The sequence below is a fragment of the Lutimaribacter pacificus genome (assembly GCF_900142185.1).
Taxonomy (GTDB): Bacteria; Pseudomonadota; Alphaproteobacteria; order Rhodobacterales; family Rhodobacteraceae; genus Lutimaribacter; species Lutimaribacter pacificus.
Map to the genome: position 1 here is coordinate 55,942 of NZ_FQZZ01000008.1, position 57,671 is coordinate 113,612.

At 64.9% G+C, this 57,671-nt stretch carries 48 protein-coding genes, 1 tRNA gene and 1 CRISPR repeat array (2 of these 50 only partly in view); of the genes, 25 read left to right on the forward strand and 24 right to left on the reverse strand.

All coding sequences use genetic code 11. The features are described from left to right. Window positions 1-422: the 3' portion of a VOC family protein gene (locus tag F3H87_RS17480; protein WP_149789102.1), read on the forward strand. Its footprint begins 64 nt before the window's first position; the window shows 422 of its 486 coding nt (coding positions 65-486); the start codon falls outside the window, past its left edge; its stop codon occupies window positions 420-422. Between the two features lie 77 nt (window positions 423-499). Beyond that, complete coding sequence (locus F3H87_RS17485; protein WP_149789101.1) at window positions 500-1,156, forward strand: glutathione S-transferase family protein; 657 nt, start codon at window positions 500-502, stop codon at window positions 1,154-1,156. A 382-nt stretch (window positions 1,157-1,538) separates the two neighbouring features. Here F3H87_RS17485 and F3H87_RS17495 read toward each other — a convergent pair whose 3' ends face one another. Beyond that, entirely contained in the window at window positions 1,539-2,348 is an 810-nt protein-coding gene (locus F3H87_RS17495; RefSeq protein ID WP_149789100.1) for a phosphodiesterase, read from the reverse strand. A 235-nt stretch (window positions 2,349-2,583) separates the two neighbouring features. On the opposite strand from F3H87_RS17495, the gene F3H87_RS17500 reads away from it, so the two are divergent. The 4 genes from F3H87_RS17500 to F3H87_RS17515 all read left to right on the forward strand — a co-directional run bounded on the left by F3H87_RS17500 (window position 2,584) and on the right by F3H87_RS17515 (window position 6,915). Further along, window positions 2,584-3,858, forward strand: a complete 1,275-nt coding sequence (locus F3H87_RS17500; RefSeq protein ID WP_188129239.1) for an ABC transporter substrate-binding protein — start codon at window positions 2,584-2,586, stop codon at window positions 3,856-3,858. A gap of 69 nt (window positions 3,859-3,927) precedes the next feature. Next, entirely contained in the window at window positions 3,928-5,124 is a 1,197-nt protein-coding gene (locus tag F3H87_RS17505; protein WP_149789098.1) for an ABC transporter ATP-binding protein, read from the forward strand. Further along, entirely contained in the window at window positions 5,121-6,014 is an 894-nt protein-coding gene (locus F3H87_RS17510) for a carbohydrate ABC transporter permease (protein WP_223228110.1), read from the forward strand. The genes F3H87_RS17505 and F3H87_RS17510 overlap by 4 nt, the downstream gene beginning before the upstream one ends. A 10-nt stretch (window positions 6,015-6,024) precedes the next feature. Continuing rightward, window positions 6,025-6,915: a carbohydrate ABC transporter permease gene (locus tag F3H87_RS17515; protein WP_223228111.1), complete on the forward strand. Its 891-nt coding sequence runs from the start codon at window positions 6,025-6,027 to the stop codon at window positions 6,913-6,915. A gap of 162 nt (window positions 6,916-7,077) precedes the next feature. Here F3H87_RS17515 and F3H87_RS17520 read toward each other — a convergent pair whose 3' ends face one another. The 6 genes from F3H87_RS17520 to F3H87_RS17545 all read right to left on the reverse strand — a co-directional run bounded on the left by F3H87_RS17520 (window position 7,078) and on the right by F3H87_RS17545 (window position 15,831). Then, window positions 7,078-8,349, reverse strand: coding sequence for a Zn-dependent hydrolase (locus F3H87_RS17520; protein ID WP_188129238.1), 1,272 nt, complete (start codon window positions 8,347-8,349; stop codon window positions 7,078-7,080). Beyond that, complete coding sequence (locus tag F3H87_RS17525; RefSeq protein WP_149789096.1) at window positions 8,346-9,308, reverse strand: ABC transporter permease; 963 nt, start codon at window positions 9,306-9,308, stop codon at window positions 8,346-8,348. Before F3H87_RS17525 ends, F3H87_RS17520 begins: the two co-directional genes overlap by 4 nt. 1 nt (window position 9,309) lies before the next feature. After that, window positions 9,310-10,833: a sugar ABC transporter ATP-binding protein gene (locus F3H87_RS17530; RefSeq protein WP_149789095.1), complete on the reverse strand. Its 1,524-nt coding sequence runs from the start codon at window positions 10,831-10,833 to the stop codon at window positions 9,310-9,312. Beyond that, the gene (locus F3H87_RS17535; RefSeq protein ID WP_188129237.1) at window positions 10,830-11,927 is read right to left on the reverse strand and encodes a sugar ABC transporter substrate-binding protein; all 1,098 of its coding nucleotides are present in this window, start codon (window positions 11,925-11,927) and stop codon (window positions 10,830-10,832) included. Before F3H87_RS17535 ends, F3H87_RS17530 begins: the two co-directional genes overlap by 4 nt. Before the next feature lie 62 nt (window positions 11,928-11,989). Then, entirely contained in the window at window positions 11,990-13,750 is a 1,761-nt protein-coding gene (locus F3H87_RS17540) for a hydantoinase B/oxoprolinase family protein (protein WP_149789093.1), read from the reverse strand. Window positions 13,751-13,761: 11 nt separating this feature from the next. After that, window positions 13,762-15,831, reverse strand: a complete 2,070-nt coding sequence (locus F3H87_RS17545) for a hydantoinase/oxoprolinase family protein (protein WP_149789092.1) — start codon at window positions 15,829-15,831, stop codon at window positions 13,762-13,764. Window positions 15,832-15,870: 39 nt separating this feature from the next. Here F3H87_RS17545 and F3H87_RS17550 point away from each other — a divergent pair, with 39 nt between their 5' ends. Beyond that, window positions 15,871-16,431: a MarR family winged helix-turn-helix transcriptional regulator gene (locus tag F3H87_RS17550; protein WP_223228112.1), complete on the forward strand. Its 561-nt coding sequence runs from the start codon at window positions 15,871-15,873 to the stop codon at window positions 16,429-16,431. Window positions 16,432-16,722: 291 nt separating this feature from the next. Beyond that, window positions 16,723-17,910: a CRISPR direct-repeat array (repeat unit 29 nt; unit sequence CGGTTGATCCCCGCGCAGGCGGGGAACGG). A gap of 83 nt (window positions 17,911-17,993) precedes the next feature. Here F3H87_RS17550 and cas2e read toward each other — a convergent pair. From cas2e to F3H87_RS17610, 12 genes are all read right to left on the reverse strand, one after another. After that, on the reverse strand, window positions 17,994-18,278 hold the full coding sequence (gene cas2e, locus F3H87_RS17555) for a type I-E CRISPR-associated endoribonuclease Cas2e (protein WP_149789091.1): 285 nt from the start codon (window positions 18,276-18,278) through the stop codon (window positions 17,994-17,996). Beyond that, a complete protein-coding gene (gene cas1e, locus F3H87_RS17560) occupies window positions 18,259-19,191 on the reverse strand; it encodes a type I-E CRISPR-associated endonuclease Cas1e (protein ID WP_223228113.1) in 933 nt (310 codons plus the stop codon). Before cas1e ends, cas2e begins: the two co-directional genes overlap by 20 nt. A 12-nt stretch (window positions 19,192-19,203) precedes the next feature. Next, window positions 19,204-19,875, reverse strand: coding sequence for a type I-E CRISPR-associated protein Cas6/Cse3/CasE (cas6e, locus tag F3H87_RS17565; RefSeq protein WP_149789089.1), 672 nt, complete (start codon window positions 19,873-19,875; stop codon window positions 19,204-19,206). After that, complete coding sequence (gene cas5e / locus F3H87_RS17570) at window positions 19,872-20,576, reverse strand: type I-E CRISPR-associated protein Cas5/CasD (RefSeq protein WP_188129236.1); 705 nt, start codon at window positions 20,574-20,576, stop codon at window positions 19,872-19,874. The genes cas6e and cas5e overlap by 4 nt, the downstream gene beginning before the upstream one ends. After that, the gene (gene cas7e / locus F3H87_RS17575; protein ID WP_149789087.1) at window positions 20,569-21,621 is read right to left on the reverse strand and encodes a type I-E CRISPR-associated protein Cas7/Cse4/CasC; all 1,053 of its coding nucleotides are present in this window, start codon (window positions 21,619-21,621) and stop codon (window positions 20,569-20,571) included. Before cas7e ends, cas5e begins: the two co-directional genes overlap by 8 nt. Next, on the reverse strand, window positions 21,618-22,118 hold the full coding sequence (casB, locus tag F3H87_RS17580) for a type I-E CRISPR-associated protein Cse2/CasB (protein ID WP_149789086.1): 501 nt from the start codon (window positions 22,116-22,118) through the stop codon (window positions 21,618-21,620). Before casB ends, cas7e begins: the two co-directional genes overlap by 4 nt. Next, the gene (casA, locus tag F3H87_RS17585; protein ID WP_149789085.1) at window positions 22,115-23,602 is read right to left on the reverse strand and encodes a type I-E CRISPR-associated protein Cse1/CasA; all 1,488 of its coding nucleotides are present in this window, start codon (window positions 23,600-23,602) and stop codon (window positions 22,115-22,117) included. The genes casB and casA overlap by 4 nt, the downstream gene beginning before the upstream one ends. A 169-nt stretch (window positions 23,603-23,771) precedes the next feature. Beyond that, window positions 23,772-26,228 carry a CRISPR-associated helicase Cas3' gene (cas3, locus tag F3H87_RS17590; RefSeq protein WP_223228114.1) on the reverse strand — a complete coding sequence of 819 codons (2,457 nt, stop codon included), beginning with the start codon at window positions 26,226-26,228 and terminating at the stop codon, window positions 23,772-23,774. Between the two features lie 201 nt (window positions 26,229-26,429). Beyond that, on the reverse strand, window positions 26,430-27,383 hold the full coding sequence (locus F3H87_RS17595) for a helix-turn-helix domain-containing protein (protein ID WP_188129235.1): 954 nt from the start codon (window positions 27,381-27,383) through the stop codon (window positions 26,430-26,432). 423 nt (window positions 27,384-27,806) lie between these two features. Beyond that, window positions 27,807-28,661, reverse strand: a complete 855-nt coding sequence (locus F3H87_RS17600) for a polysaccharide deacetylase family protein (RefSeq protein WP_149789083.1) — start codon at window positions 28,659-28,661, stop codon at window positions 27,807-27,809. Window positions 28,662-28,747: 86 nt separating this feature from the next. Continuing rightward, window positions 28,748-29,401, reverse strand: a complete 654-nt coding sequence (locus F3H87_RS17605) for an isochorismatase family protein (RefSeq protein WP_149789082.1) — start codon at window positions 29,399-29,401, stop codon at window positions 28,748-28,750. Between the two features lie 284 nt (window positions 29,402-29,685). Then, a complete protein-coding gene (locus F3H87_RS17610; RefSeq protein WP_149789081.1) occupies window positions 29,686-30,399 on the reverse strand; it encodes a Crp/Fnr family transcriptional regulator in 714 nt (237 codons plus the stop codon). A 602-nt stretch (window positions 30,400-31,001) separates the two neighbouring features. On the opposite strand from F3H87_RS17610, the gene F3H87_RS17615 reads away from it, so the two are divergent. Further along, window positions 31,002-31,502 (forward strand): fasciclin domain-containing protein, encoded by a 501-nt coding sequence (locus F3H87_RS17615; protein ID WP_149789080.1) that lies wholly within the window; start codon window positions 31,002-31,004, stop codon window positions 31,500-31,502. Window positions 31,503-31,557: 55 nt separating this feature from the next. On the opposite strand, the gene F3H87_RS17620 is transcribed toward F3H87_RS17615, so the two are convergent. Continuing rightward, a tRNA-Ser gene (locus F3H87_RS17620) sits at window positions 31,558-31,645 on the reverse strand. 270 nt (window positions 31,646-31,915) lie between these two features. Here F3H87_RS17620 and F3H87_RS17625 point away from each other — a divergent pair. From F3H87_RS17625 to F3H87_RS17675, 11 genes are all read left to right on the forward strand, one after another. Further along, a complete protein-coding gene (locus tag F3H87_RS17625; RefSeq protein WP_394852172.1) occupies window positions 31,916-32,854 on the forward strand; it encodes an SPOR domain-containing protein in 939 nt (312 codons plus the stop codon). A 25-nt stretch (window positions 32,855-32,879) separates the two neighbouring features. Then, window positions 32,880-34,049, forward strand: a complete 1,170-nt coding sequence (locus F3H87_RS17630; protein WP_149789079.1) for a D-alanyl-D-alanine carboxypeptidase family protein — start codon at window positions 32,880-32,882, stop codon at window positions 34,047-34,049. Next, window positions 34,046-34,684: a dTMP kinase gene (tmk, locus tag F3H87_RS17635; RefSeq protein ID WP_149789078.1), complete on the forward strand. Its 639-nt coding sequence runs from the start codon at window positions 34,046-34,048 to the stop codon at window positions 34,682-34,684. The genes F3H87_RS17630 and tmk overlap by 4 nt, the downstream gene beginning before the upstream one ends. After that, the gene (locus F3H87_RS17640) at window positions 34,681-35,799 is read left to right on the forward strand and encodes a DNA polymerase III subunit delta' (protein WP_149789077.1); all 1,119 of its coding nucleotides are present in this window, start codon (window positions 34,681-34,683) and stop codon (window positions 35,797-35,799) included. Before tmk ends, F3H87_RS17640 begins: the two co-directional genes overlap by 4 nt. A 15-nt stretch (window positions 35,800-35,814) precedes the next feature. After that, entirely contained in the window at window positions 35,815-36,621 is an 807-nt protein-coding gene (locus F3H87_RS17645; RefSeq protein WP_149789076.1) for a TatD family hydrolase, read from the forward strand. Continuing rightward, complete coding sequence (locus tag F3H87_RS17650) at window positions 36,621-37,418, forward strand: MBL fold metallo-hydrolase (RefSeq protein ID WP_149789160.1); 798 nt, start codon at window positions 36,621-36,623, stop codon at window positions 37,416-37,418. Before F3H87_RS17645 ends, F3H87_RS17650 begins: the two co-directional genes overlap by 1 nt. 87 nt (window positions 37,419-37,505) lie before the next feature. Further along, complete coding sequence (locus tag F3H87_RS17655) at window positions 37,506-38,435, forward strand: AEC family transporter (RefSeq protein ID WP_149789075.1); 930 nt, start codon at window positions 37,506-37,508, stop codon at window positions 38,433-38,435. A gap of 114 nt (window positions 38,436-38,549) precedes the next feature. Continuing rightward, complete coding sequence (locus F3H87_RS17660) at window positions 38,550-40,349, forward strand: autotransporter assembly complex protein TamA (RefSeq protein ID WP_223228115.1); 1,800 nt, start codon at window positions 38,550-38,552, stop codon at window positions 40,347-40,349. Window positions 40,350-40,411: 62 nt separating this feature from the next. Continuing rightward, window positions 40,412-44,176: a translocation/assembly module TamB domain-containing protein gene (locus F3H87_RS17665; protein ID WP_149789074.1), complete on the forward strand. Its 3,765-nt coding sequence runs from the start codon at window positions 40,412-40,414 to the stop codon at window positions 44,174-44,176. Between the two features lie 190 nt (window positions 44,177-44,366). Then, window positions 44,367-45,257, forward strand: a complete 891-nt coding sequence (locus F3H87_RS17670; RefSeq protein ID WP_149789073.1) for a cation diffusion facilitator family transporter — start codon at window positions 44,367-44,369, stop codon at window positions 45,255-45,257. Window positions 45,258-45,601: 344 nt separating this feature from the next. Further along, window positions 45,602-45,943 (forward strand): hypothetical protein, encoded by a 342-nt coding sequence (locus F3H87_RS17675; RefSeq protein ID WP_149789072.1) that lies wholly within the window; start codon window positions 45,602-45,604, stop codon window positions 45,941-45,943. A gap of 426 nt (window positions 45,944-46,369) precedes the next feature. On the opposite strand, the gene F3H87_RS17685 is transcribed toward F3H87_RS17675, so the two are convergent. After that, on the reverse strand, window positions 46,370-47,542 hold the full coding sequence (locus tag F3H87_RS17685) for an acetate/propionate family kinase (RefSeq protein ID WP_262974989.1): 1,173 nt from the start codon (window positions 47,540-47,542) through the stop codon (window positions 46,370-46,372). Beyond that, a complete protein-coding gene (locus F3H87_RS17690) occupies window positions 47,542-48,930 on the reverse strand; it encodes a bifunctional enoyl-CoA hydratase/phosphate acetyltransferase (protein ID WP_149789070.1) in 1,389 nt (462 codons plus the stop codon). Before F3H87_RS17690 ends, F3H87_RS17685 begins: the two co-directional genes overlap by 1 nt. 215 nt (window positions 48,931-49,145) lie before the next feature. On the opposite strand from F3H87_RS17690, the gene F3H87_RS17695 reads away from it, so the two are divergent. The 3 genes from F3H87_RS17695 (at window position 49,146) to dacB (ending at window position 52,747) form a co-directional block, all read left to right on the forward strand. Continuing rightward, window positions 49,146-49,757, forward strand: coding sequence for a nicotinate-nucleotide adenylyltransferase (locus tag F3H87_RS17695; protein ID WP_149789158.1), 612 nt, complete (start codon window positions 49,146-49,148; stop codon window positions 49,755-49,757). A 413-nt stretch (window positions 49,758-50,170) separates the two neighbouring features. Then, complete coding sequence (locus F3H87_RS17700; protein WP_149789069.1) at window positions 50,171-51,028, forward strand: alpha/beta fold hydrolase; 858 nt, start codon at window positions 50,171-50,173, stop codon at window positions 51,026-51,028. A 222-nt stretch (window positions 51,029-51,250) separates the two neighbouring features. After that, window positions 51,251-52,747, forward strand: a complete 1,497-nt coding sequence (dacB, locus tag F3H87_RS17705) for a D-alanyl-D-alanine carboxypeptidase/D-alanyl-D-alanine endopeptidase (protein ID WP_149789068.1) — start codon at window positions 51,251-51,253, stop codon at window positions 52,745-52,747. 374 nt (window positions 52,748-53,121) lie between these two features. Here the strand turns inward: dacB and F3H87_RS17710 are convergent, their stop codons facing one another. Together F3H87_RS17710 and F3H87_RS17715 are read right to left on the reverse strand one after the other, a co-directional pair. Next, window positions 53,122-53,685, reverse strand: coding sequence for a flavin reductase family protein (locus F3H87_RS17710; RefSeq protein WP_223228116.1), 564 nt, complete (start codon window positions 53,683-53,685; stop codon window positions 53,122-53,124). Window positions 53,686-53,757: 72 nt separating this feature from the next. After that, window positions 53,758-54,183, reverse strand: a complete 426-nt coding sequence (locus tag F3H87_RS17715) for a tellurite resistance TerB family protein (protein ID WP_149789067.1) — start codon at window positions 54,181-54,183, stop codon at window positions 53,758-53,760. Between the two features lie 120 nt (window positions 54,184-54,303). On the opposite strand from F3H87_RS17715, the gene F3H87_RS17720 reads away from it, so the two are divergent. From F3H87_RS17720 to F3H87_RS17730, 3 genes are all read left to right on the forward strand, one after another. After that, complete coding sequence (locus tag F3H87_RS17720; protein ID WP_149789066.1) at window positions 54,304-55,881, forward strand: lysine--tRNA ligase; 1,578 nt, start codon at window positions 54,304-54,306, stop codon at window positions 55,879-55,881. Between the two features lie 201 nt (window positions 55,882-56,082). After that, window positions 56,083-56,499 (forward strand): VOC family protein, encoded by a 417-nt coding sequence (locus F3H87_RS17725; protein ID WP_149789065.1) that lies wholly within the window; start codon window positions 56,083-56,085, stop codon window positions 56,497-56,499. A 359-nt stretch (window positions 56,500-56,858) separates the two neighbouring features. Beyond that, window positions 56,859-57,671, forward strand: the 5' end (the start) of a protein-coding gene (locus F3H87_RS17730) for a glycosyl hydrolase family 28-related protein (protein ID WP_149789064.1). 1,473 nt of this gene lie beyond the right edge of the window; only the first 813 of its 2,286 coding nucleotides appear in the window; it begins with the start codon at window positions 56,859-56,861; its stop codon lies off the right edge, out of view.

The window sequence follows — 57,671 nt, forward strand, 5'->3', positions numbered from 1 at the left end:
ATGCCGCCACATTTCCCGACAGCCATGTCGACCGGGTGAACACCGCCGCGTCGGACTATCCGGGCGGAAAGGAAGGCGACGAACTGACCGTGGAATTCACCGTGCTCGGCAGGCGATTCCTTGGCCTCAACGGCGGGCCGGTCTTCACCCCCAACGAGGCCGTCAGCTTCATGGTGATGACCGAAGACCAGGACGAGACCGACCGATACTGGAACGCCATCGTCGGCAACGGCGGGCAGGAAAGCGCCTGCGGCTGGTGCAAGGATCGCTGGGGGCACTCCTGGCAGATCACGCCGAGGCGCCTGATGGAACTGACGACCGACCCCGACCGCGCCCGGGCCAAACGCGCCTTCGACGCCATGATGACGATGCAGAAGATCGACATCGCCGTAATCGAGGCGGCCGCTGCGGGAACATCGTGACCGAACGGGACACAAGACGATGAAGGACCACCCTGAGACCCCCGGACGCCGTGGAATCGACGCGATCGAAGATTGACATGCCCCCGACCATCACCGCATTCGAAAACCCGCCCGACCGTGGCGCAGGGCTGGCGCGCGACATGCGCGTGCGCTGGGCTCTTGAAGAGGTCGGCCAGCCCTATGCCGTGCGCCTTGTCTCGTTCACGGAGATGAAGGAACCGGCGCATCTGGGACGGCACCCGTTCGGGCAGATTCCAACCTACGAAGAGGGCGATCTTGCCCTGTTCGAAACCGGGTCGATCATCCTCCATCTCGCCCGGCACCATGCAGGCCTGCTGCCCGGGGATGCCAACGCACGGGCGCGGGCGATCACCTGGATATTCGCCGCGCTCAACACCGTCGAACCGCCGATCCTGGACCGGGAAACCACCAGGCTTCTGGAGGGCGACAGGAGCTGGGCCGCCGAGCGCCTGCACCTTACCGAGGATCGCATCCGTATCCGCCTCGGCCAGCTTTCCGCCCACCTGCGCGATGCCGAGTGGCTGGACGGGGCATTCAGCGCGGGCGATCTTGTGATGGTCTCGGTGCTGCTCAGGTTGCGGCACTCGTCGCCGATACTGGACGACTTCGCGAACCTTGCCGCCTATGTCGCCCGCGGCGAGGCCCGGCCTGCCTACCAGCGCGCCTTCGCCGCGCAACTGGCGGTGTTTGCCGCCAGGGTGCCGAAAGAGTAGCTTCATAGCTGACCGGCCCCTCGAAGCAATCGCACCGCCACCCGGAAGGCAGCGAATGACCGATGTCATCCTGACAACCTTCGACTGGGTGCCCGAGGGGGCCCCCGCGGGTTCGTGCGCGACATGCGGCCGAGATGGGCCTGCGAGGAGGCGGGGCTTGCCTGTTGATCGTGACCAGGTCAGCCGCCGCCGCGCAGGATGAATCGATCTGGTTCCGAATACCGGATTTTGCAGGTGTGTTCGTATGGCACGAGCCCGCTGAGCGCCTTCAGCCCTCGTGCAAATGTGTCGGCACCCAAGACACCGGCAAGGCGGCTGCGCATCTGTTTGTAGCCACGGAACCACCCTCCCGCCGCAACCCGCAGTCCCCCGACAGCGCCCCTCAAGGGCCTGCGCAGGGCGTGGTCGCGCACAGGAATTCGCCCTCGATCGTATCCACGCCATGCCATGTCACCATGTCGGCCGTGATATTGATGATCCCGTAATTCGGTACGCCGGCAATCCAGTCCGGTGCCGGGTTTTCGAACTCCTGCCGGAACTGGTGCGAACAGCCACGCCCCCCGGTGAAGCCCATGCCATTGGCCATCACGCCGGAGAACGGGATATGGATATGGCCGAAGAACATATGGCGCACCCCGCCCGGATGCGCGTCCAGCACCTCCATCAGGCGCGCCGCGTCGTGGAAGTTGATGTTGTCGAAATGGCGCATCCCGTGGTCCATCGGCGGATGGTGCAGAAACACGACAAGGGGCGCATCGGGTGCTTCGGCAAGCGCCTCGCGCAACCAGTTCGCCCTGCTTTCGCAGAACCGCCCGCCGTTTTCGCCCGGTGAGTTGGTATCGAGGAACACCAGGCGATCCCGAAGTCCCGGCACCTGCTGAACCGACTGGACATACCCGCCGGGATCGCGCGGCTGCCCGGGAAAGGCCGCGCCGAATGCCGCGCGGTCGTCATGGTTGCCCAGAAGAAGACGCACGGGCATGGGCAGGTCGCTCAGCAATTCGCCGAGCATGGCATAGGCGCCGGGTTCGCCACGGTCGGTCAGGTCGCCGGTGATCGTCAGAAGGTCGGCATCGGCCTGCGTGTCGCGCACATGCGTCAGAACCGCCGCCAGCCGCTGCGCCGGATCGAGATTGTAGAGCCGCTGCCCCTTGTCGACGAGATGCGTGTCGGTGATGTGAATGATCTTCATGGTTCACTCCTTTGATGACGCGCAGCTAGCCGCGGTGCATGAAGTTTTTGCAACACGATAACAAAAACTTAGCCGCCGCCGGGCAATGTCACGCAAGCTTCATCCATTTGACGGAGAACTTTTACCGGGCTGTCGCCTGCGCGTTATGCGACCGGCCGTAACCTTGCGCTGTCCGTTGCGCCGCTCACCGGCGCGCCCCTCCCCTTTGCGGACGGCTGACAACAAGGGTTACGACATGAAGATTCTCTCTGCCGCCACGCTGGCGGTTTTCTCCGTTACGGGCGCCGCACAGGCCCAGACGCAGATCACCTGCCTGACGAATGCCGGGCACCTCACCCGCCAGCACGAACCGCTGGTAAAGATGTTCAACGAAATGCAGGACGAGATCGTGGTGACCTATGCCGCCCCGGCGCAGGATTACTCCGACACGCATCTGAAGCTCCTGCGCGCATCGGCAACCGGCACGTTGCCCGATTGCGCCTTCGAAGCCTACAACCAGTTGCCCTCGCTGGCCCGTGCCCTGGCCAACCGGGAACAGGTCGTCGATCTGGGCACGATGATCGCGGCCGAGGAAAACGGCTGGGTCGCGGCCAACTACTCCGATCAGATGCTGGACCTGGGGCGTGTCGACGGCGTCCAGTACGGGATGCCCTTCAACGCTTCGGTCATCCAGTGGTACGTGAACGCGGACCTGCTCAGGCAGGTCGGTGCCTCGGTCGAGGATTTCCCGACCGACTGGGATGGCGTCATCGCCCTGGCCGCCCGGATCGACGCCCTGGGCGACGATATCGAAGGCATCTCTTTCGGGATCGACCAATGGGGCGACGACTGGCCCTTCCAGGTGCTGATCGCCCAACAGGGCGGTGAGATGCTCAACGCCGCGGGCGACACCGTGACCTTCGACGAGAACGGCCGCAGCCTGAACGCGATGACCCTTGCCCGCCGCCTGGTCGAAGAGGCCGGTTACAACCCCGAGATCGACCTTCAGACCCAGACCACCGCCTTCGCCGAAGGCAAGATGGGAATCTATGCCAACTCGCCGGCCTCGGCCAAGCTGATCCAGGAACGGGTCGGCGGCGCGTTCGATCTGCACTCGGTCAGGTTCACCGTCTGGGACGATGCCAACGGCTCGCTTCCGACCGGCGGCAATGCCGCGATCATCACCGCCGAAGACCCGGCAAAGCAGCAGGCCGCATGGGAATACATCAAGTTCCTCACCGGGCCGAAGGGCCAGGAGCTGACCGCCAGGAACACGGGCTATCTGCCGACCAACCGGGGGGCGCTGGCCGAGGAATACCTTGGCGCCTACTACGCCGAACAGCCTTACTTCGCGACCCCGTCGAGCCAGTACGAACGCGCCGGCGCATGGTACGGCTATCCCGGCACCCAGTCGGAAAAGATCTGGCGCGAGCAGCGCACCATCATCCGTTCGGTGATGCTGGGCGAGATCACCCCGGAAGACGGTGCGGAACAGGCCAAGGCGGTTGCCGAAGACCTGATGAAACGCTGATCCCGGCACAAACGACAAACGGGGCGGGGGCCGGTCGGCCCTCGCCCGCGTTGCGATGAAAGAGACAACATGGCCAGGCTGGAACTGAAAGACATCCGCAAATCCTTTGGCGGCACCGACGTGCTCAGGGGGATCGACCTCGATGTGGAAGACGGTGAATTCATGTCGCTGGTCGGTGCATCGGGATGCGGGAAATCAACGCTTCTGCGGATCATCTCGGGGTTGGAAAATGCCGATTCCGGCCAGATTCTCCTCGATGGCAGGCCGGTCGGGGACGACCCCCCGAGCGGCCGTAACGTGGCCATGGTGTTCCAGGACTACGCCCTCTACCCGCATATGAGCGTGGCACAGAACATGGCGATGCCGCTGGTCATGGCACGCCTTCCGATCTATGCGCGCCTGCCCGGGGGAAGGCTGTTTACCCCCCATCTGCGCGGCAGCCGTGCCGACATCGCGTTGCAGGTCGAAAAGGTCGCCGGACAGCTTCGCATAGATCACCTGCTGTCGCGCCGCCCGGCGCAATTGTCGGGCGGCCAGCGTCAGCGCGTGGCGCTCGGGCGGGCGCTTGTGCGCAATCCCAGCCTGTTCCTGATGGACGAACCCCTGTCGAACCTCGATGCCAAGCTTCGGGTCGAGGTGCGCAAGGAAATCGTCGAACTGCACCGCAAGTCCGACCTGACCTTCGTCTACGTCACCCACGACCAGACCGAGGCGATGACGATGTCCGACCGGGTCGCGCTGCTGCGCCACGGGCGGCTGCTTCAGGTGGCGATGCCCGGTTCGCTCTATTTCGATCCGGCAACCATCGACGTCGCGCGCTTCATCGGCAGCCCCGAAATCAACCTGTTCCCGGCCCGCCGGAAAGACGGCACATTGTCCTTTGCAGGCGTAAGGCTGTCACTGTCAGGGGGGCCGATGGGCGACAGTGACCTGATGGTCGCAATCCGCCCCGAGGCGCTTGTCGTGAAGGGCGCGGCGGGCGTTGCATCCTCGCCGCTGGAGGGCCCGCAGTTTTCGATCGGCGTGACACGGGAAGCAATCGAGGATCTGGGGGCCGAAATCGTCATCCATGGCCGGATCGCCCGGATGCCGGACATCGCGCTGCGCATCCGCGCGCAGAAATCCCTGCACCATGCGGGGCCGGTCGCCGTGCCTGCGCAGTTCGACGTCCGGGCAAGCCTGTCGTCGCTGCTTTTCTTCGGTGCCGACGGGCAGCGGATCAATGGCGTGACCGCCGGCGTGGCGCAAAAGGCACTTGCCCGATGAGCGCGCCGGCCTCTCTCCTCATGCGCAGGCAGCGACGGCTTGCCTACTGGCTCGTCGCGCCCGCGGTGCTGCTGATCCTCGTGATCTATGTCGTGCCGATGATCCTGGTCTTTGCGGCAAGCCTCACGGATTACACGCTGGTCAGCGACTACTGGGAATTTGTCGGGCTCGACAATTACCGGCGCATGTTCGGCGATCCGCAATTCGCGAATGCGCTGCACAACACGCTGATCTACGCGCTGGTGTTCCTGCCGGGGGCGTTCTTCACTCCGCTGTTCCTTGCGATTGCCATCCAGTCGCGCCGACGTTTCCGCTCGTTCTTCGAGGTGATCTATTTCATGCCGGTGACCTCGACCCTGACCGCCATGGCACTGGTCTGGTCGGCGCTGATGGACAGCCGCCAGGGCATCATCAACAACAGCCTTCAGGCGCTGGGTCTGCCCGCGATCAACTTTCTCGGCAGCCCCGATACCGTGCTCTATGCGCTGGCGGGCATCTCTTTGTGGTCTGTCATCGGCTTCAACATGGTGCTGTTTCTTGCCGGTCTCACCGCCATACCGCAAAACCTGTACTATGCCGCGGCGGTCGACGGGGCCGATCACCCGGTGGACAGGTTCTTTCGCGTCACCTGGCCGATGCTGGCGCCGACCTCGGTCTTCGTCGCCGTCACCTCGTCGATCACCGCGTTCAAGCTGTTCGACGTGGTCGCCATGCTGACGCAGGGCAAGCCTGCACATGCCTCCGAAGTGTTTCTTTACCTGACCTTCCTCGAGGGATTCGAGTATTTCAACATGGGCTATTCGGCCGCGCTGTCGGTGTTCTTTCTGGGGATCATCTTTCTTTTCGCCCTGGTGCAAACGCTGCTCGCCGACCGCGCGGGCCGTTACTGAAGGACGCGACATGAGCCTTATCCAGACCGCTTCCGCACCGATGGCCCCGCTGATGACCCGCGCCGCACAGGCATTGAAGGGTCTGACCCCCGGCAAGGTGCTGACCTTCCTCGTACTGCTTGGCGGCGCATGGGTGGTGATCTTTCCCTATGTCTGGATGATCTCGTCCAGCCTGAAGCCGACCGACGAAGTCTATGACGCCGATTTCACCATCTGGCCAAAGACCTTCGCCGGGGTTCAGAACTATCTGGACGTGCTGATCGAACAGCCCTATCCGACGTTCCTGCTGAACAGCCTGATCGTGTGCGCCGGTGTGCTGGCGGTGCAGCTCGTCACGGCGATCCCGGCGGCCTATGCGCTGGCAAAGCTGAAATTCCGGGGCGCGACCATCCTTCTGGGCACCGTGATCGCCTGCATCACCATCCCGATCAACGTCACCTCGATCCCGCTTTACCTCGGGCTGGTGAGGGCCGGGCTTCTCGATACCTATTTCTCGATGATGTTCCCGTTTCTCGTGTCGGTCTTTGCGATCTTCCTGTTCCGGCAGTTCTTCAAATCCTACCCGGAGTCGATCATCGAAGCGGCCCGCGTCGACGGCTTTTCCGAGATCGAGATCGTGCTGCGCCTGATCGTGCCCGCCGCCGTGCCCGCAGTGGCGGCGTTTTCGGTCTTTTCCTTCGTGGCGCACTGGAACGATCTCTACTGGCCGCTGATCGTCGTTCAAAGCCAGGACAAGATGACCGCCTCCCTGTCGATGATGCAATACCGCTCGGAATTCGACATCAACTATGGACGCACCTTCGCTGCGGCAACGGTGGTGACCATCCCGATGCTGATCGTGTTCTTCTTCGCCCGCCGCGCCTTTGTGCGCGGGATCACCATGTCGGGGGTGAAAGGCTAGGCGTTTCGTCAGGCGGGGGGTGGAGGGATCATTCGTGGCACAACGGCGCCGCCTGATTGCAACATTCTGATCGGGCCCTGCATTGAGACGGTTCCCCATGACACCGCCCCGTCGACAGTACCTCCTACCCGGCTGACGCCAAATTAACCTGACAAAACCGGTTCACTCGACCGACGCGATCCCGGCCCGCTCCAGCATCGCGTGCAAAAGGACACTTGCTCCCGCAGCAAGGTCTTGTGGTGCCGCATATTCCTGAACATTGTGACTTATCCCCTCGCGGCACTGCACAAATACCATGGCTGTAGGCGCAAGCTCGGCGATGTTCGAAGCATCATGCAAAGCGCCGCTCGGCAGATTGACATAGTCAAGATCAAGCTTGCGCGCAGCCGTTTCAAGCAAAGAAACACAATTGCCGTCGAAGTTCCGCGGCGGGATTGCGAACCGCCGAGACACGTCCGCCTTGCAACCGTACTCCCGCGCCGCAGCATGGCATGCCTGGGTGCAATCTTCCTCCAATCGGGCAAGTACGGCTTTATCTGGATGACGGATATCTATGACCAAATCGGTATGGCCTGCGATGGTACTGGGGCCATCCGTCATCGACGTCAGGCGGCCGACGCTGACACGTGCATCAGCCCCTGCGGCGATTCCGACCTTGCGCAGAGCCACAAGGATCGCGCCGGCCGCCAACAACGCATCCTGGCGTGAGTCCAACGGCGTCGTCCCCGCATGGCCATCGCGCCCGGTAATGGCCACATCGAGCCAACGCAGCCCCTGAACCGAGGTCACGACGCCGACTTGTGCACCGGAATCGTACAGAATGGGGCCCTGCTCGATATGCAATTCAAAGAAGGAATCGAGCGGCAGGTCCGCTGGTCGCATATCGCCGCGCCAGCCGCTGTCCTGCACATCGTCAGCAAAGCGCGTTCCATCCGACGACATGATGTTATCGAGTTCCTCGTCGCCAATTCGACCGGCATACCAGGCTGAGCCCAGCAAACCGGGGGCGAAGCGGACACCCTCTTCATTGGTCCAGTTGATGACCGCCAGCGGCGCCTCGGTTTCTATCCCGGCATCGTTCAGCGCCTCGACCACCTCCAATGCGGCCAGAACGCCGGAAATACCATCGAACCGGCCACCGTGAGGCTGGGTGTCGAGGTGGCTGCCGGCTGCGACAGGGGGCCGGTTCGAATCCCGCCCTTGCCGCAAAGCAAACATGTTACCCGCGCGATCCGAATGCACAGTCAGCCCGGCATTTCGGCACCAACCTGCAAAGAGATCGCGCGCAGCGACATCCTCGGGTGACAGGGCAAGGCGGCAATTTCCGGTATCTTCGACAATACCTATGCGGGCAAGCTCCATATGGCGGGCCCAAAGGCGATCAGTGTCGATACGTGGTGTATTGCTGCGGGCAGCTTTCAGTGCGTCGTTCACAATCCACGCTCCTTGCGACCGGAGACCAGTTGCGACACCATCACCGCCAGAACCAGCGCGCCGCCATAGAAAAGATCCTGAACAAAGGTGCGGAAACCCAGAACCGACAGCCCATTGATCCCGGTCACAAGAAAATAGACCGCGATGACCGATCCCCACGGATTGAACCGTCCGGGCCGAATGCAGGTTGCCCCCAGAAAGGCAGCGGCAAAAGCCGGCAACAAGAGGAAGGTGCCAGAGCTCGGGTTCGCCGAACCTGTGGTCCCGGTATACAAGATCCCGGCAAAAGCCCCCAGAACGCCTGACAGCACGAAAGCGGTCAGCCTGACCTTTCCGACGGCCACACCCGTCAGTCGGCCAACCTCTCGTCCGCGTCCGGTGAACAGAAGGTGTTGACCAAAAGCGGTGTAGCTGAGCATGTACCAGATCAGGAATGCCAGCGCGATGGCATAGTAGAATGCAACCGGAATGCCCATCACCCGCTGAATGATCACCCATTCCATCAGTACCGGCGACACGCCGGAAATCGTCTGCGAGTTCCCGATCCACAGGGTAATGCCATGCAGGAATGTGCCCACGCCAAGGGTAACGATCAATGAATGCACACGGAAATAAAGCGTGATCGCACCGTTGATCAATCCGATGAACGCCCCGATCGCCAAACCCAACGGCAGCACAAGCGCCAGCGGCAAATCCATCCGCGCATCCAGAATTGCCGTCGCCATCGACACCAGCGTCAGCGTCTGGGCGATCGACAGGTCGAAATCACCCGCCGTCAACGGAATCATCAGGCCCAGCGTGACGATGACGAGCACCGCTTCGGACCCGAAGATGGTTGAAAAATTCGACCATGTCAGAAAAGTGTCCGGTCGCAGGGCGCCAAAAAGCGCGATGAAGGCCACCCAGACGATGACAAGACCAAACCGTTCCAGTTGGTAGGCAAGATCACTCTTCTGCATGTCATTCCACCGTTTCATAGCAAGCTTTGGCAATTCCTGATTTGGTCACGTCAGGCCCCTTCAGTTCCGCTTTGATCCGGCCCCTGTCGAAAACGAGGACCCGATGCGCGATGATTTCCAGTTGTTCGAATTCCGACGTCGCGCAGATTACTGCGCCTCCGGCGGCGCAGACTGACATCAGGTGATCGTAAATCTCCTGGCGCGCGCCCACGTCGATGCCTTGCGTCGGTTCGTCCAGCAACACCAGCTGAGGTTGCAACTGCAGCCATTTACCCAGCACCAACTTCTGCTGGTTCCCCCCCGACAATTCCGACGCTGGCTGGTCCGGTGACGCCGCCTTGACAGTGAACCTGCGTATCAAATCCATGGTGATACCGCGAAGTTTCCGGTGGTTGAGCGCCAAACCCCTACCCAGCAACGGCAACGTGACGTTCTCCGTCAGGCTCAGGTCCGGCGCAATCCCTGCCCGCTGCCGGTCTGCGGGAATGAACGCAATGCGCGCGGCGATAGCATTGCCTGGACGCATCCCGGCGATATCGTATGTCTGCCCATTCAGGACCAGTTTCCCCGCGTTGGCCGAATGCGCACCCGCGATCAGCATCGGAACCTCGTCGTGACCCGCGCCAATCAGCCCCGTCAGACCAAGGATTTCGCCGGGTTGTACCGACAGCGCGACATCCTTCAGGATCGCCCCCGACAATCCATCCACCTGCACCATTGGCTCAGCCGCGGGCAATACGTCAACGCGCCGATCTACGGCAACTGTGCGCCCGACGATAGCCTGCACCAAATCGGCCCGGCCGGTCGCGGCGGTCTCGAAAGTGCCGATTACCTTGCCATCACGCAAAACCGTAGAGCGATCGGTGACCTCAAGAACCTCGTCGATATCGTGGCTGACGAAAATGATGGAAACGCCACGCGATGTCAGCCGCCGTATCATGGCAAAAAGTTCGCGCACGTCCTCTTGCGGCAGAAACGGTGTCGGTTCGTCCAGAACCAGGACACCCGGTGCGCCGTGGTGGCGATGTTCCTGCACCCGGTCAGCGGCGCGCACGATTGCAAGCTGCGCGCGCTTCACCGGCGAAAGTTCCCCGACACGCTGCTGCGGCAGAAGTTCCAGGTGATGCTCGGCGAACAACTTGCGTGCGCGCTCGGCCTCGGCCCGCCAGTTGATCCGCCAGGGATTGAGGCGCTCGTGATCGCCGGCAATCAGATTCTCCAATACCGTCGCTTCGGGCAACAGGCCGAGATTCTGATGGACGAACGCAAGGCCATGCGCCTCGCTTCGGCCAAGGGGCATTGGCAAAGGGATCGGCTGGCCGTCGATTTCCAGCGTCCCGGCATCGGGTGCGTGGAAACCGGACAGAACCTTTATCAATGTTGATTTTCCCGATCCATTCGTTCCCAGAAGGCCATGCACCTCGCCGGGAACGACGGTGAGATCCGCGCAATCCAGCGCGCGGACCCCGCCAAAGGTCTTGGTCAGGCCCCGCAGGGCCAGACGCGGAATTGCCGCTTGGCTCACTCCGCCACCTTCCAGAGCTTGCGGTAGCCTTCGACATAGGCATCGCCATAACCTTTGGATGCCTCGGCAGGATCACCCACATCGGCAATGTTGTCGGCGGTAAAGACCCGCAGCGGCACCTTGCTGTCGGTCACCGCGTCCAGCCCGCAAAGCAGCCGCATCTCGGCATCCAGCATCGCATGGGCAATCCAGTCCAGGTTCTCACCGATATCCATCTCGACCGTGCCTTCGCGGATCAGGTCGAGCACAAAGGGGGTGCCGTTGAAAGTGGCCACCTTGACCGTGTCGCGCTTGCCGGAAATGGCAATTGCCGGGGTCACGAAAGTCGACATGCTGTCATAGATCGGAATGACATAGTTGATGTCGGGGTTCGCCTGCAGCTTACCCTGAACCGTCGGTTGGATGCGGGTCGCCCAGTCGACGATTGGCACGTTCACGATTTCATAGGCGCAATCGGGGCATTTGGCGAAGCCTTCGGTCAAGCCATCCACCAGGCTATCCGTCGAAAGCGCCTCGTTCGAGACGATGATCAGCGCGTTCACCTTGGCGTCGGTCTGGGCAATCGTCCAGTCGGCCATCAATGTACCCGCCTGCTTGTAGTCGATTGCGGTATTCGCATCGACCCCGGCCGGGGCCGGAATTTCCAGCCCGGTCAGGTGCGATGTGACCACTTTGACCCCTGCTGCCTGCGCTGTCTTTACCTGCGGCTCGAAAAAGCGCGGGTCAGCGCCAGCCAGAAGCGACACGAGATCAAAGCCGTTGTTCGCGGCATAATCCATCCCCTGAATCCATTGGGTCGGGTTGCCCTGGTTTTCCCACTGGGCATGTTTGAAGCCCAGTTCCCTGGCCAGCGCATCCTTTTGGTCAGCAATCGTCTTGATAAAGGGAATCGCGCTCGAGGCCGGAACCGTCAGGATCGACTTGCCCTCCATGCAGGACCGGGCGTCAAACGGCTCGCCTGGCGCCGTGAACTCGGGAATGCCCGAGTAGGATTCAATATTGGATCTGGCGGCGGCCGCCGGATCGTCCTGTGCCGATGCCGGCACAGCAACCGCCATCATCAGGGCCGAAAACAGCCCCGTTCCTTTGAGCATTCTGATCATTTCCTTGTCTCCCTGGTTGGTTTCGTCATTATCCTTGACGCAACACGCCGGGATCATCGCCCGGCGCGCAGTTCCTCGGTTGCGGCAGCGTCCAGCCGAACGCCATCCACGATAGCTACGCCGTAATTCTCGCGGGCAGCATCGACTTCCAGCAACCCGTCGAGCACATCTCTGAGAACGTCCTCGGGGGTGCGGGAAAATGGATCGCCATACCCCCCACCACAGGGGCCGTAGGCCACGAGACGGTCGCCCTTGGCCAGTCGCCGATAGGGGATTTTTGACGGCAGTTCTTCTTTCTGGCCGTCCGCATGCAGCAATTCCACATGGGCCGGTGCCCCGTCCTTGCCGCCGGCAAATCCCCATGGTGCGAACCTCTGACCATCGCCTTCGACCGAAACCGCGCCATCCTCAAGCAACTCGAAGGACCGGATCGAGCCGATGCCACCCCGCCATTGCCCCACGCCGGCGACGTTCTCGCGCAGTTCGTAGTTCAGCACGCGCAAAGGCAGGTGGCTTTCGATGTCCTCCACGGGGTTGTTGCGGGTGTTGGCATAGAGAGTATCGACCGCATCCATCCCGTCCTTGCCAGAGCGGCCGCCATATGCGCCTTCCATGATCTCCATATGGACCCAGGGCCCCGATGCGTTCTGACCCGAGAACGCCATGACGCGCAGGTTCCCGATCCCGGCACTGACTTGCCTTGGTACAGCCGGCGCAATCGCCTTCATGACCGTGTCGGCCACCGCATTTCCCGGACAGAAACGGGCAATGACGGGAGCAGGGAAAATCGGGTTTGCAAGACAGCCCTCGGGGGCATGGATGGAAATCGGCCGGGTCAGCCCGCTGTTCTGAGGAATCGCGCCGTATTCATCGCTATCCAACAGGATCGACCGCAACGTCAGCCAGACCGCACAATCGACGGTTCCGACCAAGGGCATGTTGATCGGCTTGTTCGGCGTCTGCGGAGCCGTTCCGGTAAGGTCGACCAGAATGTCGCTTCCGTCGATCGTCAGGGTCACCTCGATCGGAAGTTCCTTGAGCGCGGGATCGTCGCTGTCGAGATAGCCGTCGATATAGGTGCGCGCGTTGTATTTGCCGTCCGGGATCGCCGCGATGGCATCGCGCATCAGCTTTTCGGAATAGTCGAGCAAGTCTTCATATGCGCCCGTCACGGTTTCGAGCCCATATTTGTCAAGCAGATCGGAATAACGATCCGCACCAATCCGGGCTGCGGCAACCTGGGCCTCCATATCGCCGACCACAAGATCGGCGATACGAATATTGGACCGAAGGATTTGCCAGACCGGCTCCACTTTCTTGCCCGCGTCATAGACTCGAACAGCCTTGAATTGCAGCCCTTCCGCATAGGCATCGACCGCGTCGACGATACCGCAACTGCCCGGCGTCAATGCCCCGATATCCAGGTGGTGGGCCGTAGTGACCGAGAAACCGGCCAGCTTTCCCTGGTGAAAGATCGGGACGGCAAACCCGACATCGGGCCCGTGCGAAGCACCGGCATAAGCATCGTTGTGCATGAAGACGTCGCCGGGCTGGACCACGTCGCCACGAGCCTCAAGCTCGCGCATGATACCCTCGATATAGCCCGGAATCGGCCCCGATTGCAGCGGCGTGGACATCGTGCATTCGCACAGTTGTCGCCCGGTGGCGTCGGTCAGGGCGGCGCCGAAATCCTCGCTTTCCCGAATGATGCTGGAATAGCTCATACGCATCAGCTTATGGCCCATTTCGACGGCGATATTCTCAAGCGCGCCGTGGATCACGGCCGCGAGAAACGGATCAACGCGGGTTTGCATCTGCATTCTCCTTACTGTCCGTCGTGGGTCATCACGACATTCGCAAAACGATCCACCTCGAAACTCCAATCCGGGGGAACCACCGTCGTGCTGTCGGTCTGCAACAGGATCGCAGGCCCCTGCATCGACTGCCCGACCGGAAGGTCGGTACGGTCAAAGTAGGGTGTTTCGAAAACCTGCAGCTTGTCCTCGACACGAAATACGCATTGACCATGCCCGACCGGACTGGCCTCGGCGCTTCCTGTCGCCTCCGGCGGTGTGCCCAGTTTTTCAACCTCGCCGAGACCACGCATCTTGACCGTCACGATTTCGATCGGGGCGCCTTCGAACGCATGGCCGTATTCAGTCCGGTGCCGGTCGTGGAAGGCCTGCCAGACCTGCTCCAACGCGGCGGCGTCCAATGGACCGTCGGGGAAGTCGATCTTGAGCTCATAGCCCTGCCCGACATATCGTAAATCGCCTTCGCGGAGCATCCGGCGTTTTTCGGCAGGCACCCCGTCACGATCGAAAATTCCGGACAATTCGGACTGCATGTCGTCAAACAGGCCGGTCAGACGCGTGTGGTCGATCGCCCCCTTAACGGCAAAGGCGGTGCGCAGCGCGTGGTATTCCAGGTCCGCCGTCAAAAGGCCCATCGCCGAAGTGATACCCGGGTGCGGTGGAATCAGAACCCGCTGAACGCCAAGCATACCCGCGACCTCTGCGGCATGGAGCGGCCCGGCCCCACCAAACCCCGACAGGGTAAACTCGCGCGGGTCGATCCCTTTTTGCACCGTGCGCGATCGGATCGCATTCGCCATATTCGAATTGAGTACGGTCAGCGTGCCTTCGGCGGTTTCTTCGGGAGAGCGCCCCAACTGATCGGCCAGCTTCCCGATAACACGACGCGACGCATCAACGTCCAGGGTCATGTCACCCCCCAGGAAATTTTGCGGCGCCAGACGCCCCAGAACCAGATTGGCATCCGTAACCGTGGGCAGGTCCCCGCCCTTTCCATAAGCGGCTGGCCCGGGATCTGCGCCCGCGCTTTCAGGCCCCACGCGGAACGCTCCGCCGCGGTCGATATAGGCAATCGAGCCGCCACCGGCGCCAATGGTATGAATATCGATCATCGGCAGCATCACCGGGAATCCCGCGATCGAAGCGCTGCGGGTATCGGCCTCAGCCAAGCGGCCATCCACCACGATACCGATATCAGCGCTGGTACCGCCAATATCGAGGGTTATCAAACGATCCGTCCCGGCATGATTGCCGATCCAGGCACCGCCACGCACCCCCGCCACCAGGCCGGACAACAAGGTCGAAGCCGGCTTCTCGGCGATCATTTCGGGTGTAGCGACGCCCCCGCTGGACGTCATCACATGAAGTTCGCCCTTCAACCCCTGGTCGTGAAGTTCTTTCTGAAGCTCCGTGATGTAGCGGCGCACCTTGGGACCGATGAAAGCGGACATTGCCCCGGTGGTAAAACGCTCGAATTCGCGAAACTGTGGCGCCACCCCTGAAGAGGTCGTGACAAAGGCATCAGGCATCTCTTCCTGGACAATTTCAGCTGCGCGCTTTTCATGAACCGGATTCACATAGGAAAAAAGGAAGCCGACCAGAACGGCTTCGACGCCTTGCCCGGCAAGCGTGCGCGCCGCATCACGAACGGCGGCCTCGTCCAACGGGGTCAACTCCTCTCCGCGCGCATCCAGCCGACCGCCAACGGTATGGCGGTGTTGCCGCCGGATCATCGGCCGGTTCTGCCAGGGCAGATCCTGCATGATGGAGTAATGCTGCGGCCGCTGGTGCCTGCCGATATGCAGGACGTCGCGGAACCCCTCATTGGTGATCATGCCCGTGACCGACCCGCCATGCTCCAACATGGCATTCGTGCCCACGGTCGTGCCGTGAAACAGGCCGCCGATTTGCGAGGTCGTTACCCCGGCTTTTTCACAAATCGCTTGCAGGCCAGCCACCACCCCGATCGCCGGATTGGCCGGAGTCGAGGGTGTTTTGTGGATGGTCAGTTCCTGCTTCGTGAGATCCGCCAGGATCAGATCGGTGAACGTACCACCGACGTCAACGCCCAAAACAATCATTCAATGCCTCCAAGTCGAGATGAAGAAAGATTGATCCATATGGATGTATATGACAAGAAGTTTCTTAATGGGCTGGACGAACTTGCAAAAATTCACTTCTCTGAGAGAACGATGAGCACAAAAAACAAGCTGGATAAGATCTTCGCCTCGGATCTGCGATACCTCATGGTCGTCAGTTACATTGTTCTGGGGAACAATGCGGTGACCAACAGGTTCATAGAACGCACCTACCAGATGCCTGTTCATGCCTGGTCGGCATTGTTTGCGATCGTGATGTTCCCCGGCATACGTGCAAAAGAGATCAAGCACCTGTTTCCCCGCCCGCAAAACACGATCAGCCGGGCCGTCTCGCTACTCGAAGCCCGTGGTCTGGTGCAGCACAAGACCTCTGCGACGGACGGTCGGGAGAAACAGCTTTTCGCGACCGATGCAGGCACAACGCTGCTTGCCGAAATCCGGTCTGTTTCCGGTCTGCGCCAAGAGGAATTGTTTGCACCTCTCACTCGGGAAGAACGAGAAACCTTCTTCGAGCTCGCCCAGAAAATCGCCTCTGGCCCCAAACTGCTTGAGTCCCGTGCAATGCCCTCCGATCTTTCCTGAGAAAATGTGACGCGCCGGTTTTCTCCGAGAGGGGCGTTTCGGCATGCTCAGACGCTGCGGCGCCATCCTGCCCCCGGTCAACGATCTGCTTCAGCTCCGGGCCGTATTCGTCAGCCCGCGCGGGATAGATCGCCTCATGACCTGCTGCAGCTTCGCCCGAACACATCATGATCCACGACGCGAGAGGCTTTTCGCAGACGGCAATTTCACCTCAATAACCCGCACGCGCAGCTTCTCAAATACGCCGGCGGCAGCCTTCAGAACCTTGGCGACATCCGGGCCGGTGCCGTCATGGTGATCCCCGCGCAGGCGGGGAACGGTAGACGTCCAGCTTGTTGACCTGAACGCCGGTCGGTTGATCCCCGCGCAGGCGGGGAACGGTTCCAATATACCGGGCATTACACGCTCAAGGACGGTTGATCCCCACGCAGGCGGGGAACGGTTGTTCGCTGAGGTTTCCCCGCCATCGGAGCCCGGTTGATCCCCGCGCAGGCGGGGAACGGATCGGCCCGGCCGAATGGGGCCGGCGCGAGTTCGGTTGATCCCCGCGCAGGCGGGGAACGGGAAGATTGGCTGGGTCAAACCTGAACCTCCTGCGGTTGATCCCCGCGCAGGCGGGGAACGGGCGCGCAAAAACTCCTGACCCTCAACGCCGAGCGGTTGATCCCCGCGCAGGCGGGGAACGGTCCTTGTGAGCGACAGGGATCACCGTGTTGATCGGTTGATCCCCGCGCAGGCGGGGAACGGACTCTCGCCCTCGACAATCGCCTCAACCAGTCCGGTTGATCCCCGCGCAGGCGGGGAACGGCCATCATGTGGCCCGCGATCTGCCGGTGGCGTCGGTTGATCCCCGCGCAGGCGGGGAACGGGTTGTCGGCTCGTCGCGCCAGTGCCGGCCGCGCGGTTGATCCCCGCGCAGGCGGGGAACGGCAGCAAGAAAGGCCATCAGTTCAGACGGACAGCGGTTGATCCCCGCGCAGGCGGGGAACGGTGCGGCGGCCTCGCGCGCCCGCTCGACCAGTGCGGTTGATCCCCGCGCAGGCGGGGAACGGCCTGTGATGCGCTCTTGCCCTTTGTTCCGGCCCGGTTGATCCCCGCGCAGGCGGGGAACGGGCGCGATAGTCATGCACCATCTGATCAAACATCGGTTGATCCCCGCGCAGGCGGGGAACGGTCGCCTGTCTGTTCAGGGGTGGGTTCCGCGCGCGGTTGATCCCCGCGCAGGCGGGGAACGGCCATGCGTTCCCTCGGCGTATCGTCCAGCAGGCGGTTGATCCCCGCGCAGGCGGGGAACGGACGAAGCCACGCACGATGCAAAGGCCATCGTCCGGTTGATCCCCGCGCAGGCGGGGAACGGGCTGCCTCGACGCAACGGCGGAGACCATCAACCGGTTGATCCCCGCGCAGGCGGGGAACGGGAGCTGCTGCCGCGCCTTGCTGACCCATCCGGCGGTTGATCCCCGCGCAGGCGGGGAACGGACTTCGCAGAAGTACTTGAAAACCGTAAACTATTCGATTGTCAAACAGCGCACCGATTTTTTACCCCGGATTCAGAGGCCACTTTACCCTGATCGGGGCAGGAATTTCACCAGCTTCAAACCATCGAAATCCTCGGGCATCCGGCGGTTCAGGCCTGCCGTGGCGAAATCGAAACCCTGATCGTTTGACGTGTGCCAGACCATCACGGCGTCGCCTTCCTCCAACCCGCCAAGCACCTGGTCCCAGATGCGTTCGCGGGTGCGGGTGGAATAGTCGCCCACGTAGACGCCGGCACGGATTTCCAGCAGCCATGCGGCCAGGCGTCCGCGCAATCTTGGCGGGGCACGGCTAACCACGATGACCATCATCGCCGCCCCCTTTCTCGTCCTCGAAGGCGGGCCCCACGGCATCGGGCGCAGGTTTCGGTTTCGGCAATTCTCCTGCGGCAAGCACGTCTTCGATCTGCGGAATGATCTTCGACAGCAGGCCCGAGCGCCGGAATGCATCCCGGCACGCCAGGCGCACCGCGCGGTCCGGTGCCATGTCAAGCTTGCCCTGCGCTGCCTGCCCGGCAATGCGAAACGCCTCCGGCACGACGGTTTCCAGCTTCCACAGATCGGCGATGTCGTACACGAAACTGAGCGGCTTGCCCGAATGCAGGAACCCGATGGCCGGCGCATAGCCGGCGGCCAGCACGGCCGCTTCGGTCAGCCCGTGCAGGCAGGCCGTGGCTGCCGAGAGACAGCGGTTCGGGACATCGCCCGCCTCCCAGTCTTTCGGATCGTATTTCCGGCGGCTCCAGTTCACCCCGTATTTTCGTGCCAGCAAGGCATAACTTTCGCGGACGCGCACGCCTTCGATCCCGCGCAACTGGTCGATGGAACGGCGCTCCGGCGCGGCCTCGCCGAAACGTATCTGGAACATGCGCCGCACGATGCGCAGCCGCGCGGCGTCATCCAGTGCCAGCTTTGCCTGCCACAGGAGCTTGTCGGACCGCGCGCCGCCGGGCTGACCGGCGGAATAAAGGCGCACACCGCCCTCGCCCACCCATGTGATCAGCGTGCCGGTCCGCGCGGCCAGTGCCACGGCCGCATGGCTGATCCGCGCACCGGGCTCCAGCATCAGACCGGCCAGGCCGCCAACCGGGATCTGCGTGACCGTGCCATCGGCATTGACCGCGCAGAACGCCCCGTCACGCACGTCAAGCTGGGCCCGTTCGACAAAGACCAGCTGCGCCCTGTCCTTCAGCGGGATCGGGCGCGGCGGGGGAAGGCCGGGCATCTGCGCCATATGTCAGGCCCGCCGGATCAGCATCAGCCCACAGCCGAACCCCTTGGCCCGTCCAAACCCCTGCGCCAGTTTTTGCAAGAATGCATCCGGGTCGGTCACGGTGATCTGCCCGGTCAGATCGAGGATACCGAAGCGCGGCTCACCCCGGCGGCGGCCCTTATAGCCCGGCAGGGTCACGGTGCGATAGTCCTGCACATCGGTCCGGTCGGGGACGAAACCGGCGCGGCTGCCCTGCCCGGCCATCCACTGCGCAGCGGCCTCGGTCGCCAGATCCATGCGTTTCCCGTTGCGCTGATCCTTTGGAAGATCGTGGAGCAGGTGCATCACCACGTCCACGCGCCTGCGCTTTTCCCCGCGCAGGTCGCGCGTGGCATTGGCACGCAAAAGAAAGGACAGCCGGTCACCGACCCTCAGATCGGGCAGATGTTCGCGAACATCCGGGGGATCGAAGACCGGGCTGGATTCGGGCGGACGGACCGATTGCACAAGGAACACACCCTGCCCTTCCTCGCGCCACAGGAAATCGCGGGTCGCCTGCGGATCGCCCGCGAAGGCCGACCAGATAAGCCGGTGATGGGCGTCGAGCCTCTCACTTTCCGCGGTCGGGTCCAGAAGGGCATTCAGTGCCGCCACCTTCGGATCGCGCGACAGGCGCAGCCGGGAAAGATACATCATGACGGAACCTCACCCGCAGAGATGTCGGGATGGGCCACGGCATATCGCCCCTGAGCAAAGTGCCACTGTTCCCGGTCGATGGCCCGGTCATGCCGGGTTTCCAGCCGTGCGGGCGCGCCAAGGTCGGTGTTTTCGTCCGCCACGATTTCGGTCATCCGCCGCGCACCGATCCATGGCGGCAACCGCAGATACGACATGGCCTGCGCCGGATTTTCGGCGGTCACCTCCTGCGGATCGAAAGGCGCTGCAAGCGGACAGGATTTGCGCCCGAGGAACACCTGGAATACCGGCTGGCGCAATGCGGCGGCCAGCGCGGGCAGATCGCCGCCCCAGACCGCCACCCCGAACACGCAATCCGTGCGGTAATCGCGGCTGGTCAGAACGGTGTTCAACCTGTCCTTTGCCGCGGCCTCGCGCAGGGCCTGCGGGCGCGACTGCGGGGATTTCACGGCCGCAGTCGGCACCGTCTGCACGGTATGGTAGTCGCGCAGATGCGCCGTTCGGCCAAAGCTTGCGATGGCAACGCCCAGGGCATCGAGGTCGGCAAAATCCTGATCCCGCCTGCGCCCGAGCGCCGCGCCCAACGTACCGATCACCGCAGACCGTCCGGGCAACCCGAGCGAGCCGCGCCTGTCATGGCCGCCGAACTCTCCCATGGCCCCGATCGCGGCGACCAGTTGAAAGATCAGGTATTCAGACATCTGCCTGGACGCTTCCCGCTGCGAATTCGGCAATCTCGGCAAGGCTCCCTTGCCCCCCGGTGACATCCATCACAGCCATCGCATCGCATGACGCACCGTAGGCACGGTCGATCCTTTCGGCCATTCCGGTCAAGGCATCGACACTGGCCCGTTCATCGGCCGCCACCGCCTTGTGAAAGGCGCCGGACAGGTCGCGTGGCTGCTGTGTGCCGCGCTCGACGCGAATGTATCCGGCACGCGGGTGGTGGGCGTGACTGTTTTGCTTACCCTTCGGCGTGGCCGTGGCCAGCGCCTGTGCAAGCGAGGCGATGCCCTTTGCCGCAAGGTCACGGTCGCCATTCAGGTTTTCAACCAACAGGTCCACATTCACACAGGCATAGAGATAATAGATACCCGACCCGAAGCCATGTTCGCCGATATGACCGGCACCGGCATCCTCGTCACGGGTTTTCAGGTCGTCGACCGCGGCAAACCAGTCGTCCTGCACCTGCGCGCGGTGGGTCGTGAAGGCATGGGCGACCTGCACGGCGGCGTCACGATTGTAGTCGGGGCTGTCGGCCAGCATTCGCCCGAACATGGCGATGTCCACCGCCCCGTCGGCGCGGCGCAGCACTGCCTTTTTCAACTCCTTGTCCGTGGGCAGGTCCTCGCCCGCCACGGCCCTGGCCGCCAGGTCGCGCGCCAGCGCCCATTCGTCGGGCGAGATGAAGGCCAGCGTCGTCGCATTGGTCGACTCCTTCTCCAGCTTGGAAAAGGCGGTGCCGATGTCGCTTGCGATCTTTTCGGCCTCTTTCTCTGCAACGCCCTGCCCGATCAGTTCGGTCTTCAGTTCCGTTGCCAGGCGACGGGTGCGCGTGCCCGTATGCCCCGCCAGATCCTGTGCGAAATAGCTGCTCTCGCGGATCGCGCGCTTCAGCGACTGCGACGAAATCCGCAGGCGCGGGCTGCCACCGATCAACGCCTGTTTCGGCCGCCCCTGATCGTCGCGGTTGGGATTGGACAGCGGATAGGTCGTCAGAAGGTGGAATTGGACAAAGGTCGTCATTGGGCAGGTTCCTCGGAAGTTTCGGTCACGGGCGCATCGGCCCCGTGATAGTCAAAGCACCAGCGGGTGCGGGTGGCGTCGGACCAGAACAGGATCGCCTCGCCCAGGTGGGCGACATTTGCCGCATGACCGACCATCGGCAGGGCACGACGCAGCGCGGTTTCCAGGTCTTCACCTTCGGAGTGGATCAGCCGCTCGAAGCGCAGCGCGGACATGACCGGCTCTTTCCCGCCAAGCCTGCGCGGCAGCGAGGCGCCGGTATGCTCGCGCACATGCGCCAGAACGCGCGCCAGCCGCGCAGCCCGCGGACCATCGCGGAGGTTCAGTTGCCCCGCCAGGTCATGCACCTCTTTCTGGCAGAGAACGGTCACGTCGTCCCCACGCCGCAGCCGGGCCGAAAGCCCCTTTTGCGCGCCGGTTTCCCGCTTGCCCAATTCACGCGACCACCAGCCGAGAATGATCTGCCCAGCTTGTTTTTCGTCTTCAGGCTCGCTCATGCCTCGGCCCCCTGTTTTTGCCTGGGTTTCGGATCGGGCGGTGTCAGATCCAACTTGTCCCACATTGCCCGGCCCTGTTTGCTGCGCCCATGGATCAGGGCGACAAGCATCCGGCGCTCTGCCACGATACGGGCGGCGCGTTCGATCCTGCCATCGGACAACCCAGGCAAGGCCAGCGCATCGAACTGGCGCAGCGCCTGCATTCCGATCGCACGCAGGAACCGGCCCGCGATGTCCGCCCCGTCGAAACCGTCCTGCGCCAGCGCGGCCAGGGCCTGCGTGAAATCACCCTCGGTCGTGGCCCAGAACTCATCAAGCTGCGCCTGGCGTGCATTGCCTTCCGCCGTGAGCACCGACACCGCCCGACGCAACCCCGAACCCACATTGTCTGCCGCTTCGATCAGGTCTTCGGCCTTCGATTGCGCGTCCGGGCCAATAGGCATCAACGGCAGCTCTGCCCACAGGAAATCCTTTGGTTTCATGTTATCCATCGCCCATCCGCCAACGATCATGCGTTTGGCCTGCTTGTCGAACCGGTCGAAAAATCCGTCGATACAGGAGGCCCGCAAACGCAACCCCTTGGCGCTCTGATCCGGGTTGCTCAGGACGATCCCGATCCAGTTGCGATACGGCAACTGCCCGCTTGCCGGATGGCGAGGCAACAGCTCCGCCCCTTCCTTCTGCCGGTAGTAAGGGGAAAGCGGATGCCGCCAGAGCGCATATTTTGTGCCATACGGTCGCTGAATCACTCCTGTTACCAGATCCTCGCCGACCAGGCGCAGCCTTCGCGGCATCCCAAAGAACGCCTCCACCGGATGCGATTGCGACGGCCCGACCGTCTGCCCGGTCTCCGATGTGCGTGCAGGCCGCATCCACGGCAAATCTTCCACCCTTGCGGGCTGCCCGAACGGCACATTGGCCCAGATCAGGTCCCACAACCCGGTTCCCGGATCGGCCAGCGTCACAAGCGGCCCTCCTCCGCGCATCGAGGTCCGGTTGCCCGCCCCGCCCGAGGGTGCGAATTGCTGAAAGGTATAAAGCGCCATCGCGGCCAAGGGCAGGTCGAGCGTTTCATACCGATCCCGATGCACCATCAGGTCTGCATTGTTCCTGGCCGTATTCCCGCCGGACGAGTCAATGAACAGCATGTCGGGACCGGAGGGCGCGCCGGACAAATCCTCAGGATCCTGCAGGAAACGCGGCCCGTCGCCCAATAGCTCGAATGCGTCGGCAAACGCCGCAAACTGCGCCTCAAGCTTCGCCGCATCGGGACGCCCCCGCGCCCAGTCGCGCAGATGTGCAGGCGGCGCGGCCATGAAAACCAGCCCGATCAGAAATTCATAGCAGGCAAGGTTAAGGTCGGCCCGCGGCCAGTCCGGCGCGGCAATCAGCGGGTCTGCCATCTGGTGCGGCGCAATGACCCGGCGCGACCCGTCAAGCAAACGGACGGGAATCCAAGCATCGGCGATCAGGTTGAGGGGCATACCACTCTCGTAAAATTAGTATCGGCGACGGAAGCATTTATTCAGGATTGTAGCCCTGCAACAAAAGCTGTTGTCAATACGAGTGCGGGAAGTTTTCAAGTCCGTTTGCAATATCTTTTCAAAACAGACAGTTTCAACTGGTTCCTAAGACCGACCTTCATCTCCGCTACTAGGAAAGACCGAAGATCAAACCAATTTCCCGATCATAGGACAACCCCTCGCAAATCGTGCCGTCCGCAGCGACCGGACACATTGTCAGACGCGCCTGCATCCAGTCCGGCCAGTCCTTTTTCGCCGCCATGATTTCGGGCGCTGTCTGATCCGGCAGCGGCAAGGCATTGACCCGCCTGGCCGCCGCACTGATTTCAGAGCGCTGGCGGCTGTCTACCGTCCAGGCATCCGCATCGAGAGGCAGCAGCCCGTGCTCCGTGCCGCGCGCCAGAACCAGAACATGCTGCTCGACACCCAGCCGCGTCGGGAAATCCGCATCGTCGGCAAACCCCTTGATCTGGCGATATGAAGCTGTGAGGTCGATCAGGTTCTGACGCGCATGATCGGTCCGCGCGAACCCCTGCCCGATGCGGTCGGCCTCGGCCCGCTTCAGCGGCTCCGGCAAATCGCCCCCCGAAAGCCCCTCTTCGATCAGATCGCGCAGACCGGCCGGCGCGTCGATCTGCCCGGCAGAAAACAAGGCGCGCGCCGCCCGCCATTGCTGATCCAGCGGATAGGTGAAGGCCCCGCGATCCAGAACATGCCGCAACCACAACGGATCGGACACCTGTCCGGGATCGGGTGAGACCACATGCAGCAGGGGCGCGGAACAAGGCCGGTGTGCGGCAGGCCGCCGGTCCATATGCCGCCAGAGCCGCCCCGCCCGCTGCACAAGCGCGGGGATGGGCGCCAGGTCCGAGACCATGACATCGAAATCCAGATCGAGCGAGCTTTCGACAACCTGCGTCGCCACCAGGACACGGCCCGGCCGGTCGCGCCGATCCTTGCCGTAAGTCTCGAGTACGTTTCGTTCGTGACGCATCCGGTCGCAAAGCGCGAAACGGGCATGAAGCAGATCCGCCCGGACACCACGCGCCCGCAGCATCCGCACCGCCTCGATCGCGTCGTCCACCGCGTTGCGCACCCACAACGCCGCCGCCCCCTGCGCAACGCTGTCCTGCAACAGGTCCAGCGCCGCTTCGGGCGCAGGCAGGCGCGCGACCCGCACCGGCCCGCGCGTATTGACGGAAGCGACATCGGTGACCTGCGCGTGCCCCGCGACGGTCAGCGCCGGGTAGGCGCGGCTTTCCGGCGGCGCACAACCGAAGGCATCGCAAAGTTTCGCGCGCAGATCGACCGGCATCGTTGCTGTCATCAGGATCGCCGAGCCGCCCATCCGGCGATGCAACCGCAACAGATGGCAAAGCTCTTCCGCCATATAGGGGTCTCCCATCTCGTGCACCTCGTCCACGATCAGGATCTTCCGGCTCAGGGCGAAATGGCGCAGCATGGCATGGCGCACCGGCAGTGCAGACAAAAGCGCCTGATCCACCGTGCCGACACCGACATTCGCCAGCAACGCCCGCCGCCGGTCATCGGCCAGCCAGTCGGTGCAGGCGGGCTGCGCAGGGCCGCGGGGTGCGCGGATCAGTTCCCGGAACCGGGCCGACATCCCTGCACGCCCATGCGCCAGCGCAAGGCTGGGGGCACCGTCATAAAGCCTGCCGACCAGATCGGCGGCACGGTCGAACATCGCATTGGCCGTGGCCATCGTGGGCAGCGCGAAGAACAGCCCCCTCCCCTTGCCCGCCTGCATCATGCGTTGCGCCAGGATCAGCGCGGCTTCCGTCTTGCCCGACCCTGTCTCATCCTCGATCAGGGCAAGCGCCGGCCCCTCCGGCAGGGCTATGTCCTGCGCGGCCAGTTGCATCGGCCGCAATGTCCAGTCGTCGGGTATGACCGGGATTTGCGACAGGTCGGGCAGGTCCAGACCTGCCAGCCTGACCGTCCGGGCGGCCTTCGCACGCGCCTGCCCGAGGTAGCCTTCGGCATCCGGCCCGGCTGCGACCGGCGGAAAGAAGACCGGGTTCGATCCCAGCCAGTCGGCCACGGCGATCAGCCCCGGCAGCCACCATGTCTGCGCTGCCACCTCTTCCCAGGGCAGATCGAAACGTGCACCCGGCCAGAGAGACATCAACGCTTCCGTCGCCTCCCGTGCATCTGCCTGGGCCTCTTTCCCAGCTGCGACGCGCATCTTGCCGAACTCTTCCTGAATTGGGGGGCGGCCATGATGACCGGCAATGGCGGCATAGAAATCGCGGCGGTCAAAGACATCCCCGGCGATGCCCGAGAGCAAATCGTCGAAATCACGCAACCAGACCTCGGTCACCTCCCAGTGGCGCCCCGCGCCTTGCCGCTTTCCCTCGCGCAGCATGTCACGGAAACTGGCGCTGATCTTGCCAAGGTCATGCAGGGCCGCCGCCAGCGCATACAATGCCTTGCGCTCGGCGGGCAGGTCCAGCGGCGCCAAAAGGCATTCCGCCACCGCTCCGACATCAATCATATGGTAAAACGCCGGATGCTCGATACCACCCTCGGGCGCGGATTTACCGGGCCAGTCCAAAACCCCCATCATTCCCTCCGACTCGCAACTCGTGACCATGCCGTCCCGGTCAGCCCTTCCCCCTTGTTTGGTGAAAGCGATTCCAATCCGCAATGCCTGCCTCCGACTCCCTTTCGATCATGGCGCCCGGAAACCGCCCGCCGCCAGGATTGGATTTCGGAGCGCGGGGACATTTCCGCTTCCGTGCCCCGCGTTGTCTCTTGAATATTGTTGCTATCCCTCACGCGCGCTGGCGAGGTTCTGCTGGTCGCGAGGGCTCAGGCCGTATCGGCGCTTGAAGGCCGTTGCGAAATGCGAGGGGTTGCGAAAGCCGGAGCGGCGCGCGATTTCGCTGATCGGATAGGCGATTGTCCGAGGTCGGGACAACTCGGCATGGGCCCGCTCGAGTCTGGCATCGCGCAGACAGGTGCAAACGCTCTGCCCCGCTTCCTCGAATATCTGGTGGAGATAGCGCACCGATATCCCTGCGGCTTCGGCGATGCTCTGCGGATCAAGGTCCGGGTCCTCCAGATGGGACCGGATGAAGGCAATGCTGCGGTGATAGAGTGCCCTGCGTGCCGCCTGCTTGTTGAGCGGGAGGGATTTCTCGCCCCGTTCGATGGAAAGCGCCAGCAGGTCCGCCAGATACCGGGTACAGACCTCGGCATCGAAACTGGATATCCCCTCGACTTCGTTCCACAGCCCCATGAAGAACCCGTGCGACAACCTGCTCACCCCCGAGGACACCTTGTAGGGAAACGATGTTTTCCGGCTCAGCCCCGACAGCCGCCGTCTCAACATCTCGCCCGGAATGACGAGGTTCAGCACCGCGGTGGGATCGCTATGCTTCCAGACGGACGGGCTGCGCAGATCGTAAAGGCCCAATTCTCCGGGGCGGACCGTCAACTCCCGGCTGTTCTGGGTAAGCTGGACCGCGCCTGAGAGAGAGGTGAACAGGACAAGATCATCCCGCTGGTCCTTCTCGACCTGCTTGTGCTGCCTGACCCCGAGCTGATTGCTGGCATGCACGCAGGCAAACCTGAAATCTTTTATATCGACGCATTTGACCTCTGCCGAGAACTGTCGGTCCGGGGAAAACCGGAGGTCATGGGACCCGAAGAGAGAGCTGATGATTTCCCTGTACGTGTCCTTGTCATTCGCGCTTCGGAGAGTCACTTCCCGCTTCATCGCGTGTTCTCCCTGTGCCGCAACCGAGATGCTGCTTTTGCGAGCGCCCGTGCCGCAATCGTTCATCGCCACCGCGCGTCAGGTCTGGCAGAGATCATGCCGGCCTCCGCCGGGATCGACATCTCTCTGTCCTCTCGGTTCGGATGGGAAAAGTAAAACACCTCGCATCACAACCGTCAACGCAGGATGGGAAAGGCAAAGCCCATCCGCTCACGCCCGCAGAGGGCGTGCAAAACAGGCAAGTCGCCCCGGGCAGGCGCCAAAACCGATAGCAAGGCGGTGCGCCGGCAGGTCTCTGCAACGCAATCCAGCCTCCCGGCCATTCATGGCATCCGCCCTGCGCCGAGGGCCATTCCGGCACACTGGCGACCCGGGCTCATAACCGCCGGGTCGCCGGGGCCGGGTGTCAGGCCCGTCGGGCGCCTACTGGTCTGCGTAATAGGCCGCGATCTCGTCGGCCGTCGTAAGCCATACGCCCTCGTGCCCCGCGATGTATTCAAGGGCTTTCACCAGATATTTGTGGCGGAACGGCTGGTTGATGATGAACGGATGCAGGCAAAGCGCCATCACCCGCCCGGTCTGTTCGCCGTCGGCATAGAGCTGGTCGAACTGGTCCACGACCATCTGATAGAACTGCTCGCCCGTCAGGCTCTTCCCAAGGAACATCGTCACGTCGTTCAGCTCGATCGAATAGGGAACCGAGATCATCCCCGGAATGTTCAGCGGGAACGGCTGATCGTCCGCGCACCAGTCGAGCAGATAGGTCAGGCCCAGTTCCCTGAGCAGGCGCGGGGTCTCGAATGTCTCCGTAAGCGCGGGCCCGAGCCAGCCCCGGACGTCCTGCCCTGTCGCCTCCGCGATGGTGCCGACCACGTCGGCAAGATAGGCCCGCTCCTCGTCGACGGTCATTCCTGCCTGGAAGATCGAGTTGTTCTTCCCGTGCGCCAGCCACGCCCACCCTCTTTCGCGTCCGGCCTCGATCACCTGCGGATAGAGCCGGCAGCAATCGGAATTGAGCAGGACGGTCGCCGGCAGCTTGAAGCGGTCGAGCGTCTCGATAAGGCGCCAGATGCCGACCCGCAGCGCATAGTCGCGCCAGCCGTAGTTGAGAGGGTCCGGCGCAAGGGCGGCCGTGCCCGGAAAGATGCTCGTCGAGGGTTTGTCGACCTCGTAATGTTCGATATTCAGCCCGGCATAGAAAGCCACGCGGGCGCCATCGGGCCAGGTGAGTTTGGGCCGCGAAACGATCGGGGAATAGTCGTAAAGTGTATTGTCCATTTTGTCCTCTCTGCGGTTTTCAGTCGTTTCTTGCGACACGTCGAACGAGCAAGCGGACCGCTCCCACTTTCCGGTGAATGCCCACCCTACCCGGCGGTGGCCGTAACCTGCGCGAGCTGTGCCACCGTGTCGTCAAGGCTCCTGACGTCGCCATACTTGGCCTGGATGTCGAACAGCGCCTGGGTATGGGCGGGCCGGGAGCGGTCGCCCACCGCCTCCTCCACGACGATGGGCCGGAAGCCGTATTGCACGGCGTCCACCGCGCTCGCCCGGACGCATCCGCTGGTCGTGCATCCGGTGATGATCAGGGTGTCGATCCGCCGCGACTGCAGCCGGGAGACGAGATCCGTTCCAAAGAAGCAGGAGGCATATTTCTTGTTGAAGACGGACGATCCCGGCCGCCTGCGCAACCGCGGATCGAGCTGCACCGCATCAGACCCCGTCTTCAGGTCGAACAGTCCGCTCATCTTGTTTCCCCACACGCCCGCATCGCGGCAATCCGCCTCCTCGTAGCTGACGATCGAGAAGAAGGCCGGCGCCGAGGCCGCGTCGGCAGCATCAAGAAGCGTATTGATATGCCCGATCTGCACGCTCAGATCCGCGCCCAGGGGCATATCCGGGTTCGTGAAGGCGTTCATGATGTCGATCACCAGAAGCGCGGGACGTTCCCCAAACCCCATCTCTCCGCCAAACCCCCGCTTGCGGAAGAACTCCAGTTCATCGTGGGACGTGTCACTCATCGGCCATTCTCCTGTTTCGATCTTCACAAGGCTCTGCACGGGGCGAATATCTGCACGCCGCGATCTTGCCTTTGAGCAGGCTTTCCATACTAGGTTTGAAAAGGGATCGTCCGGTCAAGCCATCCGGGGCCTTCATGCGCTGGCGGAAAGAAAACCACGCGCCGATGGAACAGACCCGCACCAGGCGCATCTGCACAAGGTAATTTTTTTGATCTGCAAGGTTACGGCGGAAAACCGGGCCATGCTCTCGAACTCATCGCCACCGGCAGGATGAGCGATGTCGATCAGCCCACCTGTTCCGGGAGGTTGCAGAAAATGAGCGACTCCTCTCCGACAAGTTTCTTGAGAGCATCCGGGTCGGTAATCTCGATGCCATTGGGGGAATCCTGCACGCCGTGATCCCTCAGTTTGGCGAGGTTACGAGACAGGCTTTCCGGCCGGATACCCAAGTAGCTGGCAACCAGGTGTTTCTCGAATGTCGGCTTCACAAGAAGGTGTTTTCCATGCGGTTTGGCATGGCGGATCAGGAAGCAGGCCAGACGTTGCAGGCTGTTCAATACCTTCATGCCTTCAAGTTGGCGCAGGAGGTGATCATTCCGCTCGAATGAATGGCCGAGGAGCACATCGTTGAAACTCGCGTCATTGCGCATCGCGCTGCGCAAGGAATGGTAGGGAACAGACAGGACAACGCAATCTGTTGCGGCTTCTGCGTCAACGCTTCTCGGAACCCTTCGAATACTGTCAGAGAAACCGAAAACCTCACCGGGCGCATGCAGGTTCAGGAGCGCCATTGAACCACTGGCCTGTACCCGCGAGACTTTGACCCACCCGGAAATAAGAACATACCCGCTGTTGGCAGGAGAACTATGCAGAAAGATATTGCTGCCACGCTTGTAGCTGCGCAACTGTGCGTAGCGGCCAAGGGCTTCACGCGTGGTCGGGGACGCCCGGGACATTACCGGACAGCGCACGGACGCCATCGCCAGATTCGGTTGCATTGATCATCTCCTGTTCGCCCGTCGATCTTCGGCGCAGCCAAGTGATCCCACTTTGACCCAGATCAAGTTGACCCGAACAGATCCCCCAATCCATGTGGACCGGTAGTCAAAGAGAAAATATCTGATCGCGTTTGCGTGCCTGCGCGGCAAAACGCTCCAGCGTCACATCGACGAACGTCGCCATCCAGCCAGCGATCCCAATCCTGCTTTCAGCAACATTCGCCCACCCTCTTCGCCGCCTTCACCCCACCACACGCGATGTCAGGGTCGGCCGCGCCCGGCGCGGCGACAGGCCGCCGAATTAAGGGGCATTCCCCTGCAAGGGTCTCTAACAGGGTTTTGCCCCTTAAACACATCCCTCGCCAACGCCGGTTTCGCCGCGTTTTCCGACGCGAACAAACCCAGGTGTAGAGCAAACGCATTCGCAGAGGTGTCCGGCGCCACCCCCAACAGAAGTATCGGCTGAAACAAATCTGACGAAAACGTTTTTGTTATATGTATCAGATAATTGGGCCTGCTTCCCCGGCTGCTGTCGGAACGCCTCAAATCTGCTGGCTTTGCTCCCTCGTAATCCTTTCACATCAATCATGGAGGATGGTTACATGCTAAGACGGACTTTCTTTGGCGCTGCTGCAAGCTTTGCGCTTGCTCTGACGGGCACCACCGCTGCAATGGCAGATGGTCATGGCAGCAAAATGGATATTGTGGACACCGCTGCAAGTGCCGGATCGTTCTCGACCCTGGTTACCGCCGTTCAGGCCGCTGGCCTGGTCGAAACCCTGAAAGGGGAAGGCCCGTTCACGGTATTCGCGCCAACGGACCAGGCCTTCGCCGCGCTTCCCGAGGGAACCGTTGAAACCTTGTTGATGCCCGAAAACCGCGATCAGCTCATTGCAGTTCTGACATATCACGTGGTTCCCGGCAAAGTCATGTCGTCCGATCTGGCCGGCAAGAAGCTCACTGCAGAAACGATCAATGGTCAGTCCGTCGAGATCAACGCGTTCAGCGGCGTCAAAGTCGACAACGCATCGGTCACAAAGGCGGACATCGAAGCGTCGAACGGTGTAATCCACGTGATCGACGCCGTCATCTTGCCGAAGTAGTCAAATGGTCATGAACCGGTACAAGGCCGCCCAGGGGCGGCCTTTTTATTGTTATTGGCGGAAGGGGTGGGATTCGAACCCACGGATGCTTGCACATCGCCGGTTTTCAAGACCGGTGCAATCGACCACTCTGCCACCCTTCCACAATACTCCTGCACAAGTTTTCAAGACCGGTGCATTCGACCACTCTGCCACTCCTCCGCGGGGACGTGCCGGCCGGTCCCGGTATGAGTCCGAAACGCATCATAGATCAAGGGGATTTTCGCCGATGGCATGCAGGACTCTTTTCTTGTGAGGCCGTTGACGCTAGACTTTCGCGCAAGCCGTGCCTTTTTGCGCGGCATGAGGCATGCAACGACCGGGCAAACCGGCATATCCGCGCGGGACGCCGCGCATAGGGCAGAGGGCAAGACATGAACATCACCACGATGGGCAGAACACCCGCAAGGACCGTATCCCGGCTGGCGGTCGGTACCGCCATGGCGCTGGCGCTGGCGGGCTGCGACGAGGCCGGGCAATTCAACCTTTTCCAGAAACGGCCCGCCGCCGAGGCCGAGGTGAACGCCGCCGCGCGCTCGGTCAAGCTGATCGAGCGCGACGTCGAGGCGCCAGACGTGTTCCAGGTCACCGAACCGGGGCTGTGGGACGGCCGCCCCTCGCTGGGCGGTGTCTGGGTCGCGCATCCCGACGTGGACCAGCCCGAGCGGGTCATCATCCGCAACACCAAAAACGACAAGTTCGTGATCGGCGCGCTGTTCCGGCGCGAGCGCGAAAACCCCGGCCCCGCGGTGCAGGTCTCGTCCGATGCGGCCGCCGCGCTCGACATGCTGGCCGGTCAGCCGATGGATCTCAACATCACCGCGCTGCGCCGCGAAGAGGTGCCTGCCGAGGCGCCGGAGGCCGCCGCCGGCACCGGCGAAACGCTCGACGCCCCGGCCGAGGTGGCGCAGACCACCCTGGCGCCCGCGGGCGAGGCGCCCGACGCCATCACCGCCGCCAGCGCCGCGATCGCCGCGGCCGAAACCGAACCCCGGGCCGAACCCGCCGTGGCCAGTGCCGCAGCGGTGCCGCCGCCCGTCCAGGCCTCCGCCCCGGCGCCCGCCCCGCGCGCGTCGGGCCTTGATAAACCGTATCTCCAGATCGGTATCTTCAGCGTGGAAACCAACGCCCGCAACACCGCGCAGTCGATGCGCACCGCGGGCATGGTGCCGACCGTGAAACAGCAGACGTCGAAGGGCAAGACCTTCTGGCGGGTGCTGGTCGGCCCCGCCACCAGCACGTCCGAGCGCGCGGCGCTGCTGAAGAAGATCAAGGCCAAGGGCTTCGAGGATGCCTATGCCGTGACCAACTGACAGGACCAGAAAGGACATCGCTGCCATGATCCGCATCGCCAAACGCGTTCTTGCCCCGCTTCTGGCGAGCCTGCTGCTTGCCCTGCCGGCGCAGGCTTTCGACACACGCGCCACGGCCGCCTTCGTGCTGGACATGAAGACCGGCACGATCCTGCTGTCGAAAAACGCCGACCGGCCCTTGCCCCCGGCCTCGATGTCCAAGCTGATGACGCTCTACATGGCGTTCGAGGCGGTGCGCGATGGCCGCCTGCGGCTTGAGGAAGAGCTGCCGGTGTCCAGCCACGCCATGAGCTATGGCGGCTCGACCATGTTCCTCGACACCACCGACCGCGTCAGCGTCGAGGATCTGCTGCGCGGGATCATCGTGCTGTCGGGCAACGACGCCTGCGCCGTCATCGCCGAAACCCTCAGCCCCGACGGCACCGAGGACGGGTTCGCCCGGCTCATGACGCAGCGCGCGCAGCAGATGGGCATGACCAATTCGACCTTCAGGAACTCGAACGGCTGGCCCGCCGAGGGCCATGTCATGTCGATGCGCGACCTGGCCCTGCTGGCCCGCCGCCTGATCGAGGATTTTCCCGATTTCTACCCGATGTTCGCCGAAGAGGAATTCGCCTTCGACGGCCGCGCGCCGCAGAACACGCGTAACCGCAACCCGCTTCTGGGGCTGGGAATCGGCGCCGACGGGCTCAAGACCGGGCACACGCAAGAGGCGGGGTATGGCCTTGTCGGTTCGGCCAAGCAGGGGGACCGCCGCATCGTCTTTGTCCTGTCCGGCCTGCCCAGCGTCCAGAACCGCGCCGAGGAAAGCCAGGCCATCGTCAACTGGGCCTTTCGCCAGTTCGCCGAACGCCGGCTTGCACAGGGCGGCGAACTGATCGCCGAGGCCAATGTCTGGATGGGGGCCGAGCCCAAGGTCGGGCTGGTGCCCGCCACGGACCTGACCGCGCTGGTGCCGGTCCTGGGCGGCGACGAGATCGAGGCCGAGGTGGTCTATACCGGGCCGATCCGCGCGCCCATCGAGAAGGGGCAGCAACTGGCCGAGCTGATCCTCGCCCCCGAGGGCCTGCCCGAAACCCGCATACCGCTGGTGGCCGACCGCGCCATCGAACGCGGCGGCTTCGTCTCGCGGATCACCACCGCCTCGTCCGTTCTGCTGCGCAAGCTGAACGAAGGGCCCGAGGGCGCGTTTTGACGCCTGCCCCCGCCACGCCCGCGCGGTTCATCAGCTTCGAAGGGATCGACGGGTCGGGCAAATCCACCCAGGCGCGGATGCTGGCCGACACGTTGCGCGCGCACGGGCATGACGTGGTGCTGACGCGCGAACCCGGCGGCAGCCCCGGCGCCGAGGAAATCCGCCGCCTCGTGCTCGAAGGCGACCCCGACCGCTGGTCGCCGGAAACCGAGATCCTGCTGTTCACCGCCGCCCGGCGCGATCACCTGGAACGCACGATCTGCCCCGCGCTGGACGCCGGGAAAATCGTGATCTGCGACCGTTTCGCCGACAGCACGCGGATGTACCAGGGCCTGCGTGGGCCGGGCCTGCGCGCGCAGGTCGACGCGCTGCACGACCTGATGATCGGGCAGGAACCCGACCTGACCGTGCTGGTCGACATGGACCCCGAAACCGGGCTGTCGCGCGCGCTGGGGCGCAATGGCGGCGAGGAACGGTTCGAAACCTTCGGGCAGGATCTGCAGGCGCGGATGCGCGCGGGCTTTCGCGACCTTGCAGCACAGCACCCCGACCGCATCGTCACGGTGAACGGCGCGCAGGATGTCGATGCGGTTGCGGCGGATGTGCTGACCGTCGTAGAACCGCGCCTGAGATGAGCGACAGCGACACGCCAGAACCCGACCGCATCGACGGCGCCCCCCACCCCCGCGAAACCGCGCGGGTGATCGGGCAGAATGCGGCCCAGCGCGCCTTCCTCGACAGCTACAATTCCGGCCGGCTGCACCATGGCTGGCTGCTGACCGGCCCGCGCGGCGTGGGCAAGGCGACGCTGGCCTGGGCCATCGCGCGCTTCCTGCTGGCCACCCCCGACGCGCAGGAGGACGGGCTGTTCGGCGCCCCGCCACCGCCCGCGTCGCTGGATGTCGATCCCGAACACCCGGTCGCCCGGCGCATCCTCGCGCGTTCGGAACCGGGGCTGTTTCACATCACCCGCACGGTCAACGAAAAGACGAAACGCCTGCGCGACCAGATCGTTGCGGACGACGTGCGCAGCCTCAACCGTTTCATGTCGCTCTCATCCGCCGATGGCGGGCGGCGTGTCGTCATCATCGACAGCGCCGACGAGATGAACACCCAGGCCGCCAACGCGCTGCTGAAAATGCTCGAAGAGCCGCCCGCGCGCACCACGCTTCTGCTGGTCAGCCACCAGCCCTCGCGCCTGCTGCCGACGATCCGCTCGCGCTGCCGCGAATTGCGGCTGTCGACGCTCTCGCCCGACGACATGGCGCTGGCACTGGCGCAGGCCGGGGCAGACACCCCCGCCGACACCGCCGCGCTGGCCGAGCTTGGCGCCGGCTCGGTGGGCGAGGCGGTGCGCCTGATCAATCTCGACGGGCTGAAGATCTATGCCGAGCTGGTGGCGCTCTATGCCACCCTGCCCCGGCTGGATCGCCAGCGCGCCCTGAAACTGGCCGAGGCCGCCGCCGCCCGCGGGGCCGAGGCGCGGCTGGATCTGCTGTTTCACCTCAACGACCTGCTGCTGACCCGGCTGGCGCGCGCCGGCGCAATGGGCCAGCCGCCCGCGACCGAGGCCGCACCGGGCGAGGCCGCCCTGCTCGCCCGCCTGTCCCCCGGCCCGCGGCAGGGCCGCGCCTGGGCGGAACTGGCGCAGACGATCAGCGCGCGGGTGGGCCATGCGCGGGCAGTCAACCTTGACCCCGTGGCCCTTGTCCTAGATACGGTTTTCAAGATTCAGCAAACCGCCGCGTGACGCGCGAAGGACGCTATGACCGACATACCCGAAATCACCGACAGCCATTGCCACCTGGATTTCCCCGACTTCGCGGATGAACTGCCCGACGTGATCGCGCGCGCCACCGACGCGGGCGTGACGCGCATGGTGACGATCTGCACGAAACTGCGGCTGGAACCGCAGGCCCGCGCGATTGCCGAGCAAAACCGCGCGGTTTTCTACGCCGCCGGCACCCACCCGATGAGCGCGGCCGAGGAACCCATGACCTCGGTGGACGAGCTGGTGCGCCTCTCGCAACACCCGAAATTCGTTGGGCTGGGCGAAACCGGGCTCGATTACCACTACACCGCCGACTCGGCCGAGGTGCAAAAGCAATCGCTGCGCATCCATATCCAGGCGGCGCAGGAAACCGGCCTGCCGCTGATCATCCACTCCCGCGCCGCCGACGATGACATGGCCGCCATCCTGACCGAAGGGTTCCGCGCCAAGCCCTATACTTGCGTCATGCATTGCTATTCCTCTGGCCCCGAACTGGCGCGCACCGCGCTGGAGCTGGGCTTTTACCTGTCGATGTCGGGCATCGGCACCTTCCCCAAATCGGCCGAGCTGCGCGACATCTTCGCCGCCGCGCCGGTCGACCGGGTGCTGGTGGAAACCGACGCGCCCTACCTTGCGCCGAAACCCTGTCGCGGCAAGCGCAACGAACCCGCCTATACCGTGCACACCGCGCAGGTCGCGGCCGGGCTTTACGGCATGGATTACGCCGAATTCGCCGCGCAGACGCAGGCGAATTTCGACCGGCTGTTCCGGAAGGCCGCCCGGTGGAGGGCCGCCGCCTGATGGCCGAGTTGCGCTTTACCATCCTGGGCTGCGGATCGTCCGGCGGGGTGCCCCGGCTTGGCGGGCACTGGGGCGATTGCGACCCCGCGAACCCCCGCAACATCCGCCGCCGCTGCTCGATGCTGGTCGAACGCGAAACCGGGGACGGCATCACCCGCGTGCTGATCGACACCTCGCCCGACCTGCGCAGCCAGTTGCTCGACGCCGGCGTGGGCGAGCTGGACGGCGTGATCTGGACGCATTCGCACGCCGACCACGTGCACGGGCTGGACGATCTGCGCATGATCGTCTTCAACATGCGCCGCCGCCTGCCCGTCTGGGCCGATGGCGACACCCAGAACGACCTGTTCTCGCGCTTCGGCTATGCCTTCATCCAGCCCGACGACAGCCCCTATCCCCCGATCCTCGACATGCACACGATCAAGGGCGACGTCACGATCGGGGGCGCGGGCGGCGCGATCACCCTGACCCCGTTCAAGGTCAATCACGGCGCGATCGACGCGCTGGGATTCCGGGTGGGCGACCTGGCCTACCTGCCCGATGTGGCGCGGATCTACGACGATGCCTGGCCGATGCTGCAGGGGCTGGATTGCTGGGTGCTCGACGCGCTGCGCCGCACGCCGCATCCCACCCATTCGCACCTGGAACAATCGCTCGACTGGATCGCACAGGCCGCCCCCCGGCGCGCGGTGCTGACCAACATGCATATCGACCTCGATTACCAGACGGTCGCCGACGAAACCCCCGATCACATCACCCCCGCCTATGACGGCATGGTGATCCGATACGCGGTCTGACCCGATGCGCGCGCCCGCCCCTTCATCTTGCCCGAAATACTCCCGCCGGAGGCGTCCTGCCCGTGCCGCCGGCGCGACGGTGCGGTAATGCAGGCGCTGCTCGATATCATCCTGCCGGTCTTTGCCGTGGTGGGCTTCGGCTATGTCGCGGTCTGGCGCGGTTTCCTCGGCAACGGCACCATCGACGGGCTGATGGTGTTTACCCAGAATTTCGCCATCCCCGTCCTGCTGTTCAAGGCGATCTCGACCCTCGACCTCGGCCAGAGCTTCGACCTCGAGCTGCTGCTCAGCTTCTATACCGGCTCGGTCACCGGGTTCACCGTGGGGCTGCTGGGCGGGCGCTACCTGTTCGGGCGCGACTGGGAGGATGCGGTCGCCATCGGCTTTACCTGCCTGTTCGCCAATTCGCTGATGCTGGGCCTTGCGATGACCGAACGCGCCTATGGCCCCGACGCGCTGCAGGCCAACTATGCCATCGTCGCGCTGCATTCGCCGTTCTGCTTCGGCATCGGCATCACCGCGATGGAGATCGCCCGCGCCCGCGGCGCCCCTGCCCGCGCGCTGCCCGGCAAGGTGCTGCGCGCGATGTTCCGCAACGCGCTGGTGATCGGCATAGTGCTGGGTTTTGCCGTCAACCTGGGTGGCGTGCCGCTGCCCGGTGCGCTGACCGGCGCGCTGGACATGATCGTGCGCGCGGCCATTCCCTGCGCGCTGTTCGGCATGGGCGGCGTGCTTTACCGTTATCGCCCCGACGGCGATTTCCGCATCATCGCCTATGTCTGCGCGGTCTCGCTGCTGCTGCATCCCGCGATCACCTGGACGTTGGGCACGCTGACCGAGCTGTCGACCGACGCGCTGCGCTCGGCGGTGCTGACCGCGTCGATGGCGCCGGGGGTCACCGCCTATGTCTTTGCCAACATGTATGGCCGCGCGCAGCGGGTGGCGGCCTCGTCGGTGCTGATCGCCACGGTGCTGTCGGTGGGCACGATCTGGCTCTGGCTGGATATCCTGCCCTGAAGCCGTTGCAAGCCATCACATTTCCGCCGATCGCCGAAATCCCGATGGTCCTTGGCGCGCGCAGGTTCTATGCTGCGAACCATGGGACCGAACCGGGGGCGGGAACAGAATTTCGTGGGCAGATTTCGCTGCATTCCTTGGCTGATGTCGCTGGCATTGACAGTTGGCCCGATACCGTCCGCGCAGGCGTTCGAACGGCTGAGCCTGTCGCTTGACGGGGCGCAGAACGAGGATCTCCAGGACGACCTGAACGCCGCCTCGGTGCTGCGCGCCGCCCGGCGCGAGGGAACCGAGGCGCCGCAGGACGTGCTGTCGGCGGCGCTGAGCGACTATGCCCGCCTGCTCGAAGTGCTTTATGCGCAGGGCTATTACAGCGGCCGGATCTCGATCCGCATCGACGGGCGCGAGGCCGCGCTGATCCCGCCGCTGGAAACGCCCGCGCGGATCGGCACGGTGGCCATCCGCGTCGATCCGGGGCGGCCGTTCCGTTTCGGCACCGCCAGCATCGCACCGCGCGCGCCCGGCAGCACCCCGCCGCCCGAGTTCCGCACCGGCGAACGGGCCCGGTCGCTGGTGGTGCAGGACGCGGTGCAGGGCGCGGTCGGCGACTGGCGCAGCGCCGGATACGCCAAGGCCGCGGTTGCCGGGCAGCAGATCACCGCCAACCATGCGACCCGCCGGCTGGATGCCCGCGTCACGCTGGCCCCCGGCCCGCATGTCACCTTCGGCCGGTTGCAGGTGCAGCCGGGCAGCCGGGTCAGCACCCGCCGCGTGCGCAAGATCGCCGGCCTGCCCGAGGGCGAGCCGTTTTCGCCCGAGGCGCTGGACCGCGCGGCCCAGCGGCTGCGGCGCACCGGCGCCTTCCGCTCGGTCGAGCTGGCCGAGGGCACGGTGGTGCCCCCGGAAAACCGCATGGACGTCACCGCGCGGCTGGTCGACGAAAGGCCCCGCCGCTTCGGCGCGGGCGCCGAGCTGAGCAGCTTCGAGGGGCTGCGGCTGAGCGCCTTCTGGCTGCACCGCAACCTGCTGGGCGGGGCCGAGCGGCTGCGCATCGAGGGCGAGGTCGCGGGCATCGGCGGGCAGACCGGCGGCACCGACTACCGGCTTGGCGTGCGCGGCGAGCGCCCGGCCAGCTACGGCCCCGACACCAGCTTCTGGTTCGAGGGCGAGATCGAGCGCCTGGACGAGCCCGATTACTTCACCGACCGCGCCAGCATCACCGTGGGCGCGCATCACATCTTTTCCGACACGCTGAGCGCCGATCTGGGCCTGGGGCTGGAAACCGAGGAAACCCGCGACGATTTCGGCACGCGCGATTTCACCCTCGTCACCCTGCCCGTCGACCTGACCTGGGACCGCCGCGACGACATCCTGAACCCCACGAGCGGCACCTTCCTGAATGCCGACATCACGCCGTTCTACGCGCTCAAGGGGGCCGATGACGGGGCGCGCATCACCTTCGACGCCCGCGGCTATCGCGCGCTGGACGAAGAGGCGCGTTTCGTGCTGGCCGGGCGGCTGCAATTCGGCAGCGTGCTGGGCGCGGGGATCGACAAGACGCCGCCGCGTTTCCTGTTCCATTCGGGCGGCGGCGGCACCGTGCGCGGCCAGCCCTACCAGTCGCTGGGGATCGAGATCGGCGGCAACGAAACCGGCGGGCGCAGTTTCCTGGGCGTGTCGGGCGAGTTGCGCGCGCGGGTCAGCGACGCGATCAGCATCGTGGGCTTTGCCGATGCGGGTTACATCGGGGCCGAGGAATTCTATGACGGCTCGGGCGAATGGCACGCGGGTGCCGGGCTGGGCCTGCGTTACGACACGATCGTGGGGCCGATCCGGCTGGACGTGGCGGCGCCGGTCTCGGGCGATACCGGCGAGGGCGTGCAGATCTATATCGGGATCGGGCAGGCGTTTTGAGGGCGCAGCGCACATATCGGCGAAACCGCGCGGTCCGGGCGCTGTTCTGCGCGGTTTTTGCGGTGCTGCTGTGGCCCGCCACGGCCCCGGCGCAGGACGAATCCGCGCGCGATCGCGGCATCCTGCAGGCCTTTCTCGAAGACAACCTGTCCGGCGCGGGCCGCACCGTGCGGATCGAGGGGTTCGAAGGCGCCTTGTCGGGCCGCGCCACCATCGACGAGCTGACCATTGCGGATGCCGATGGCGTGTGGCTGACCCTGCGCGACGCGGTGCTGGACTGGAACCGCGGCGCGCTGCTGTCGGGGCGGCTGGAGGTGGCCGAACTGTCGGCGGCCGAACTGCTGATCCCGCGCGCGCCCCGCACCGAACCCGCGCCGCCCTCGCCCACCGCCGGCGGCGGCTTTGCCCTGCCCGAACTGCCGGTGGCGATCAATGTCGAGGAACTGGCGCTCGACCGGGTGGAGCTGGGCGCGGCACTGTTCGGGCAGGCGGCAGTGGTCGCGCTGGAAGGCAATGCCGCGCTGTCGGGCGGCGAGGGCGAGGCCGAACTGCGCCTGACCCGGCTCGACGGGCCCGAGGGGCTACTGGAACTGACCGGCGGCTATGCCAACGAAACCCGGAACCTGGCTCTGTCGCTGCTGGTCCGCGAAGGGCCCGACGGCATCGCCGCCACCCTGATGGACCTGCCCGGCAAGCCGTCGCTGGACCTGCGCATCGCGGGCGAAGACCCGATCGACGATTTCCGCGCCGAGATCGGCCTTGCCACCGATGGCGAGGAACGGCTGGCCGGGACGGTCGAACTGGTCACCACGCAGGACGACGCGGTGCAAGAGGGCGACATCCCCGCCCCCACCCGCCGGATCAGCGCCGATCTGAGCGGCGATATCGCCCCGGTCTTTGCCCCGCAGTATCGCGCCTTCTTCGGCCCGGAAATCGCGCTGCGCGTCGACGCGGTGCGGCAGCCCGACGGGCGGCGGTTGCTTGAGGCGCTGGAATTGAGCGCCCGCGCGATCCGGCTCAGCGGCAGCGGCGCCATCGCGGCGGATGGCTGGCCCGAACGGCTGGACCTGACCGGGCAGGTGGCCGACCCCGACGGTGGCGACGTGCAGGTGCCGCTGGGCGAGGATGGCCTGACGCTGGGGCAGGCCGACCTGCGGCTGGCCTATGACCGGGCCAGCGGCGACCGCTGGCAGTTGCGCGCCGAGGCGCGCGATGCCGTGCAATCCGACACCCGGATCGGCCTGCTGCAACTGGATGCCGGGGGCCGGCTGGCCCCGCCCGAGGGTGGCGGCGCGGGCGCATTCGGCGGCACCCTGCGCCTGTCTGCCGAGGGGCTGGCCCTGCCCGACCCGGCGCTGGAGCAGGCGGTGGGGGATGCGATCACCGGGCAGATGGGGTTCGACTGGGCCGAGGGCGCGCCGTTCTCGATCACCGGCCTGCGGCTGGCGGGGGCGGATTACGGGCTGACGGGCGATGCGCTGCTGCGCCTGCCCGAGGCCGGGCTGGACCTGCTGGCGGATGTCGACCTGCGGCTCGATGCGCAGAACCTGGCGCGGTTCGGCGCGCTGGCGGGGGTGCCGCTGGGCGGTCAGGCCGGGCTGCGCATCCGCGGCGATGCCGCCCCCGTCGCGGGCGAGGCCGACCTGGCGTTCGACGGCACCACGCGCGACCTGGCGCTGGGACAGCCGCGTATCGACCCGCTGTTGCAGGGCGACGGGCGGCTGCGGATGCGGGTGCGCCGCGACACCGAAGGCACGGAGATCGAGGGGCTGGAAATCGCCACCGCCCATGCCCGGATCGCCGCGAATGCGCGGCTTGGCGCCGAGACCGGCCAGTTCGACGTGACCGCCGCGCTGACCGACACCGCGCGCATCCAGCCGGGGCTGTCCGGGCCATCGCGGCTGCGCGCCGAGGGGCGCGGCACCGGCGGCGGCACGGATTGGGAGGTGACCGCCGAGGCCAGCCTGCCGGGGGATGCCACGCTGTCATGGCAGGGGCGGATCGCAGACCTTGACACCGCCGCGCAACTGGCCGGGCAGGCCGAAATGGAGATCGGCAGCCTGTCGCCCTATACCGCGCTGGCCGGGCGGCCGCTGGGCGGGGCGCTGTCGGCCACGGCGGATATCGACGCCGCGCTCGACACCCTGTCGGGCACGATCGGCCTGCAGGCCAGCAGCCGCGACCTGACGCTGGGCCACCCCTATGCCGACCTGCTGCTGCGCGGCGAGGGCGATTTGCAGACGGGCCTGCGCCGCGACCGCGCGGGGCGGATCAGCGTCGAGGACCTGCAACTGACCACCCCGGCCCTGACGCTCGAGGCCGATGGCGAGATGACCGACACCGACCAACGCGTGACGGCATCGCTGCGGCTGGCCGATGGCGGCATATTCGCGCCGGAACTGTCGGGGCCGATACAGATCGGCGGCCGCGCCATGCGCGGGTCGGGCGACTGGCGCCTTGGCGTGACCGGCACCGCGGCGGGCGGGGCCACGCTGGCGGTAAGCGGCGATGTCGCGCCGGATTTCAGCCGCGCCGCACTGGCGATGACGGGACGCGCGCCGCTGGGGCTGGCCAACGAACGGCTGCGCCCGCGCGCCATCAGCGGGATCGCCGCCTACGACCTGCAGCTGGACGGGCCGCTGGCGCTGTCCTCGCTGTCGGGCCGGATCAGCACCGCCGGCGCCCGCCTGACCCTGCCGGAGCTGAACCTGGCGCTGGAGGGGATCGACACGCAGGTGTCGCTGGCCTCGGGGCGTGCGCAGATCACCGCAGGCGCGGCGGTCTCCAGCGGCGGGCGGCTGGACGTGACCGGCGGCCTGGGCCTGTCGGCGCCGTTCCCGGCCGACCTGCGCGTCGTCGCGCAGGAGGTCGGGCTACGCGAGGCGCGGCTTTACGAAACCTCGGCGAGCGGCGAGATCACCGTGACCGGCCCGCTGACCGGCGGCGCGCGGATCGCGGGCCTGCTGGAGCTGGGGCCTGCCGAGCTGCGGGTGCCGGCCTCGTCCGGTGTGGGCTATGCCGGGCTGCCGGGGCTGCGCCACGTGAACGAACCGGCGGCGGTGCGGCAGGTGCGGCAATGGGCGGGGATCGTCGAAGAGCCGGGCAACGGCGTGGGCGCGGGCGGCGGCGCGGCCTATCCTGTCGACCTGACGATCCGCGCGCCATCGCGCATCTTCGTGCGCGGGCGCGGGCTGGATGCGGAACTGGGCGGGCAGTTGCGTCTGCTGGGCACCACCGCGGCGCTGGTGCCGCAGGGCCGGTTCGAACTGGTGCGCGGGCGGCTCGACATCCTGGGCCAGCGGCTGACGCTGGACGAAGGCGTGCTGCAGTTGCAGGGCTCGTTCGATGCCTTCATCCGCTTTTCCGCCACCACCCAGACCGATGACGTCACGATCACGATTGCCATCGAAGGCCCGGCCAGCGCGCCCGAGCTTTCGCTGACCTCGGCCCCCGAACTGCCCGAGGACGAGGTTCTGTCGCAGCTTCTGTTCGGGCGCGACCTGACCGAGATTTCACCGCTGCAGGCGGTGCAACTGGCCAACGCGCTGGCGGTGCTGTCGGGGCGCAGCGGGCTGGGCATGGGCGGACGGCTGCGGGAATCGCTGGCGCTGGACGACCTGGACATCGGCACCGACGCCGACGGCAATGTCGAGGCGCGCGCGGGGAAATACCTGTCGGAAAACATCTATTCCGACGTGGTGGTGAATGGCGAGGGTGAGACCGACATCAACCTGAACCTCGAACTCAGCCCCAGCGTCACCGTGCGCGGGCGGCTGGGATCGGACGGCGATACCGGGCTGGGCATCTATTACGAGCGCGATTACTGAGCGCCGGGTATATTCCCGGGTGCCATAAACATGCAAAACCCGCGCGGTTTTCCGACGAAACCGCGCGGTTTCCGGGCAAAGCCGCCGCTCACGGACCCGTCCGGGCGCGATCTGCGGGCGCGGGACACCCGATTGCCAACAGGCGCGTGCGGGGATAGACTGGTCGTCCCCTCGTCCTTCGGAGGCGTCATTGTCCACAACCATCAGGCTCGCCATCGGGAGCATCCTTGTCGGCGCCCTCGTTCTGGCCATCAAGGGTCTGGCATGGTGGCTGACGGGATCGGTGGCCCTTTTCTCCGACGCCCTGGAAAGCACCGTCAATATGGCGACCGCTATCGCTGCGCTTATCGCGATCCGCGTGGCGGCAAGGCCGGCCGATGCCTCGCACCCCTATGGCCACCACAAGGCCGAGTTCTTCAGCGCCGTGCTCGAAGGGGTGATGATCATCATCGCGGCGCTGCTGATCCTGCGCGAGGCCTACGAGGGGTTCCTGAATCCCGTGGCGCTGGACCTGCCCGTCGAGGGGTTGCTGATCAACGGCGCAGCGACGGTGATAAACGCGGTCTGGGCCTGGGTTCTGATCAGCCGCGGACGCATCGCCCGCTCGCCGGCACTGGTCGCGGACGGCCAGCATCTTTTCACGGATGTCGTGACCTCGGTCGGCGTCGCGCTCGGTGTGCTTCTTGCCGTCGTGACCGGCTGGTGGGTGCTCGATCCGCTTATGGCCGCCCTCGTTGCGGTGAACATCCTCTGGTCCGGGTCAAAGGTCGTGCGGGAATCGCTCAGCGGCCTGATGGACGAGGCCGTTTCGCAGGAGACGCTCGACACCGTGCGCGCCATCATTTCCACCGAGGCGAACGGCGCGGTCGAGGCGCACGACCTTCGGACCCGGCACGCCGGCCAGGCGACCTTCATCGACTTCCATCTCGTCGTGCCCGGCGAGACGACGGTGTTCGACGCGCATGAGATCTGCGACCGTGTCGAAGCCGCGCTGAAGAAGGCCATCGAGGGTGCCCGGATCACCATCCATGTCGAGCCGGAGCACAAGCAGAAGCATTCCGGCATCGTCGTGCTCGACTGACCCCGGCCGCGCATCTGTCGCAGGTGTTGACCGGGACACGACTTCGGGCCTGCGCAGCGTTCATTCCGTGGAACTGGCGGGGGAACATCCCGGATTACGGCAAATGGCAGCTTCGCCCCCGCAAACCTGAGATCTGGCAGATTGTGCCCGATGACTGTCTTGCGCCCTGCCCCCCCCTTCCGAATGGTCCGCAACAGAGGGGCATCGCAGGTCGAAACGCGCGCTTTTCGAGAAACAGCATGAAAGCAAGCAACCACGCAGCGAAATCACCAATGTCAATCTTGAAAGTTGAAAATTTTCCATCTTCCATTTTTTTCTCTTGGATACTTAAAGGAGAATAGACAATGCAAAAAATTTTCATGCTTGCCGGTGTCGGCTTGCTTACCACTGCATGCGTTCAGGCGACGACCGAGATGGACCCTTTGACAGCCGCGATCTCGGGGAAATCGATCGTGGCAGGAAGTGGTGCAGTGGTGAACGTCGCTCCTAATGGGTCACTTACCGGGACTCTGCCCAACGGAACGGAGCTTGAAGGTGCATGGACCGTAAGGGATGGCGATTTTTGTCGAACGCTTACGGCACCGGACAACCTTGCCGGCACAAAATGCCAGGAAGCCGAACTCGGGGACGGGACAGTAACGCTGACGGACGCAGATGGCACATCCACTTTGTGGACCATCCAATAGGGACGACTGACACAGTCGCCCCTGACAAGGATCAGGTTTGCGAGCCGGCAACTCTATGGTTGCCGGCTCGATTGTTCTGCACGGTTTTCAAGGAACGACCCGCGCTTTCTTTGCTTCATCGGGTCAAAGCGGTTCGTTGAACGAACAGCCAGGGCCAGAGCACCCATGTGGCGCAAAACACTCGAAACTGACAGGTCGCGCAGAGAATTTCTGAATGTTTCAGATTTTTCGGACGTCTGCTTCGTCGGCAAACCAATTGTTTGACCGATTTCACCCACTGACGGCTTCCGCCCTGCCCCTTACGAACGGTCCGAAACCGAAGGGCATCGCAGGGCCGCGGCCGTGCGATGCCCGGGCCGCTGCGCGGCCGGTCCGGGCTGGGTGCATCGTTCGACCGGCGCCGCTCCGCCCGCCCACTCTGCCGCGTCACTCACCGGCGCGGGCGGCGGCGCGGGCGATGACCAGTTCCTCGTTCGTGGGGATAACCAGCACCCGCACGCGGCTGAAATCGCTGCTGATGACGGTTTCGTTGCGCGCGTTCGCCTCTTCGTCGATCTCGATGCCGATCCAGCCCATGCCGGTGCAGACCTCGTGGCGGATATGGGCCGAGTTCTCACCAATCCCGCCGGTGAACACCACCGCGTCCAGCCCGTCGAGCGCGGCGGCCAGCCCGCCCAGTTCGCGGCGGATGCGGAAGGTGAAATAGTCGATCGCCTGCCGCGCGCGCGGGTCGCCCGACGCCTCGAGCGTGCGCATGTCGTGGCTGATCCCCGACAGGCCCAGCAGGCCGGACTGCCTGTAGAGAAGGTCGGAAATCTCGGGGGCGCTCATCCCCTCCTGCTCCATCAGGTAGAGCAGCACGCCGGGGTCGAGCTGCCCCGAGCGCGTGCCCATCGGCAGCCCGTCGAGCGCCGAAAACCCCATCGTCGAGGCCAGCGAACGCCCCGCCAGCATCCCGCACATCGACGCGCCGTTACCCAGATGCGCCACCACCACCCGCCCGGCATGGAGCGTCGGCGCCATCTGCCGCAGCGCGCCCGAGATGTAATCGTAGCTGAGCCCGTGAAACCCGTAGCGGCGCACGCCCTTGTCGTAATAGGCGCGCGGCAGGGCGAAGGTGTCGTTGACGAAGGGATGCGCGCGGTGAAAGGCGGTGTCGAAACAGGCGACCTGCCGGGCCTGCGGAAACTCGGCCATCGCGGCCTGCACACCGGCCAGGTTGTGCGGCTGGTGCAGCGGCGCGAAGGGCACCAGCCTTTGCAGCCGCGTAATCACGTCAGGGGTCAGTTCGACCGGGTCGGCGAAATCGCGGCCGCCATGCACGATGCGGTGGCCCACCGCCACCACCTGCGCGTCGGGAAAGCGCGCCTCGATCTCGGCCAGGGCGGCGTGCAGCGCGCCGTGATGGTCGCGCGCCTGTTCGGGCGGCAGGTCAAGGTCGAGCATCCGTTCGCCCGCGGCGTTGCGCAGGCCCAGCCGTGCCGCGCCGCCGATCCGGTCGACCAGCCCGGTGGCCAGCGCCTGCGGGTCGGCCCCTGCGTCGAACAGCCCGAATTTCAGCGAGGACGACCCCGCGTTCAAAACCAGCACATGCGCCATCATACGCCCCCGGCCAGGCGGAAATGGTGCAGAGCCGCCACCGCGCAGGAGGCCAGCCGCGCCATGTCGCCATCGGCCCGGCTGTTGAGGATGATCGGCACCCGCGCGCCCAGCACCAGCCCCGCGGCCTCGGCATGGCTGATGAAGGCCAGTTGCTTGGCCAGCATGTTGCCCGCGTCGATATCGGGCACCACCAGCACCTCGGCCCGGCCCGCCACCGGCGAGGTCAGCCCCTTGGTGCGCGCCGCCGCGATATCCACGGCGTTGTCCATCGCCAGCGGCCCCTCGACCAGCCCGCCGGTGATCTGGCCGCGCTCGGCCATCTTCGACAGCAGCGCCGCGTCGATCGAGGACGGGATGTCGGGATTGACCGTCTCGACCGCCGACAGCACGCCGACCTTGGGTTCGTCGATACCGACCGACAGCGCAAGGTCGATGGCGTTCTGCACGATATCGACCTTGGTTTTCAGGTCGGGCGCGATGTTGATCGCGGCATCGGTCACCAGCAGCGGATGCGCGAGGCCCGGCACATCCATCACGAAGACATGGGTGAACCGGCGCCCCGCGCGCAGGCCCGACTGCTTGTCCAGCGTCGCGCGCAGCAATTGATCGGTGTGCAGGTGCCCCTTCATCAAGGCCTGCGCGCGGCCCTCGTTCACCAGCGCCACGGCGCGGCGGGCGGCCATGTCGTGATCGGGCACGTCGACAACGTCGACGCCCGCAAGGTCGGCCCCCGTTTCGGTGGCGCAGGCGGCGATCTTGCGGGCATCGCCCACCAGGATCGGCTCGATCAGCGTATGATCCCGCGCCAGCAGCGCGCCGCCCAGCGAATTGGGTTCCTCGGGGCAGATCACGGCGGTGACCAGCGCGGGCAGCGGTGCGGCCCTTTTCAGCAGTTTCTCGAAATGGCGGTGGCGCTGCACGATCAGGCCGGGCAGGTCGTGGCTGGAATAGCTGATCTTGCGGCGCGGCGCCTCGACCTCGGCCACGCCGGACAGGATCAGGGCGTCGTCACCGATGCGCCGCACCTCGGTCGCCAGCGTCACGGTGCAGGTCTTTTCGTTCTTGTCGGTCACGGTGACGCGGCTGAGCAGCTCGTCCCCGGCATGGGCGCGGCTGTGAAAGACAAGGCTTTGCGCGCGGTAAAGCGTGCCCGCCCCCGGCAGCAGGTTGCCCAGCACCGCCGAGACGAGCGCACCGACGAACATCCCCGGCGCCACCGCCTCGGGGACGCCATCGCCGTCGCCATCGACGTTGAACAGGTGCATCGGGTTGTGGTTGCCCGACACGTTGGCAAAGACCAGCAGGTCGTCCTGCGTGCACAGCCGGCGCAGTTCGCGGCTGTCGCCCACCTGCAATTCGTCGAAGGTGTGGTTTTCAATATGCATGGGCGGTCTCCGGCCGGGTAACGGGTATAAGCGGTAGCGGCTGCGCGCGCGATTGTCACCCTGCGCCATCTCCGTGACGTTGCGGCGACGGCGCGGCCTTGGCAGTTGCCGGGCGATCTGCCAAAGTCCGCGCCGGTGTGCGGGCGCAGGGAGCGGAAGGCATTGGCAGAACGGGCGGATTTCGGCAATGGGCGCGCGGGATGAGCGGCGTGTTGATGCGTCACGCGCTGCCCCATGCACGCGCCGGGCAGGCGATCGGCCTGCTGGGCGGGTCGTTCGACCCCGCGCATGAGGGCCACGCCCATATCACGCGCGAGGCATTGCGGCGCTTCGGCCTGGATGCCGTGTGGTGGCTGGTCAGCCCCGGCAACCCGTTGAAGGACGAAGGGCCCGCCGATATCGCGGCCCGCATCGCGCGGGCCCGCGAGGTGATGCAACATCCGCGCGTGACCGTCACCGATATCGAGGCGCGCACCGGGACGCGCTATACCGCCGAGACGCTGGGGGCGCTGACGCGGCTTTACCCCGGCGTGCGTTTCGTCTGGCTGATGGGGGCGGACAACCTGGCGCAGCTCGACCGCTGGCAGGACTGGCAGGAGATCATGGAGCATGTGCCGGTGGGCGTGCTCGCGCGGCCGGGGCAGCGGATATCCGCCCGCTCGTCCAAGGCGGCGCGCATCTATCGCGCCGCGAAACTGCCCGCGCGGGCATCGCACCGGCTGGCCTGGGGCGCGGCGCCGCGCTGGTGTTTCGTCAACGTGCCGATGGTGGACATCTCGTCAACGCGCATCCGCCGCTCGGGCGGCTGGCCGCATGCGGGGGCGTGAGGGGGGCTCACCCCGTATTGCGCACCATTCGGGAGGATCGGTGCAGAGTGTGGGGCCGCCAGCAGGAAAACAGACCAAAGATCTGATTTAGTGATATTTTCTTACGTCCAGACAGTTCGAAACAGAGGGCAGCGCAGGGCCGCGGTCGGGCGATCCGACCTTTGTGGTATGGCAGTTTATCGTGCCGCCACATCCTCCCTCAAACCGTGGCACTTGCGGCAGCCAATCGCCCGGCCGGGGGGCGGCCGTGCGATGCCCGGGCCGCTGCGCGGCTGTTCCGGGCGGGGTGTGACGTTCGGACGGTGGCTTTGTTCCGCGAAAGGGGTTGTCTGGCCGGTTTTGCCGGATGACGCCTGGAGTCCATTGTGGCCATTGGCGCGGAGAAGGGGTGCCGGTAATATGGCTGAGCGGCAATGACGGTGATCGAAATGCGTGTGGTTGAGCATCAGGGTATCAGGCTGACAACGGAAGCCTTTGGCGATCCGAATGATCCGCCGGTGCTTCTGGTTATGGGGGCCACCGCATCCATACTCGGCTGGCCCGATGAACTCTGCATCACGCTGGCCGAACGCGGACTCCATGTGATCCGTTACGATCATCGTGACACCGGCCAGTCGACGACAGTGCCACCGGGCGAAGCCACATATGCGGTGGAGGACTTGGCCGAAGATGCCATTGCCATCCTCGATGCCTACGGGATCGACAAGGCGCATCTGACCGGCATGTCGCTCGGCGGATACATCACGCAGATGCTGGCAGTCACGCAGCCGGAGCGCGTGGCCTCGCTGACCCTGATCGCATCCGAGCCGCTGGGTTGGGATGGCGCGGAACTGCCGCATATCTCCCAGGCATTTCTTGACCACTTCGGCACGCTTGCTTCTCTCGACTGGTCGGATCGCGGGGCCGTTGCGGATTTCCTGATCGAGAGCGAAAGGCTATGTGCCGGAGCAGGAGCGCCCTTCGATGAGGATCGCGAAAGGGCGCGCGTAGAGCGCGTAATGTCTCGAACCGACAGCCTGCCAAGCATGTTCAACCACGGCGCGCTTACCACCCGCGAGGACTGGACCGGACGGTTCCGGGAGATCGGTTGCCCCGTTCTGGTCATTCATGGCGCGGAGGACCCGATCCTGCCTGTCGAGAACGGGAGAGCCATTGCTGATGCCATACCCGGCGCATCGCTTACCGTTCTTGCCGGGACCGGACATGAGATACCCTTGATGGGAATCCCCGATATGGCAGAGCAGATCGCGGCTCATGTGCGAGGCTCGTGATTCTGACGTTGACGTAGCGCAATGACTGCTCCGTCCGCAGACCAGACGTCTGGTCGATTGTGCCCCCTAACGGCCCTGCCCCCTACTTCCAAATGGTTCGCAACACAGGACATCGCCCGGTCGGGGGGGCGGCTGTTCCGGGCAGGCGCATCGTTCATCCAACCTGAAAATGTGATCGTTGCCCGCTTGTCCGGCACGAAGCAGCAAGGCTAGTGTCTGGCCATGACGACCACGATCTCACGACGCTCTGTCCTGCTCGGCGCCGCGGCGGCGGGGCTTTTGCCCGCGGCCGCGCTGGCCGGTCCGCCCGCCACCTCGCTGCGTCCGGCGCTGCGCCCGGGCGATCATTTCCACAGGAAGATTCCCGAGGCGGCGAAGCTGATCGAGGCCGCGGGCCTCGGCGGGCAGGTCGGCTTTGCCGTGGCGGATGCGGCAACCGGGCTGATCCTGGAAACCCACGAGGCCACGACCGGCCTGCCCCCCGCCAGCGTCGCCAAGGCGATCACCGCGCTTTATGCGCTGGACCGGCTGGGGCCGGAACATCGCTTTGAAACACAGGTGCTGGCAACCGGGCCGATCGCCGGTGGCGTGCTGGAGGGCGACCTGGTGCTGGTGGGCGGCGGCGACCCGACGCTGGGCACCGACGCGCTGGCCGATCTTGCGCAGCAGATCAAGGCGGCGGGCCTGCGCGCGTTGCGGGGGCGGTTCCTGGTCTGGGGCGGCACGCTGCCCTTCGCGCGCGAGATCGACCCGGCGCAGCCCGCGCATGTGGGATACAACCCGGCGGTTTCCGGGCTGTCGCTGAATTTCAACCGGGTGCATTTCGAATGGCGCCGCCAGGGCGAAAGCTATGGCGTGACGATGGACGCCCGCTCCGAACGCTACCGCCCCGAGGTGCAGGTCGCGCGGATGACGGTCGTCGCCCGCGACATGCCGGTCTATACCTACGAGGATCAGGGCGGGCGCGACAGCTGGACGGTGGCGCAGGGCGCGCTTGGCAATGGCGGCGCGCGCTGGCTGCCGGTGCGGCGGCCCGCGCTTTATGCCGGCGAGGTGTTCCGCACCTTCGCCCGGTCGAACGGGATCGAACTGCCGCAGGAGCAGGAGGCCGACACCCTGCCCCCCGGCACGGTGCTGGCCCGCCACCAGAGCGTGCCGCTGCGCGAGATCCTGCGCGACATGCTGAAATACTCCACCAACATCACCGCCGAAATGGTCGGCATCGCCGCCAGCCAGTCGGGCGGGACGCGGATGCCGGACCTGCGCGCCTCGGCCACAGAGATGGGCCGCTGGGCGCGGCTGCGGATGGGGATGCAGGACGTGGGGTTCGTCGACCATTCGGGGCTGGGCGACGCCTCGGGGGTTACCGCCGGTGCGATGGTGCAGGCACTGACGCGGGCGGCGCAGGACAACCGGCTGCGCCCGCTTCTGAAGGAGGTCCGGCTGCGCGACGGGAACGGCGGCATCGCCCGCGACCACCCGATTTCGGTGGAGGCCAAGACCGGCACGCTGAATTTCGTAAGCTCACTGGCCGGTTACATGACGACGAAGGACGGCACCGAGCTGGCCTTTGCGATCTTCACCGCCGACGAGGACACCCGCGCCGCGATCCCCAGGGCCGAACGCGAACGCCCCCGCGGCGCCCGCGACTGGAACCGCCGCTCGAAGATCCTGCAACAGGCGCTGATCGAACGCTGGGGGGCGATGTACGGGGAATGAGGGGGGAGTGGCTGAGCGTATGTTGTGTGGACGGAGCCGCCGGTCGAACCTCGCGCCCCGCCCGGAACAGCCGCGCAGCGGCCCGGGCATCGCACGGCCGCCCCCCGGCCGGGCGGTTGGCAGCCGCAGGCACTTCACTTTGAGGGAGGATGTGGCGGCGCGATAAAGTGACAGCCACATAGGTTGGATCGCCCGACCGCGGCCGTGCCATGCCCTCTGTCGCGCTCAACGTGGCATGTCGGCTCAGGGCTCGATCCGGCCATTGTCTGCATACCGCATCAATGACTTCCGAGCGGACCTTTTCCACCGTTCGAAAGGATTGCCCGGGCCGCTGCGCGGCAGTTCCGGGCGGGTGTCAGACAGCGCCCGGCCACCTACAGCCCCGCGGGGAGCTTGGCGCGCATGGCCGCGCGTCGGTCGAACCGCTCGCCATCGGCGGTGAAGGTTCCGTCGCCGACGGCATGGAGCAGCCGCGTATCCCTCCGGTCGGGGTCGATATGGGCGGCGACGCCCCGAAGCAGCACCAGGTCGAGCCGTTCGACGATCTCCTCGACGCGGCATTCGATATTGGCGAGGCACTCGCCGATCAGCGGCGCCCCGACATGCTGCGCTGGCAAGGGGGTAAGGCCGAACCGGTCGAACTTGTCGGTATCGGCGCCCGAACACATCCCGACGCCGACGACCGTGTCGATCATGTCGGCGGTGGGAATGGCGAGCACGCATTCGCGGGTCTCGCTCAACCCATCCCAGGAATGGTTCCACGGCCCGGTGGTCAGCGCGAAGGTGGCGTCGAACCCACGAACCATCGTCCAGGTGATGGTCATGATGTTGGGTCGCGTCCCGTCATGGGTCGTGACCAGGACAACCGGCCCGGGTTCGATCAGGGTGAAGGCGTGGGACAGCGGCAGCGGGTCCATCGGTAGTGTCCTTTCGGTCATGGGCGCGCAGGCCCCTTGATGAAATCGCACGCCCCCTGACAGCTTCGGCGGGCAAAAGCGCCCTGCGCCGGCTTACCCCCGCATGTGCCTTGCCCGGCTGCCGCGTTCGATGGCGGCGGCGTGCAGGCGGTCGATATTCAGCTCATAGCGGATCTCTTCCAGAAGGCGCAGTTCGGCCTCTTCGATCGTGCCGTCGGCGGCGGCCACGTCGCAGGCCAGCGCGTAGGCGGTTTCGAACAGGTGCTCGGGCAGGTTGTCGCGCACCAGCCCGAAAAGCGCATCCAGCCCGTCCTCGACCGCAAACAGGTCGAACACCACCTGCGCCATCACGTTCATGCGGTCGATGTCGTATTCGGCGAAGATCGGCAGGTTGTTCACCGCCGACTGGATCTTGACCAGCTCCGAGGTGCGCATGTTTTCATCCGAGGCCGAAACCGCGATCATCACCGCCACGAGGCAGTCCTGCGGAGAGAGCGGATGGGGGATCTGGTCGGTCATCGGGGTTTCCTTGGACATGAGGCATGTTGCAGCGCAGAATATTGACTGTGACGGGCCGCTTCAATAGGAAGCGGCGGTCTGCCGCGCATTGGGCGCGGGACGGACGGATGGAGCCATAAAATGACCGACCTGCGCGACGCAGCCCTGAATTCCAAAGCCTGGCCTTTCGAAGAAGCGCGCAAGCTGGTCAAACGTTATGAAAAGGCGCCGCCCGAAAAGGGCCATGTGCTGTTCGAAACCGGCTATGGCCCGTCGGGCCTGCCGCATATCGGCACCTTCGGCGAGGTGTTGCGCACCACGATGATCCGCCGCGCGTTCGAGGTGATCTCGGACATCCCGACGCGGCTGATCTGTTTCTCGGACGACCTGGACGGGATGCGCAAGGTGCCCGACAACGTGCCCAACCCCGAGATGCTGCGCGAGCATCTGCAGCGCCCGCTGACCTCGGTCCCCGATCCGTTCGGGGAATACGACAGCTTCGGCGACCACAACAACGCGATGCTGCGGCGGTTCCTGGATACGTTCGGCTTCGAATACGAGTTCTATTCGGCGACCGAGTTCTACAATACCGGCCAGTTCGACGAGGTGCTGCTGCGCGCCGCGGAACGCTATGACGATATCATGGCGGTGATGCTGAAATCGCTGCGCGAAGAGCGTCAGCAGACCTATTCGATCTTCCTGCCGATCCACCCGGAAACCGGCCGCGTGCTTTATGTGCCGATGAAGCATGTGGATGCACAGGCGGGCACGATCACCTTCGACGACGATACCGGCCGGGAATGGACGCTGCCGGTGACGGGCGGCCAGGTGAAGCTGCAATGGAAACCCGATTTCGGCGCCCGCTGGGCCGCGCTGGACGTGGATTTCGAGATGTATGGCAAGGATCACAGCACCAACACGCCGATCTATGACCGCATCTGCGAGATCCTCGGCGGCAAGAAGCCCGAGCATTTCACCTACGAGCTGTTCCTGGACGAGAACGGCGAGAAGATCTCGAAATCCAAGGGCAACGGGCTGACGATCGACGAATGGCTGAGCTATGCCTCGACCGAAAGCCTGTCCTATTTCATGTACCAGAAGCCCAAGACGGCGAAACGGATGCATTTCGACGTGATCCCGCGGGCGGTGGACGAGTATCACCAGCAATTGCGCGCCTTCCCCGATCAGGACGCGGCGCAGCAACTGGCCAACCCGGTCTGGCATATCCATAACGGCAACCCGCCGGAAAGCCGGATGGTGGTGCCGTTCTCGATGCTGCTGAACCTGGCCTCGGTGTCCTCGGCCGAGGACAAGGACCGGATGTGGGGGTTCATCCGCCGCTATGCGCCCGAGGCGAGCCCCGAAACCCATCCCGACCTTGACCAGGCGGCGGGGTTCGCGGTGCGCTATTACAACGATTTCGTGAAACCGGCCAGGACCTATCGCGCGCCCACCGACCTGGAGCGCGAGGCGCTGGAGGATCTGCGCGACCGGCTGAAAGGCTGGGAGGGCGGGCTGGACGCGGAAGAGCTGCAAAGCCTGGTCTTTGCCGTGGGCCGCGACAGGTTCGACCCGCTGCGCGACTGGTTCAAGGCGCTGTACGAGGTGCTGCTGGGCGCCAGCCAGGGCCCGCGCTTCGGCGGGTTCATCGCGCTTTACGGGGTGGACGAGACCATCGCGCTGATCGACGCGGCACTGGCGGGCGAGCTGGCCGCCTGAGCCTTTCGGCCGGGCGGTGCCCTATGTTGCGAGCACCTGTTGAAACCACCGGGACAGGGTTGGTTTCCGCCATCATTGCACCAACGTCGCCTTGGGGGAGCGTTCAACAAAAGCCCATTCTTCTGAGAAAACCTGTATGTTGGCGCTGTTCCAGCACGAGTGATCCCGTTACGACAATCGGACTCCGAAAGGACACGCAGCATGATTGCCTACGTTACCGTCGGTGCTGATGACATCGCACGCGCGAAACGGTTTTACTCTGCATTCCTGCCCGCCCTCGATTACGAATTGAAGGAGGGGCCTGAAGGTCTGAGTTACGCGCTGCCCGTAAAACCGGGCCAGTCTCCTGTTCTGCCGGATTTCTACGTCAAACCAACCTTCGATGGACGCCCGGCCTCGGCCGGGAACGGCACCATGATCGCATTCGAGGCGCGCAGTCAAAAGCAGGTTCGTGAGCTTCACTCAGCCGCGCTTGCGGCGGGCGGATCGGACGAGGGCCAACCGGGTTTTCGTGACTCGTATGGACCGCACTTTTACGTCGGCTACCTGCGCGATCCTCAAGGCAACAAGATCGCACTGTTTTCCAACGATCCGAGCGAACCCGGACGCGACGGATGACATAGGTGACACGGGCGGCAAATGCCATTCGCCGCATTGCAGAGGATCGGTAAAACGGCGCTGCAAGCCTGCATCGCACAAAATCGGCCAGCCGTCCCCTTTCGCGTGACAAAGCCGCCGTTGGGGCGGTTTGCGACAAAGGACATCGCACGGCCGTGATCGGGCGATCCGACATTTGTGACTGGCAGTTTATCGTGCCGCCACTTCCTTCCTCGGACCGTGGCACTGGCGGCTGCCAATCGCCCGGCCGGGGGGCACCGTCACGGTGGTCTCAGCCTGCGTTAACCGACCATTGGTATTCCCTTTCGCCGATCACGCGGCCCAGGCGGTGCGCCGCGCTTACGTGGAAGGGGAACCGAATGAACAAGGCGATTACCGACGGGCTGGTCTTCATGCCGCCGGCCTTTGCGGAGGGGTTGCAGCACTGGTCGCGCGGCGACGGCACGCCGGGCTCGGACAGCTATGACGGGGCGGCGGACGCGGCGCTGGTGCCGGCGGATGCGGATTTCGGCGGCTGCCTTGAACTGCTCAAGACCCAGACCGTGCAAAAGCTGCGCTTTACCGGACAGACGCCCATTCTGCCGGGCTGCTACCTGCGCATCCGCGCGCGCGTCAAGGCGGTCAGCGGCAACCTGCCCTCGGTCCGCATCGCGGGCTGGGCGGGCACGGCGGGCGAGGCGCATCTGTCCGGCGTGACCGAAATCGGGCCGCAGGTGACGCTGCAGAGCTATGGCAAGGTGGCCGAGATCAGCGCCATCGTCGGCACGGGGCTGCGCGACGGGGTGGACATGGCCTGGGGCCGCGCGGCGATCTATGGCCATTTCGGGCTGGACCTGACCGGCCCGGTGGGCGGCGTGGTGCGGATCGACGATATCGAGATCGAGGATGTCACCGGCGTCTTCCTGCGCGACATGCTGGGCTGGGTCGATGTGCGCGATTTCGGGGCCGTGGGCGATGGCGTCACCGATGACAGCGCCGCCTTCGAGGCCGCGGATGCCGCCGCGGGCGGGTTGTCGGTGAAAGTGCCCGCGGGCACCTATCTGCTGGCCGACAGCGTGACCTTCGAAAACCGGGTCACCTTCGAGGGCCGGGTGGTGATGCCCGACGACAAGATCCTGTCGCTGACCCGTAATTTCGACCTGCCCGCCTATATCGACGCGTTCGGGGACGAG

What these genes read in the sequence shown, in the direction of transcription:
- F3H87_RS17485 (WP_149789101.1), top strand. Translation starts at nt 500, where the DNA reads ATGCCCCCGACCATCACCGCATTCGAAAACCCGCCCGACCGTGGCGCA.
- F3H87_RS17495 (WP_149789100.1), bottom strand. Translation starts at nt 2,348, where the DNA reads ATGAAGATCATTCACATCACCGACACGCATCTCGTCGACAAGGGGCAG.
- F3H87_RS17500 (WP_188129239.1), top strand. Translation starts at nt 2,584, where the DNA reads ATGAAGATTCTCTCTGCCGCCACGCTGGCGGTTTTCTCCGTTACGGGC.
- F3H87_RS17505 (WP_149789098.1), top strand. Translation starts at nt 3,928, where the DNA reads ATGGCCAGGCTGGAACTGAAAGACATCCGCAAATCCTTTGGCGGCACC.
- F3H87_RS17510 (WP_223228110.1), top strand. Translation starts at nt 5,121, where the DNA reads ATGAGCGCGCCGGCCTCTCTCCTCATGCGCAGGCAGCGACGGCTTGCC.
- F3H87_RS17515 (WP_223228111.1), top strand. Translation starts at nt 6,025, where the DNA reads ATGAGCCTTATCCAGACCGCTTCCGCACCGATGGCCCCGCTGATGACC.
- F3H87_RS17525 (WP_149789096.1), bottom strand. Translation starts at nt 9,308, where the DNA reads ATGCAGAAGAGTGATCTTGCCTACCAACTGGAACGGTTTGGTCTTGTC.
- F3H87_RS17535 (WP_188129237.1), bottom strand. Translation starts at nt 11,927, where the DNA reads ATGCTCAAAGGAACGGGGCTGTTTTCGGCCCTGATGATGGCGGTTGCT.
- F3H87_RS17540 (WP_149789093.1), bottom strand. Translation starts at nt 13,750, where the DNA reads ATGCAAACCCGCGTTGATCCGTTTCTCGCGGCCGTGATCCACGGCGCG.
- F3H87_RS17545 (WP_149789092.1), bottom strand. Translation starts at nt 15,831, where the DNA reads ATGATTGTTTTGGGCGTTGACGTCGGTGGTACGTTCACCGATCTGATC.
- F3H87_RS17550 (WP_223228112.1), top strand. Translation starts at nt 15,871, where the DNA reads ATGGATGTATATGACAAGAAGTTTCTTAATGGGCTGGACGAACTTGCA.
- cas2e (WP_149789091.1), bottom strand. Translation starts at nt 18,278, where the DNA reads ATGATGGTCATCGTGGTTAGCCGTGCCCCGCCAAGATTGCGCGGACGC.
- cas1e (WP_223228113.1), bottom strand. Translation starts at nt 19,191, where the DNA reads ATGCCCGGCCTTCCCCCGCCGCGCCCGATCCCGCTGAAGGACAGGGCG.
- cas6e (WP_149789089.1), bottom strand. Translation starts at nt 19,875, where the DNA reads ATGATGTATCTTTCCCGGCTGCGCCTGTCGCGCGATCCGAAGGTGGCG.
- cas5e (WP_188129236.1), bottom strand. Translation starts at nt 20,576, where the DNA reads ATGTCTGAATACCTGATCTTTCAACTGGTCGCCGCGATCGGGGCCATG.
- cas7e (WP_149789087.1), bottom strand. Translation starts at nt 21,621, where the DNA reads ATGACGACCTTTGTCCAATTCCACCTTCTGACGACCTATCCGCTGTCC.
- casB (WP_149789086.1), bottom strand. Translation starts at nt 22,118, where the DNA reads ATGAGCGAGCCTGAAGACGAAAAACAAGCTGGGCAGATCATTCTCGGC.
- casA (WP_149789085.1), bottom strand. Translation starts at nt 23,602, where the DNA reads ATGCCCCTCAACCTGATCGCCGATGCTTGGATTCCCGTCCGTTTGCTT.
- cas3 (WP_223228114.1), bottom strand. Translation starts at nt 26,228, where the DNA reads ATGATGGGGGTTTTGGACTGGCCCGGTAAATCCGCGCCCGAGGGTGGT.
- F3H87_RS17595 (WP_188129235.1), bottom strand. Translation starts at nt 27,383, where the DNA reads ATGAAGCGGGAAGTGACTCTCCGAAGCGCGAATGACAAGGACACGTAC.
- F3H87_RS17600 (WP_149789083.1), bottom strand. Translation starts at nt 28,661, where the DNA reads ATGGACAATACACTTTACGACTATTCCCCGATCGTTTCGCGGCCCAAA.
- F3H87_RS17605 (WP_149789082.1), bottom strand. Translation starts at nt 29,401, where the DNA reads ATGAGTGACACGTCCCACGATGAACTGGAGTTCTTCCGCAAGCGGGGG.
- F3H87_RS17610 (WP_149789081.1), bottom strand. Translation starts at nt 30,399, where the DNA reads ATGCAACCGAATCTGGCGATGGCGTCCGTGCGCTGTCCGGTAATGTCC.
- F3H87_RS17615 (WP_149789080.1), top strand. Translation starts at nt 31,002, where the DNA reads ATGCTAAGACGGACTTTCTTTGGCGCTGCTGCAAGCTTTGCGCTTGCT.
- F3H87_RS17625 (WP_394852172.1), top strand. Translation starts at nt 31,916, where the DNA reads ATGAACATCACCACGATGGGCAGAACACCCGCAAGGACCGTATCCCGG.
- F3H87_RS17630 (WP_149789079.1), top strand. Translation starts at nt 32,880, where the DNA reads ATGATCCGCATCGCCAAACGCGTTCTTGCCCCGCTTCTGGCGAGCCTG.
- F3H87_RS17640 (WP_149789077.1), top strand. Translation starts at nt 34,681, where the DNA reads ATGAGCGACAGCGACACGCCAGAACCCGACCGCATCGACGGCGCCCCC.
- F3H87_RS17645 (WP_149789076.1), top strand. Translation starts at nt 35,815, where the DNA reads ATGACCGACATACCCGAAATCACCGACAGCCATTGCCACCTGGATTTC.
- F3H87_RS17650 (WP_149789160.1), top strand. Translation starts at nt 36,621, where the DNA reads ATGGCCGAGTTGCGCTTTACCATCCTGGGCTGCGGATCGTCCGGCGGG.
- F3H87_RS17655 (WP_149789075.1), top strand. Translation starts at nt 37,506, where the DNA reads ATGCAGGCGCTGCTCGATATCATCCTGCCGGTCTTTGCCGTGGTGGGC.
- F3H87_RS17675 (WP_149789072.1), top strand. Translation starts at nt 45,602, where the DNA reads ATGCAAAAAATTTTCATGCTTGCCGGTGTCGGCTTGCTTACCACTGCA.
- F3H87_RS17685 (WP_262974989.1), bottom strand. Translation starts at nt 47,542, where the DNA reads ATGGCGCATGTGCTGGTTTTGAACGCGGGGTCGTCCTCGCTGAAATTC.
- F3H87_RS17690 (WP_149789070.1), bottom strand. Translation starts at nt 48,930, where the DNA reads ATGCATATTGAAAACCACACCTTCGACGAATTGCAGGTGGGCGACAGC.
- F3H87_RS17695 (WP_149789158.1), top strand. Translation starts at nt 49,146, where the DNA reads ATGCGTCACGCGCTGCCCCATGCACGCGCCGGGCAGGCGATCGGCCTG.
- F3H87_RS17700 (WP_149789069.1), top strand. Translation starts at nt 50,171, where the DNA reads ATGACGGTGATCGAAATGCGTGTGGTTGAGCATCAGGGTATCAGGCTG.
- dacB (WP_149789068.1), top strand. Translation starts at nt 51,251, where the DNA reads ATGACGACCACGATCTCACGACGCTCTGTCCTGCTCGGCGCCGCGGCG.
- F3H87_RS17710 (WP_223228116.1), bottom strand. Translation starts at nt 53,685, where the DNA reads ATGACCGAAAGGACACTACCGATGGACCCGCTGCCGCTGTCCCACGCC.
- F3H87_RS17715 (WP_149789067.1), bottom strand. Translation starts at nt 54,183, where the DNA reads ATGACCGACCAGATCCCCCATCCGCTCTCTCCGCAGGACTGCCTCGTG.
- F3H87_RS17720 (WP_149789066.1), top strand. Translation starts at nt 54,304, where the DNA reads ATGACCGACCTGCGCGACGCAGCCCTGAATTCCAAAGCCTGGCCTTTC.
- F3H87_RS17725 (WP_149789065.1), top strand. Translation starts at nt 56,083, where the DNA reads ATGATTGCCTACGTTACCGTCGGTGCTGATGACATCGCACGCGCGAAA.